We start from the raw sequence: 57,671 nt of genomic DNA on the forward strand, positions 1-57,671 counted from the left end.
TGAACAACTGGAAACCCTTAGCAATCGCCTGGATCAGTTATCCACAGCGCCAGAGGGTGATGGTAATGTCACCGAACAAACCATTACTGAGATTACCAGTCAAATTGACAGCTTAACCACACAAGTAAATACCCTATCCACCCCCAGCGAAACCGATGTCAGTGGCGTTGAAACCGCGTTGTCAGAACTCACCGAGGAATTTAGCCAATTCCAACAACAGTTCCGGAATCGTCCAGAACTCCAAGAAATCGAGCAATCTCAACATGCGATCGCGGATCTAACTGAACAACTGGACACCCTGAGTACCCGCCTGACTCAGTTACCCACTGTCCCAGAGGTGGATCTGAGTGGGGTAGAAGACTCCCTGTCTCAACTAGCGGAACAATTTAGCCAACTCCAGCACCAGTTCCAGGAACGTCCAGAACTCCAAGAAATCGAGCAATCTCAACGTGCGATCGCGGATCTAACTCAACGACTGGAAACCCTGAATATTCGCCTGGATCAGTTACCTATTGTTCCCGAAGTCGATCTGAGTGGGATTGAACAAACCATTGGCGAAATTACGGGTCAAGTTGAAACCTTAACCGAACGGGTGAATACCCTCTCCACCCCCACGGAGACGGATTTAAGTCACGTAGACACAGCGTTATTTGATTTAACCGAACAAGTCGGTCAACTCCAGCAACAATTCCAGGAACGTCCAGAACTCCAAGAAATCGAGCAATCTCAACGTGCGATCGCGGATCTGACGGAACAACTGGACACCCTGAGTACCCGCCTAACTCAGTTACCGACAACCCCAGACGTCGATCGGAGTGCGACGGAACAAACCATTGCGGAGATTACCGATCAGATTGAAACCTTAACCGAACGGGTAAATACATTATCCACTCCCGTCGCAACGGAAACCGATCAAAGCGGAATCGAAGCCGCACTTTCGGAACTCGCCGAACAATTAAGCCAACTCCAGCAACAGTTCCAGAATCGTCCAGAACTCCAGGAGATGGAACAGTCGCAAATCATGATTGGTCAACTGGCTGAACAACTGGAGATACTGACGAATCAGCTTGACCAAACCTCAGCGACGCCGGGAGTCGATTTGATGGAAATCGGATCAGCGATCGTTGATGTTCATGATCGCCTGGATCAACTAACGGCGCGTTTCGAGCAATTTCCGGGGATAGCCGACACCGAACCCGCACCGATTCAACCCACCCTTACCGATTTAGTCGAAGAGGAGGTTGTTGCACCTCCCCCTCCCATCCCCACAATCCCCGCACTCGAACAAATTCAGCAACTTCCCGAAAATGAGGCGATCGCACCGCTTACGGACAAGTTAAAATCCCTGAACGAACAGTTTCATAGTCAGCCTGCGACTCAAGCGGTTGAGGGATTAAAAATGACGCTGATTCAGTTAACGGATTACGTCAACATCATCACATCTCGTTTGGGAGGCTTACCCACAACGCCAGACCTGGATTTGAGTGGGTTAGAACAAGCGATTACCGAGGTTCACACGCAACTCGACGCCTTCAATCAACAGTTTAATGGACGACCGGAAGTTCAAGCCATTGAGCAATTGCAAGAGGCGATCAATCAGTTAGGTGAGCAGATTTATACCACCCTGGTGCAATTCAACGAAGAATCGGAATCAATGTCCAAGAAGGAAAAAGATGACGCCCTCAAGGATATCGATTTCCAGTTAGATGCGATGGAGTTGTGTCTAGAGAACCTACCCATGCTGGCTGACTTAGACTTCAGTGGGGTGGAAGCCGCGATCGCGGCGATCGACGAACAGCTTGACAATTTAACTCAAACCATCGCCGAGAATCAAGCTGCACTCTTTGAAGTGGATCTCAGCGGTGGAGAGGATGCGATCGAAGACATTAATCGTCAGATTGAGGTGCTCAATCAAAAAATCAGTTCCCAATTGGATAAAGCAACAATTGAACAATTAGAAGACGCGATCGTTCATCTGAAAAAACAGATTGAGGCGGTTACGTTTACCCTAGAAACATTACCCGTGGCGTCCGATGATATGGACTTCGGTGGAGAAGAACCAGACATCTCTGATTTACAGTGGTGATTTGTCCTTTGTTTATGTCCTTTGTAAGAACCGTATAATCGTAGGGTGCATTAGGCGTAACCACTCATATTGATTATCCTGTTAATGGGAATATCGCCGCAGGGCACCATGATTTGGGTCAAAGCACAGCTAGATCAGGGCACGATAATATCGTGTCCCTACCGAATCAATTCGCTCTAAGCAATGTTGAAACCTGTGGAAGAGGTGATGATTAAACAGAAGAATGTAGGGGCAAGGCATTGCCGTACCCTGATATAGAACGAAATGTGAAAAAACCCTTACAAAGGACGAATAACGACTCCTAAGTCTCGTAAAATAGCTTCAGGCGTATGTTAATCGGGGCGGGTTTAATCACTTATGGGTGCAACCGAAAATATAGTAGTGAAACCCGCCCCTACACAGGTGGCAGATTTCCTCCCAGCCCCTACAACCAAACCCCTATCCTGCTTCATTCCAGTTCACCATTCCGTCACCATCTGGGTAATAAATGTCTCCACCAATGGTACTTGAAACCGATAACAATCTCCCGTCTTTTTCAATATTTTTTTGCGGATGAGGCGGCGTACAGTGGATTTATTCTGGGGATGGGGGGTTTCTTCAGTGATTAGGTATTCCAGGAAGTCTTGTTCAGGTTCACTTAAACTTGTCCATAATTCTCGAAAGTACATCCCCCCTGTTTCTATGGCGATGGGAATACAGATTAGCCGTGAGGGAATCATTTTGACGGGAGTGGGACGATTTTGAGGATGAACCCGATGAAATTCTTTATAATTTTCTTGAGTATCAGTAAAAAAACTCTTGTAATGCGAGCATCTTGCTCGCTACCCATTCCCAATTTAAATGCGTGACAGCTTAACCGTACCATTTGGTTCTCAACTTGAGTAGTTGTGGGTTGGGTTAAGGCAGAAAGCTAAACAAAATTCAGGATGATTGTCTGAAATATTGATTGAATAATATATTCCCCCGTTAATATTGGTGGGTGACGGCGGATACTTCATTAAAGGGTTATCGCTTCGGTTTAAGTTCCGCCTCATTCACCCTACGTTTTTGAAGGTGTATTTGTCGGTTGGGTTGACGTAGGAAAGGCAACAAGATTAATGATTATTACTGACTTATTGATTGGATAATACACCGCCCCGTTAATATCGGTGGGTTACTGCGGATACTTCATTAAATGATTATCGCTTCGATTTAAATACCGCCTAACCCACCCTACGTTTTTTGATTCAAGTATTTCCCCCCTGGCTCTTTTTTTGAGAGAAAGGGGTTTTAATTTTGATTGTTATGTTATAACATTATTACAGGTAAGCAGTACACTAATATGACATAAGGAAAAGAAGCCCATGAAACCTTTACCGCCTCACTTCGACACCAGCCATACCGCTGAAACCTCTGCCCAGCAAGCGTTAACAGAATTTGGGATTACCCAACTCCTGTCTCTACTCAAGCACTACCGCGATATTGATTTTGATGCGTCGCAAATGCACCTAACGGATGCTGAAGTCCATGCGATCGCCCAGCTATTTATCCAGGAGTTGATCCAAAGCCTCAACGGTAAACTGATTGCTGGCGCGTTAAATACCCTGCGTCATGGTGAGGAGATGGAGGACTTGACGCAACACTCGGTTGGGGCGGGTTTAGTTACATCTGGAGAAACAAGAAACGATAATAGTGAAACCCGCCCCTACAGCCAATTCAACACGTTCCCAATCCCCACCCCTTGCTACACAGAAGGCGATCGCGTTCAGTGGAAAACGAATCAGACAGACTGGGGTGTAATTCTGGGACGCTTCTATGAATACCATCACAATCAATGGATGGTTTATTACATCATCCAACTCGCTCCTGATTCTCCCAGTGCAGCTTGGGTAACTACAGATACGGCTGCTGAAGCGGATTTGCAAAAAATACCTGACACGGTTGAATTGAATGAAGAGAATGGCAATTCTTATCGTTATCCCACCCATTCTCGCCAGGGGATATCTCCCCTATCTCTGCATTGCCCGACGGGACGTTATAATCCTCGACGACGCCACAATCTGCGCCCGATTACTCAGCGAGAACAATACATTATTGACCTTTATTGTTATTGCGAATTAGGGATGACGCCAAAGCAGTTTTATGCCAAATGGGATGTCACCTACGAGCAACTGTCTCATATCTGTTCCCGTTCCCTGGGGACAGTGCAGAATTGGTTCAACCGAGGTCAAGGATATTATCCGCCTAAACCTAGGGATTTGCGCCATCTAGCAATTATGGATTTTTTGTTGGAACATTTTGAAGAGATACCCCAATCCCTGATGGATCTGCTGTGTTCGTCTCGATAGGTGGATGTTAGGGCGTTTGCTATAGCAACCGCCATAGCGGTTAGGACAGATTATTTGGTAGAGACGCGCCATGGCGCGTCTCTACAATGGTGTCTTATTTCAGTGGGCTTGGAAACCAAGCCCCTACGGTTCCTGTTTCATCCCGGTTCACCCTTCTGTCACTACCTGGGTAATAAATCTCTCCACTAATGGAACTTGAAACCGATAACAATCTCCCGTCTTTTCTAAGATTTCTTTGCGGATGAGGCGGCGCACAGTGGATTTAGTCGGGGGATAGGGGGTTTCTTCAGTGATTAAATCTTCCAGAAAGTCTTGTTCAGGTTCACTTAAAGTTGTCCATAATTCTCGAAAGTACATCCCCCCTGTTTCTATGGCGATGCGTTCTAGTTTTTCTAGCCAGGTTTGGAGGGTGAGAAAGGGTTCTTGGCTGAGTTGTTGAGGATTAGGATAGGGAAGGTCAAAATTACGGGATTTTTTGGCAGCTTTAACGATTTTTTCAGCGAGGTAGTTGGCTAATCCGTTTAAGGTGGTGGCGGTGGCTGCGCCTTGTAAGTCGATGAGTAAGGGGATTAATTCTGAACCAACTTTCTGGGGGAGATATTTTAAGGCTGAAGTTTTGCCTGTGCGTCGTCCACCGTAGAGTAATAGGATAGGAGGTTGGGCAGAAAATGCCAGGGTTTCGATTTCTCTGAAGATATCTTGGCGTCCTTTAAATCGGGTTTTGGCATCGTCGGGATTTAGAGAAGCCCCCGCGATGTAAACTTGGGGAATTTCGGCAGAACGTTTGGCTTGTTCTGCTAGGGTTTGTTGGGCGGTTTGTAAGATTTTCAGCCATTGTTGAGCAATTTTTTCTAGCCGATTAATTTGTTGGGCATCTTGATTGAATGTGCAACTATCTTGCAAATGATGTAGTTGAGAGATAGAACGACCGAGAAATTCATATTGACGATAGGATGAGGTAGCTTCTCGAACGGCTTGGACACTTTGACTGACTTCTAAAAACTGGGGAACGATAAAGCCAAATACTTTTGCAGGCGGTGAAGGAATCCAGGATAATTGATTGGCAATTGCGGCAATATCTCCAGGAGTCTGACACCGTTGTAGAACATCTGCGACTCTAGAGACCATGATAAACTCAGGTAGTCGCAGAAAAACACCGACCATTTGCATTCCAATTAATGCTAAAGCCGCAGGTACAACTGGAATACATCCGGCAAAGCTGGAAAGAATAAAAAAGCAGATACCAAATAGTATACCGAGTAAGGGAATTGCACTGAAGCCTAAAAATAGAGGATGACGTATTTTCCAATTCAAACCTGCCCCTATCAGCGCCCAAGCAAGAATCCAAACTATTTCTATCCATGCTGGCAAAACCCAAATCAGGGATCGTCCATCAAGTGCAGCACTGAGAATCTGACTCACCCCATGCGCCTGAATCTCTAATCCTCGTATTTCTCCGTAAGGGGTAAAGAAACTATCTTTGATGCTGTTGGCGGTAACGCCAATTAATACAACCCGATCATTGACCCATTGGGGATTAATTTCACCTTGAAGAACTTCGGTTAATGTCACGGATTGAGCGATGGGGTGAACCGCACGGTAATTTAGGAGGATTTGTTGACCTCTAAAATCATAGCGTTGATATCCGCCAGCACGGGGTTTTAAATCGGCAAAAATAACATCCCCAAGCTGTAAATTGCCGTTTTTAGTGGTAAATGTGGGTAAAATCGTCTCGGCGGCTAAATAGCGAAAGGCGAGTTGAACGTTGAGGGCGTAGGGGGTGGGACAAGGTGAAGTTGAAGGGACTTCTTGATATAATAACTGGCGGCGTAGTAGTCCGGTTTCGGTGTTTTTGCTGTCTACTAATACGTTACTAAAGCCGAGATTTTCCCAGGGAATATCAGGGAAAGACGCGATTCCTTGATCGCTTTCACTGCTAACCTTACAGATATGAATGACCCGATTAGTTTGGCGCAGATAGGTGGGTAAGTCGAGGGAAGAGTCTCGCAGTGCGTCGCGATCATGAATTGGGGTATCTCGATAGAGATCTAAACCAATTACTCGCGGTTGCATTGATTCCAGTTTCTGTAATAATTTGACTAGCACATCATCAGATAAAGGATAGCTGTAGTTATTGATATCAGCTTCGGTTATTTTCACTAGCAACAAACGTTTATCTGGTTGTTCTTTGGGTCGCGATCGCATCATTTGGTCATAGGCGCTGAGTTCCCATGGTTGTAGTCCTCCTAGCGATCGGATGAGTAGTATAACCAGTGCGATCGCGAAACTTATAATTAGGCTTCCTGGAAGAGTCGAATATGAACGCATGATATAAAATTAAGTTCAAATCTTTTATCCACCAACAGCATTTTTAATTCGCTGCAATAATTCCTCAAATGGTACTATTTTTAATATCACCAAAATCGCCACAATTAAAATCACCGTCCCGGCAATCAAATTACTCGTATCATCTAACTTATCCCCCACCAACCGCGCCATTCGTCCTAACTTCATCGGCAACCACACCAACCAACGCACCGGACGACTTAACCGCCGCATTGTCACCCCTGAATGAGGAACTCGTTGGGCTTCTAATTCAAACTTTTGCCTCGCCCATTCATCAGGACGACTATGTTTCTGCGCCTCCCATAACCACAATCCCGCCAATTGCAATAATAAAGGATGTCTTCCACCCCAAGCTAATCCTAATTGCTGCCGTTCTGAACTCAACGCCGCCGTCGCACCTGGTATTTTATTTTCCGGTAAACGGATCAAATCCGTTGCTTCTATTTCCGTAATTCCGCCTACAGGCAAAACCTGACCCAGATTAAAAAACGAGGACAGGAATCGATACTTACGTTTATATACATCCAAATTTCGATAGGAAGCAATCACCAACATTAAGGCATTGCGATCCATCAATGACCGCAAATTATCATAAAATTCATCCGTAAACTGATCCGGTTTCGCTAAAAGTTCCTCAAACTTATCCAAACACAACACAGGTAAAACATTCTGGGCTTGCCATGCCTCAATTGCTACTGAAAACCCATTTCGATCTAGCGTACCTGCTTGTAACGGTGTAACTAACGCCGGATTTCCTTGTACCACAGGACGATTGATTAACGCTTGGGCAACTGCCTGATAAAAACTGGTTTCTTGCCGACATTGCGCGGCTTGTAATGACAAGTAAACGACCACATAATTGCTGGGATTTTTGCCAGCAGCTTGAACTCGTTGTTCGTAGGTCTGAAAAAAGTGATAGAGTAAAGACGATTTACCAATCCGACGTTCTCCCACAACATTAATACTCGTCGGTTGATCATTAACCAGACGGGAGGTAAGAAAATCCAATTCTTCTCGCCGCCCGACAAAGAATTGGGGGTCAGTAATCATTGACCCCGCAGAAAACGGGCAAGATTGCTGGGATGAGTGCATAAGTAATTTTAGATGGGGATACACGGGAGAAGGGGAACCAGATTTCCTCAAAAGATTAGAATTGTAGGGGCGCATGGCGTGCGCCCATTCTATAGCAACCGCCATAGCGGTTAGGACACATCATTTAGTAGAGACGTTCCGGCGGAACGTCTGGAACAACAGTTCGGAACGTCTTAATCGATGTGTTTACTGCTATAACAGTTGTAGGTTGGGTTTCGCCACTAGAAGCGCTAAAGCGCTTACTACGAACTTACTACGAACTTACTACGAACCTACGGGGTGAACTAGCTGGAGAATCGCTAACGCCGCGCGATCGCATACACCAACTTCCCCCAATAATTGACGCATTTGTTGATAATTAGTCAGGGTTTGTTGACGTTTCTGGGGATTAAATAACAGTTCCATTGCTTCTCGAACTAGGTTTTCTGGCGTCGCATTGTCTTGCAATAACTCTGGCACAATTGAACGCATCACCACTAAGTTTGGGGGTGACATGAAAGGAATGGAAAAATTGAGGAAAGTACGGGCAATCCAGTAGGTTAACGGACTGACGCGATAAAATACGACTTGCGGAACATTCAGCAGCGCTAATTCCAAATTTACTGTACCGGATTTGGTAATCGCTAAATCAGCAGCAGCCAGTACATGCTCAGTCTTTTCTGTCACTAACGTCGCCTGAAGTCCATAGTCTTTTATCGCTTTTTCAATCGGTTGGCGATAGGCTTTATGAGATAGAGGAATCCAAAAGATTTGTCCTTTGTCATTCGTCCTTTGCCCTCCAGCTCCCCCAGCTTCCCCAGCTTCCCCAGCTTCCCCAGCTCCCCCAGCTCCCCCAGCTTCCCCAGCTCCCCCAGCTTCCCCAGCTTCCCCAGCTTCCCCAGCTTCCCCTAATAACTTCCCCTGAAGCTGCTGGGCGGCGGAAAAGATAATCGGCATCATATATTTGATTTCTTGATGTCTGGAGGCGGGTAAAAGTGCGATCGCGGTTTGATCGGGTTTAATCCCTAGCGCCGCTCTAGCTTGTTCACGACTGGGATAGGATTGGATGCGATCAACTAGGGGATGACCTACCCAATGAACCGATGCGCCCTTTTCTTCAAAGTAACGGGCTTCTTCGGGAAATATAGCTAACAGTTTGTTCGTCATTTCCACAATTGTGGATGTATCCCGGGGAGAGAGTGACCAAACCCATTCTTGGGGGGCGATGTAATACACCACAGGAACTTGGGGAAGCTGACGCTGAATAAATTTGCCAATACCGAGATTGGGTCCCATATAGTCAATCAGGACTACCAAATCTGGGGGATTGTGCTTAAGGTATTGTTTGGCGCGACGCTGGATGGTTAAGGTTGGCAGAAGAAATGGCAAAGATTCTAATAGTCCGACTGAGCCAATACCCGTCGTATTTCCTAATAATGTAGCACCCGCACGCGCCATTTTTCCGCCGCCTAATGCTACAATGTTTAAATCTATTCCTTGTTGCTTGGCTTGCTGTTTCAGGGCATCAATTAACATTGCTCCTTGCAAATCACCAGAGACTTCACCCGTACTGATAAAAATTGTTTTTTTAGTCATTCGTCAAAACACTGATTTCACGGATTTATGGGAGAGAGTGGGGGAGGGAAGTGATAGGTTAGTTACACTGATTACAAAAATGCTTCGCTTTTGTTGTATGGAAGGGGGAGAATTCAAAGCCTCTCTCCTTGTAGGAGAGAGGTTTGGAGAGAGGTTTTCCCGATTCCATGAAAAGTAAGGTCATTCAGTTGGGTTAACACTTCTCCGTTTCATGACTATGATGAAAACGACGACCTGGAATCGAACCACGCCGCCCAGGTAATTGCGATCGCTCTAAGAATAGGCGTAGGTGCTGTACCTGTTCATGCTCAGATATTCGATGCAGTTCTTCTACGGCTTGATTGAAGGTGTAATCAGAGCGATAGAGTGTCTGAAATGCCTTTTTTAAGTCTCCCAGAGACTCGCCGTTAATTCCCGCTCTTTTGAGACCAACTAAATTGAGCGATCGCACTCGTGCGGGGTTGCCTTCAACTAACATATAAGGGGGTACATCTCGGTCAATGCGACTCATTCCGCCAACCATTGCCAGACGCCCAATGTGGACAAATTGATGAATGCCTAAAACACCACCAATGGTTGCTTTTGTTTCAATATGAACATGACCTGCTAAGGCGACTCCATTGGCGATAATCACTGAGTCTTCTAACACGCAATTGTGAGCAACGTGAACATAAGCCATCAACAAATTGCGATCGCCAATCACTGTGGCTTCTCCTGCACCCGTTGCTCGGTTAATGGTGACATATTCCCGAATCCGATTATCATCACCAATCCTCACCCAACTTGGTGCGCCATCATATTTTAAATCTTGCGGTTCTAAGCCAATAGCAGCCCCAGGAAAGATTTGGTTTCTCGCGCCAATTTCCGTCGGTCCTTCTAGAACCGCGTGAGCGCCAATCTTCGTCTGTGAACCCACTTTTACATTATCGCCAATGACCGCATAAGCACCAATTTGAACTGTCGGATGGAGTTGGGCACCAGGGTGGATTACAGCAGTAGGATGAATCAGTGTTGTTGCCATATAGCGATCCTATTTGAGTGGTGAACAGGCTGGTAAGTAGGTGAGGTTTGTCATTTGTCATTTGTCATTGGTCATATCACGGCAAATCACCCATGATAATAATTTATCCGCGTCTGGAGCGTCAGTACTAATTATGGGTATTCAAGCGGACATACTAAATTTGGGTGAGTCGTAGGATTAAATGTAAGGGTAAGCGATCGCAGAAATTTCAGGTATAATCATTTATACCGACGTCTCTCTATTTTTAAGTGCGACAGGATAAGGAATCCGGGAGCGCTAACCCTAATTCGGGATAGCGCCTGTGGGATTTATTCGACTAGAGAAAACATCAATTCCCCTTCTGCAACTCGCTGATCGTCAACGACTGCACGAGCTTGCATCTTTCCAAAACGACGGCGTTTGACGGAGACGAGTTCCGTTGTCATGATCAGTTGATCGCCAGGTACGACAGGACGACGAAAGCGAACTTTGTCAATTCCGGCAAAAACAAATAAAGCGTCATCTACATCAGCCATCTGTTTCAAAACAATGCCACCAACTTGAGCCATTGCTTCGACAATCATCACTCCCGGCATCATCGGGCGTCCTGGAAAATGTCCTTGGAAATAGGGTTCATTAAACGTGACATTCTTGATACCAACCGCTAGCTTTCCCGGAACATATTCAATAATGCGGTCAACTAAGGCAAACGGATAACGATGGGGGAGGATTTTATGAATGTCTTCAACCGTGAAAACTGTTTTGGTTGATGACTCAGACTGAGTGGGGTTGGCATTATCAGTGGAATCATCGTGAGTGTTAACGTCAATCAAGGTAGACATGAGTAAATTAGGGTAAAAATGAGTACCGATGAGCAGGGAGCAGTGATCAGTTAAGTGAATCGGTCAACTCATCCAGAGTTCAAGCTGATTGAATACTGATCACTTATTTTCCCGTGCTGCACAAGGAACTTGGATGAGCTAGTGTTCAGTTGAGTTGCCAGTTGTGATCAATTGCCAATGACGGCTGATGATTGACGACTGACATCCCAAGCGCCGATTTGTCGAGCCAGTAATCTCGCCAATTGAATATGCAGATTGTGACTGGCTTTGTAGGCGAGGAAGTGAGCGACAGGAAATTTCCCCAATAAACTCAAATCCCCTACTAAATCTAAAAGTTTATGACGCACTGGCTCATTTGAAAATCGCAAGGGAGGATTCAACCATCCTTGATCACCGCAAACTAAGGCATTTTCCAAGCTACCGCCTTTAATTAAACCGCGATCGCGTAATTGGTCAACCTGATTGGCTAAACCAAAGGTTCGTGCTGGTGCGATCGCGTCAGCAAAATGCTCCTGTTCCGGTGTCCAGCTATACCATTGATTGCCGATGGCTGGGTTCTCAAAATCAATGCCGTAGGTAAATCGAGTCATCGGTGCGGGTAAGGCGGCGACAAAGACATCGTCTCGACAAACCCAGATGGGTTCCCCAACAAACATCGGGGAAGCCAGAGGAGATAGATTAGACGAGTTTTGGGGAAGTTCACTCTCCACAATCCCTACCTCCTGAATGGCTTTCACCCAAGCCAGCGCCGAACCATCCAACAGGGGAAGTTCTGATCCGTCAATTTCAATACAAGCATCGTCCACTCCACTCCCGGCGAGGGCGGCGAGTAGGTGTTCTACTGTCCCTACTGTTACCTCTGAGTCGGAGAAATTGGCAGAATTCTCACCGTTTCCTGCCCTCAACTGAGTCGAAAGCATCGTAGTAGAGACAGCCTCCACTCGCGCTGGAATCACAGGCATCCCTGGCAGGTCAACTCGGACAAAATAACGTCCCGTCCGGGCTACAGCAGGCAAGACGCGAACAGTGGTAGTGATCCCACTGTGCAATCCGATACCTGATCGTTCAAAATTAGCACCCAAGGTATAGTTTGTCATTTGTCATTCGTCTTATGTCATTCGTCATTCGTCATTCGTCATGGGGGAACTGTTGTTTGGGAAAGTGAGACAGTTTTGTGTAGGGGCGGGTTTCACTACTATCGTTTCTTATCTAACCCAGATACAACTAAACCCGCCCCGACTAAGAGAGTAAAAACTAGTTCATTAAAAGCGTTCTCCAATACCGAAATGGAGACGGCTGTCTCCTTCATCATTAAACCCATAATCCACACGAATCGGACCCAGGGGAGATTGGACTCGGATACCAATCCCGACACCAACGCCGGTGCCGGGTTTATCGCGAACTACAGCAGGTTCACCGGGTACATCATCACCTGTACCTAAATCGCTGGCAAAGTCAACAAATAAAGCACCGCCGACTACAGAGATAATTGGAAAACGGTATTCTGCAGTGGCTTGAATAAAGCTGCGACCTGAACCCACTTCTCCCTCATCGTAACCGCGCACTGAGTTACTACCACCGAGGGAAAAGGCTTCGTAGGGGGGTAAGTCTCCGAGCGCGGTTCCAGCTTGCACGTTAAAGGCGAGGGCTTCGGCTCCTTCACTGAAATTGGTAAATTCTACGGGGAGATAGTAACTGTAACTCCCGCGCAGGCGACTGAGAAAGATACTCCCTTGACCAATAGGAATCGTCTGTTCAACGCCGAATCTGAGCAGAGAACCACTCGTGGGTCGTAGGGGATTATTTCGGCGATCGCGCACCGCCCCCAGTTGCAGGGTAAACAGGTCATCTTTCCCGTCACCACTGAAGCTTAAATCGTTTCCGAGTTCATCCTCTGCAGTCAGGTCACCATCAGAGTCTCGAATCGACACATTTTGAAATTCAAATCCGGCTGATGCTGTCCATTCGGAACGGCTATAGAGATCGCGGGATAAGGGACGAGTAAAATTAATTCCACCCCCTGTACGCACCACACGGGGGCGATCGCCATTGGGGAGTTCGACTTCAGGATCACCGCCGTCGAAAATCAGAGAAATCGAGCGGCGTCGGAAAGCATTCACAGTATAGGACGTGCGGAAGGGATCACCAGCAATCCAGGGGTCTGTAAAGCGAAGGTCAAACAGCAGGGCGCGTTCTCCCACCTGAAATTCTGCCCCTAGGGTTTGGTTATTGCCACCAAGGTTTTGTTGCTGATAGCTAACCGTACCAAATAAGCCACTGGCGGAGCTAACTCCCGCCCCAGCCGCCAGGGAGCCTGTGTTTTTCTCAATCACATCGACTACCACCACAACTCGACGGGGGTCAGTTCCGGGAGCAAAGGAGAGGCGCACGTCATCAAAAAGTCCGAGACCAAAAACACGTCGCAAATCCCGTTCAGCAATTTGGCGGTTAAATACATCACCCTCATCCAATTGCATCTCTCGCGTAATGATAAAGGGACGGGTACGCCCGCCAATGGGTTCATCCGCTGCCGTGAGTAAGCGAATTTGCTCACCTTCGTCATTCAGGATGGGTTCTCCCTCTTCATCAAGATAGCGGACGGCAATCTCTTCAATCACACCTTCTGCCACAGTCACAGTGACAATGCCATCATCATTCACATCTGAGGCATCAACCACTTGAGCCAGGTCATATCCTTCTTCTTGATACCAGTCGTTTAACCGTTGAATGCCTTGTTGTAGGTCATTCAGGTTAAGAATCTCACCATATTGCTCTTGGAATATCTGATCAACCACCTCTTGAGGTAGAACCCGCGCTTCGGCTGCTGGGGGAACCGTATTCACCGCCACCTGACGCAGTACGGGGTTAGGTTCGACCACAAAGGTAATCCGCACACCCAAGGGAGTATCTTCGGGTACAACGTCTACACTTCTGAAGAAACCTGTGGCAAAGACGGCATTCACATCTTGCTGTAACTGAGAGCGCGTGGTTGCTAATCCGGGTCGGGTGCTAATCGCTCGAAAAATCTCGTTTTCCAGTGGCTCTTGGGGTCCGGTGTAATCCTGAAAGTCAATGACGACTTCTGAGACCAGGACTCGTGGTTCTGGCTGATTGGCGGGCGGCGTTGGCGCGTCAGTTGGGGGAACTTGAACTTGGGCAATGAGCGGCGGCGTTGGCGTCACCGTTGGCGTTGCTATGGCATGAAGGGCTAGATGATTTAGGGTTGTAGGGTTAATCGGTGTTAATTTTGTCGAATTGACCTGAATCGGCGGGGTGGTTGATTCTGCCTCATTTCTAGGGTTATCTTTTGCCAATTCGCTGGTTTCTGTTGTCGTTTCGTCAATAACTTGAGCGAATCGAGGAGAATGAATAGCCTGGTGATGAACTCCTCCATGATTTGTGGGTTTGACCAATGGTAATGGCGTTGAACCCAGCTCAATTTGATGAGTAGCTGGATTTTCCTGAATCGTCTCGGAGGTCGATTCTGTCTCACCTCTAGGACTATTTGTAGCTGATTCGGTCGTTTCTATTGGAGGTTCGTCAATGACTTGAGCGAACCGAGGAGAAGAAACAGCTTGGTGATGAACTCCCCCATGATTTGTGGGTTTGACCAATGGTAATGGCGTTGAACCCAGCTCAATTTGATGAGTAGCTGGATTTTCCTGAATTGGCTCGGAGGTCGATTCTGTCTCACTTCTAGGACTGTCTGTTGCCGATTCAGTCGTTTCTACTGCGGTTTGATCGAGTGCTTCACTCAGCCAATTTTGAGTAGTTGTTCCGTCGGGGTGTTCTGGCGTCCCGGTTTTCTCATGTTCTCTTAACCTATCCCGTTGACTAGGTTCAAAGTCCCGGATAGGTTGGTCAGTCGTTTGCCCATGGCTAGGGGAGTTGGATAAACCAATGCTAGCCGTTACAGCGAGAATTGCCGTTAATAAAGGAGATAAGCGCATGATCCTCAGATTTTTTGACACGTCCACACACCACGTTGATTGCAAGGGTTGCGATCAGCTTTTATCCGTTGTTCACTGCTTGTTATTCAGTTGAGCGATCGCCTACTGAACAAGCTTGATTAAGTTGACTTAGGAGCTGACCTCGAGTTGCTTTAAACTTAAGATGTCATCATTTAACTGATAAAGGACAAAATACCAGGATTTTCATCACCTCGCTTACTCTGAAGCCATTAAGTCCCCCTAGCACGGCTTGGCTTCCCATACCCACCCGTTAACCAGCACAGAAAAAAGCAGACCTCATAAACTTTACAGCTTTCTGTCCTCTGCCTTCTACTTTCTGCTGTCTTGGGCTAGCACTCGCTCTAGAACTTGCTGATAGGCTTGTTCAACCTGTCCGAGATCCCGACGAAAGCGGTCTTTGTCCATGACGCGCTGTTGGGGATCAGTTTCTGCTTGGTTCCACAGACGACAGGTATCGGGGCTAATTTCATCGGCTAAGAGCAACTGTTGGTTGGTATCAATGCCGAATTCTAGCTTAAAGTCCACTAGGGTAATACCGCAGCTTTGGAAAAAGGCGGTGAGACTCTGGTTAACTTGTAATGCTAGTTGTTCTAGCTGGTTAAGTTGGTCGGGTGTTGCCAGTTCTAGGAGTAATAAGCGATCGCGAGTGAGCAAGGGATCTCCTAATTCGTCCTTCTTATAGTAGAATTCCACCAAGGGTTTGGGCAGGACTTTGCCCAGCTCTAATCCAGTTTGTTGACACAGACTCCCTGCGGCAATGTTCCTGACTACAACTTCCACGGGCAAGATTGTCACCCGCTTGACGCGCATCTGGTTGGGGGTGGGACAGTCGATGAAATGGGTACGAATGCCTTCAGATTCCAGAAACTTAAACAAGTGAGCCGCGATCGCGCAATTCATTTCGCCTTTACCGACGATTTGACCTCGCTTTTGGGCATTAAAGGCAGTCGCATCATCTTTGTAGATGCTTAGGAGAATCTCTGGATCTTCCGTCGGATAAAGGATTTTGGCTTTGCCTTCGTAAAGTTTTTGCGGTTGAGACATGATCAGAGTTGGCTCGATAGATTCATTGAATCAGGATAGTGCAGTAGGGGTTTGGTGACCAAACCCCCACTTCAGGCTGTCCCCCAGGGCGATGCTGGGTAGTTGAGGTCAAATTCACTACAATAGTAGATGGTGGGAGTCTAAAAAATTTGTACCATTAATTATTCTGAGTCAGATGAGGATGGCAAACCTCTTAGACACTGGCCTTAGTATTCCGAGAAACCGGGTTTCTCATGAGGATAACCACGAAATATCAAGCTTTCACCCCAAGAAACCTGGTTTCTTGACCGATGTCCTAGTACCCATCCGTGAGGCGTTGACTTCTGAGTAGTGACCTGTGATCCACTTCGCTGCCAGATTTTTCCGGGTTAAATGTATCTGATGGGAAACTTGCGCCGCGTTAGTCTAGTGCAAGAATGCAGAAATCACTGAACAGCTAATATCTCCCCCAGCTTCATCGTATCTACGAAACTGCTCAAGTATTTCCGCAGCACTGCACTAGGGGGAAATTAGATTGTAGTTTATCGACAATAACTTTTATCAAAGGAGATCCAAATGACCGATAGAGATGAGTTTTTATATCCACGCAGTCGCTATTACGGCGATGTCAAACCAGAAAATTTAGTGTTTAATGCTAATTTACAGGAATTCGCGCAAAAGGTAAACTATATTTGCAACTTAGAAACCGCAGGTAAAGTTGCACCCGAAGCTGCCTATAAACAAATTAAAGAGTTGTGGCATAATTTGAGACAAAGTAAACAAGAACTGGCAGTTGGTCAGCATCCTTTACGTGGGGATGACAGGGAGAAATAACCTGTAGGGGCGACCCGGTTGTATTAATGAACAATTGTGTTTACTTAATGAACTTGGGTCGCCCGTTTAGGGTTGAAGTTGGGAACATGGGAATTAATCAAGATCCCCGACTTCTCCAAGAAGTCGGGGATCTGTCTGTGTACCTCACTTACAGCACTTTCTAACACGGTGTAGTACAGCAACTCTAGGACAGCTCTGTTCTGCTCTTTTTTTGGTGTATAACATCGAGTCTGAAAACGCTGTATCTCCCACTCAAGACTTACTTCCTTTGTTGTGCCACATACTGTGACAACTAATGCTCAAGAATCCCCTACTTTACATCCGACGACACTTGCGGATTTGACTGGCGAAAATTAAGCCGACGGTGGCTAACCCAAACACTGTACCCGGTTCAGGTACAGATTCACAGTAATCCCTTTCGCAAATACCGGATTTGTCAAATTTAAAGGCAATATTGTGGTTGCCATCAAACTGATTTAAGTCGTAACCTGCCGTTATTAAATCAGAATCGCTCAGATATATAATATCGGCAATAAACTCTCCCGATGCAATAGAGTTAAGACTTTTAGCTTGGTCAAAATAGGTTGTCGTGGCGGGTAAATCCCCGAAACTGGGTTCACATAAACCGGGAATACAGTCACGGGTAACCACAGCATTATTATAGGCTTCTATACTGCCAAAACCATTGTTTTCTCCGGTCACACTTTTGGCGGTGACATCAGCGTATAAACCCACTTTGGGTGCGCCGGAATCACTGTTGGGGGAGAAACGAACGGCAAATAAATCACCAGCATCGCTAGCGGTGGTAAAGTCTTGATCGGTCAAGTTGATGAATAAATCACCCCACCCCGTATTCCCGTCATCTGCATCGGTTCCCTCTACACCGGTTAAAGGCATATTGCCATTGAGGACAACCAAAATGCTATCAACGGTTTCTTTGACAGACATCCCGTAGAGTTCATAGCGGTTATCTTTGCCGCCAATAATATCGCCATCAACGCCATCATTGGGGGAATCTTGACTATGATCCCAGGGGGCGTCATCACTAGGTTTGGGTCTGGGTTTTTTCCCCGGATCAAGTGCGCCGCCATCGTTGAGACATTCTTCAAAGATACTGAGAACAGAGCCTTCATTTAAGGCTCGTAATGTGGCGGCTTTTGCGGCTTCTCCTGTGGGCAAAATTAAGCCCATTGCAGCGATTAAACTAATCAGTTTTGCGCTAATTAATAGTGTTTTACGATTAGACATAGTTTTCTCCTTAAACTGTTATGTAGTCAGGGAACCTTAGCCCTAAATTCTGTTGGGTTTCATGACGGGGCTGGAGCGAACCTGGTGCGTTAGCGAAGCGTAACGCACCCTACGACTAGAATACTGCGTAGTGTACAGGGGTTGGCGTTTTCTTTGTAAACTGATACAAACTCAGGTTCGTATTTGTCATCTGTCATTTTTCCTTTGTCCTTGGAAAATGGGAAATCCGGCGAGATTAGCCTTGCCTCGCTCCAATTCGTGGATTTTCTGACTATCCTTATTAAAGAGTAAACTTACTGCCCTTAACCCCCCGCAACCTATCAATTTGCCCACTAACCTAGCGCTGGAGAATTGACAGAAAGTATCAAAAAGTATCAAAAGGTATCAAAAGGTATCACTATCTTAAGTTGAATGCCACTGACTTTAAAGTTTGTAGTAAGCGCTTTAGCGCTTGAGGCACTAAAGTGCCTACTACGAACCCAGATTAACTCAGCGACATTTATCTTAAGTTGAATGTTACTAACTTAAAGCTGGTGGGCAATGCCCACCCTACAGTATATTAAGGGTTTTGGCGATCTCATAATGCTCATTTCAGTGCCATTCATCTTAAGTCAGGGTGGGTTTTGTTGAAACGTTATCGGTGATATCCTCTCCTTATAGGCTAAACTCACCCCTACAGGTGATTACAGGAAAATAGCTATATGTTGTGGGATGCATTTCTAGAACGAGTCGCTGATGCTCATGATTTGTTTGAAGAAGATGATCGACAAGCTTTCTTGGCTCGGTTTAATGAGCGAAATTTGCCACGTTCTGATATCCAAGTCGCACAGGATTTGAATATTAGTGAAGTGACGCTGCAACGGCGGCTGGGGAAGGGGGTGTATACTCATTTGGTTAGGAGTTGTCCTCAGCTTAATACGGATAAAAAGGGTAAATTTAAGATAGTCCGAGACTGGTTAAAAAAAGGGCATGTTCTCTGTCAAGGGAATGGCACCACGGGGATGAATAAAACGGCGGTAAATCCACCCTCTCCAATCGCCAATTATCCTTATGTAGAACGCCCCCCAATTGAATCGTTTTGCTATCAAAGTCTTTTTGCACCGGGCGCGTTACTTCGGATTAAGGCACCTCGGCAAATGGGAAAGACAGAATTAATGGCAAGAGTTTTGAATTTGGCGAAACAACAAGGTTATCACCCCGTCTATTTGAATTTATGTCAACCGGAAGAATCGGTGGTCAAAAATCTGGATCAATTTTTGCGTTGGTTGTGTATGAGTGTCAGTCGTCAACTGCAAAAACCGCTGCAAATCCAGGAATATTGGGATGTGGATCTCAGTAGTAATGATAACTGCTCTGCTTATTTTCAAGACTATTTATTAGAGCAAATTGATAGTCCCTTAGTTTTAGGCTTGGATACGGTTGATCGCCTCTTTCCTCATTTAGCGATCGCTCAAGACTTTTTTGGTATGCTACGGGCATGGCATGAGGATAGTAAAATTCTGGATAATTGGCAGAAACTGCGGTTAATTGTCTCTCATTCGACGGAAGCTTATATTCCCCTAGATATCAATCACTCGCCGTTTAATGTGGGATTAACCGTTTCCTTGCCAGAATTTACAGCCGAACAAGTAACTGAGTTAGCCCAAAAGCATGGACAGGTATTAAATCAGGCTGATGTCAGTTTATTAATGAATAAGGTAGGCGGACATCCCGGCTTAATTAAACAAGCGTTATTTGAACTCAAAACCTTACAGAATACGACTCTAACACAGCTATTAAATGAAGCGGCGACTGATTCTGGTATTTATGGGAATTATTTACGCAAGATTTGGCTAGAATTGCAGGAAAATTCAGCATTAATTCCGGCGCTCAAAAAAGTAGTGGATACCAGCAATGGCGTCGAATTAGCGTCAAAACTTGCCTATCAGCTTGAAAGTCTGGGATTGGTGCATTTGACCGGAAATAGAGTAACAATCAGATGTGAGCTTTATCGCAATTATTTTGGCTCTCGCTTGGCAAATTTGGGGGAAGCTTCGTAGTTCGTAGTAATGGCTTTAGCCTTTGACGGGAGGCGTAGCCTCCCCAATAGCATTCCCTTAAGAGGAACGTCATTGACTTAAGTCTGGTGGGCAATGCCCACCCTACTGGCTAGGAACGAGAGTAACGAATGACAAATGACGAATGACAAATGACAAATGACAAATGACTATCATGTAGGCGGAAGCTTACCACCAAATGCGACAACTTATGTAATGCGTTCAGCAGATAAAAAACTCTATGAAGGATTAAAAGCTGGCGAATTCTGCTATGTCCTCAATTCCCGACAAATGGGCAAATCCAGCTTACGAGTGCAAACCCAAAAACGCCTAAAAGCGGAAGGAATTGTCTGTGCGGTAGTTGATTTAACTCGCATTGGGCGTCAGGCGAACGAACAACAATGGTACAAGGGAATTGCTTATCGTTTAGTCAGTGAATTACGACTGGCGAATCGCGTCAAATGGCGACAGTGGTGGGATGAACATGACTCCTTATCCCCTGTACAGCGGTTGGGAGAATTTATTGAAGCGGTTGTGCTGGACATTATCACTAAAAATTTAGTCATTTTTATCGATGAAATCGACAGTACCCTGAATTTATCTTTTCCCACCGATGATTTCTTTGCCTTAATTCGAGCCTACTATAATGGACGAGATACGAAGAAACGCTATCAACGTTTAACCTTTGCTTTGTTAGGAGTGGCTAGCCCATCGGATTTAATCCAAGATAAAACTAAAACGCCGTTTAATATTGGCAAAGCGATTGAATTACAGGGGTTTAAACTGGATGAAGCGCTGATTTTAACCCAAGGATTTGAGGGAAAAGTTCAGCATCCACGCAAAGTGCTGGAAGCGATATTATATTGGACTGAGGGTCAACCGTTTCTCACCCAAAAGTTATGTCAATTAGTGCAACGATTCTGTGATTCTCCATTGGATAGGATGATTAAGAATAGTGGGTTGAGTCAAGGTATTGATTCCCGTGATAACTTTATAGGGAAAACCCTGGGAATCAGTCAAGTGGGTTGGCTTCCATTAGAGAGAGTATCGAGAAGCGTTATTGATAAAATCAGTCGCACCAACAATGAACGGGAATTGGTGAAACAAATCGTGCGATCGCAGATTCTGGTAAACTGGGAATTCACCGATCATCCCGAACATCTGAGAACCATCCGCGATCGCATCCTCCTCAGTCACCATGGTTCAATCCCATTACTCCGCCTCTATCAGAAAATCCTACACCGAGGAGAAATCCCCACCGATGAGAGTCACACCCAACAGGAATTGCTACTCTCTGGATTAGTGGTTCAGCGTCAGGGTAAACTCAGGGTTCATAACCCCATCTACCAATCCATCTTTAATCGCCAATGGGTCAAATCCCAACTTCCAGCACAAAATGAGCATTCTGTCAAGACCCCAGCTTGGACAATTCCGATCCTGAGTGGGGTTGTCAGCGTGGTGGTGATTGGCGTGCGATCGCTCGGCTTATTGCAAGGGTTAGAATTACAAGCCTTGGATGGATTAATCCGATTGCGCCCAACCGAAGCCTTAGACTCGCGCCTCTTGCTGGTGAAAATAACCGAAGCCGATATCAACCAATACCGCTATCCGTTATCCGATGACGTGCTAGTTAAATTATTGCAGAAACTGGAATCAATGCAACCGCGAGTAATCGGCTTAGACATCTATCGAGATAACCCAATTCATTATCGCGATCGCACAATAGCCTCTCCTACCGATTTACCCACCTATTTACGCCAAACCAATCAGGTGATTCATATCTGTAAAGTTAGCAGTGAAAGCGATCAAGGAACCGCATCTTTCCCCAATTTTCCCTGGCAAAATCTCGGCTTTAGTAACGTATTAGTAGACAGCAAAAACACCGAAACCGGACCACTACGCCGCCAGTTATTATATCAAGGAGTTAGCTCAACTTCACCTTGTCCAACCCCCTACGCCCTTAATGTTCAACTCGCCTTTCGCTATTTAGCCGCAGAGAGAATATTACCCACATTTACCGCCAAAAACGGCAACTTACAGCTTAGAGATGTTATCTTTACCGATTTAAACCCCCGTGCGGGCGGATATCAACGCTATGATTTTAGAGGTCAACAAATCCTCCTCAACTACCGTGCGGTTCAACCCATCGCCCAATCCGTAACCTTAACCGAAGTTCTCCAAAATCAAATTAATCCCCAATGGGTCAAGAATCGGGTAATATTAATAGGCGTTACCGCCACCAGCATCAAAGATAGCTTCCATACCCCCTACGGAGAAATGCGCGGCTTAGAAATTCAGGCGCATGGAGTGAGTCAGATACTCAGCGCCGTACTCGATCAACGTCCCTTAATTCAACCGGGGAATTTTTGGAGTGAAGTATTATGGATTGGCGGCTGTTCCTTCAGTGGTGGAGTATTGGTTCAGTTAATCCCCAAACGCCCCTACCAAATCCTCGCCTTATGTACAGCATTAGTTTTACTATCAGGACTCAGTTTAATTCTATTAATTCACGGCTATTGGATACCCCTAATCCCCTCCGCGATCGCCTTAATTGTTTGTAGTAAAGGCTTTAGCCTTTTACAAACGTCAAATCGTGACTACACAAGTATAACAAAAAACAAATAACAAAGGACAAACAACCAATGACCAACCAACTATTCAACCTCGCCATCATACCCCTTCTAATTATCACCCAGCGATCGCCCCTCGACGCCCTCATCTTCAACCAACCGCCACCCCCACCAGACAAAGACACACCCGGACAACAAGCGGATTCAGGAACCCGTGGACCCTGTGACGCACAGCCCTCCGAAACCGATAAGCAATTAGTCGCCCTTGTTCCCACCCTTGAAAAATCCAGGAACAGCTTACCAGAAACTCATGTTTGGGGATTAACCCAGAGTCAACATCCAACCTTTTGGTTTTATCTTCCCGCCACAGCAACATCGGCTCAAGTCGCCCAATTTAGCCTCGAAAATGAAACCGATTACCCATCCAACTTTCAATTCAATCTCCCCCAAACTCCCGGAATTATTAGCCTAACCCTTCCCACCAATGAACCCCCACTAGAACCCGGACAATGGTATTATTGGTCACTAAAACTCTATTGCCAAACTCAACCCTCAACACCTAACTTTTTTGTCGATGGCTGGATTCAACGGGTACAAAACGACACACCCTTTAACAGTAATACTCCCCAAAACAAAATAGTCATTTATGCTCAAAACGGTCTATGGTTTGACACCATCACCGAACTAGCCAACCTGCACCGCCAAACCCCCCTGGAAACCAAGCCAGCCTGGGCAGACTTACTAGAATATATCGGTTGGGAATCCCTTACCGAAACCCCAATTCTCCCCTGCTGCACCCTAGAAAAACAGTAGAAAAACGCCTCACACCTCGACAAACCCTCTCTGCGTACCTCTGCGCCAACCTCTGCGTACCTCTGCGTTAAAAAAACATAATCCTGAAACCAATAACTAGGAGAGATCATTAATTTGATTAGGTAGGGACACAATACTATCATGCCCTCATCTAGGGATAAATTTATCCTTGAAACAACGAGAGCCAATTTCCAATTAAAACAAAAGGTGCCCAATAATAGGGATGTTTATAATTGGGATTCTTTAAAAATTTCTTCTGAACCTGTTGTATCGCTTCCGCTTTACTCATCGGTTCCGTGGAATTAGTTAACTGTTGATAAAGCAACTGAATAAAAGCAGTCGTTGATTTATCATTCACTTCCCACAACGTCGCAATCGTACTCCGCGCCCCAGCCCGAACCGCTATTCCCGCCAGCCCCAATGTCGCCCGATTATCCCCATTAGCGGTTTGACAAGCACTCAACACTAACAGTTCAATTGGATCAGGCAAACTTTCCTCGCGACTTTTGAGATAATGACTTAATTCATTCACCTGAATTCGTTTATCCCACGCCAAAATAAAAGTTTCATTGGGATTAGAACTAAATTGTCCGTGGGTGGCGAAGTGAACAATAGAAAAGGGGCGGGCGTTGATTTGATTTTGCAGGGCTTGACTGGTAAATTCATCATTGAGTAGCGTTACATCTGAAGGAATTTGTGATAGTTCGGCTTCAACATTGGCGAGGGATTGAAAGCTTTGATGAGGAGCAAAATCAGAGCGCACCTGAGATAGTCCAAATGCCAGCGTCTGTAAGGGATACTGGGAGAGGGGTACAGGGGCGAGTAACTGGGGTTCTCGATTCAGCGCGATCGCATATTTTTGAACTAGATACTGGTTCCCATCCCAAAGCACCGCCATGGGAACGGTTTGTAAGGCACCATCGAGGACAAAAACGAGAGTATTTATCCCATTGGCTTTAAACTGGGATTCAAAGGGAGCAACTAACCAATTATAGATCGGTTGAGAGGTATTTTGAATCGCTTGACGATAGCGAGAAGTCCGTTGGGGATTAGTAAGTTGAGTGCGGAGTTGATCAACTGTTTCTTCCACCTGACGGGGGGAAAGTTTGACACGATGGTGTTGTAAGGGTGGGTTGGTTTCAGATTTAAGATGACTGGGATTAGGTGTAGAGACGTTGCATGCAACGTCTCTACAGTGTTGACAGTTGTCGTCGTTAATATCGTTACATGACGATGGCTGAGGTAGTTTGAGAATCACCTCTAATCGATCATCTAAAAGAATGGTATAAATAACCGCCGTATTCGGAGCGTGTTCATCGACAATTTGGTCAATTAAAGCCGGATCTGATGACGCACAGGCTTCTTGTAAATAGTTTTCTAATTCCGCTAATTGCAGTTGGGCTAAAACCTCTCTGGCTTGGATTAACTTTTTGGGTGATGGCGTTTCTTCTCGCAAAAGTAAATCAATCAATTCCCGATAAATCGGCTCAACTTCATCGCGAAAGGAAAAGCGAACATCAGGATTAAGGGTTGCTAAATCTTGGCGAATCGTATTGAGTGTATTGACCGCCGCTTGATAGGCTGCAATCGCGCCAAATTCTCCATCAATATTTCCCTGAGCTTTCCGCAAGCGTCCCAGTTGCCATTGCCATTGATAAGCAATATCCCACGCCTGAATCGATTGGCTAATTTGAATCGCTTGATTGGTTAACGCTTGGGCATTGTCCAGGTTCCGAGTCGATTCATAGAGTTTACCACTAATCCCTGTTGCATAAGCTTCACTGCGCCGATCCTCTAAAGCGTGAGATTGTTGGATAATCTGTTGATTTTTAGCAAAGGTTGTGGTAAATAAACTATCTAATTGTGTCCAAACGCTATGGCGATAAATGTTGGGAACTTGTGCCTTATCTTGACTAACCGTTTGCTGAATTTGGTTTAAAGTGACCAAAAGTTGAGAAAACCGAATTTGACAATCAATGGTGGTGTGATTGAGGGGAAAGTTGGTGATTTTAGCTTGAATTTGGCTTAAATTTGGCAGTTGCGACACCAGTTTTTCCTGCCACCAAGTCTGAGCCTTTGACCAATAATGCTGCTTAAGTAACCAATGTTGGGTATTGAGTAAAATACTGAAGTCATTAAGCTGAGATTGGATAGGAAGTAGAGGATAATTTGATAAAGTGATTGCCTGTTGATAATAATCAGTAGCTTGAGTAACAGCATCCAGAACAGGTTTAATATTCTGTAGAGAGGGGCGAGTTCTTTCGTAGAGACTGCGCTGGTGATAATAAGTATCCTTTGCCCAGTTCCCCAACTGGAAATAAGCCTCAGCAATAGCTTGGGGATTTTCCAATTTTTGCGCCAGAGTCAAACTTTTGTCTAACAACTGTTTAGATTGCTCTAAATTAGTTAAATTCTCTAACTTAAAATACTGTTTTAATGGCGACCAATTGGGATCTGAATAATTAGAGTTACCCACAACTCGCACCAGTTCTCCCAAATTAGACCAAGCCGTGAACTTAAGCAAAGAGTCGGGTTGACTTTGCAGGTGTAATGTTGCCTGAGTTAAAGTTTTAAATGCCTCCCGTAACTGTCCTAGATTTTGCAACGCTTGAGCTTGGTTAATCAAGCTACCAATGCTTCCAATTTCATCTTCCAAGCGGGTGTAAAGGCGATGTACCTTTTCCCAGGTTTTTAGAGCATCAGCAGGGTTTCCCAGAGAGAGTTGTAGATGTCCTTGATTATTCAGAACTTGAGCCAGAATCAGGCTTTTTTCCGGCGAATTGGGAAGAGATTGGAGTTGGTTGAAACTTTTCGCGATCGCGTCTTTCGCCTCTTGCCATTTTCCCAATTCTTGGAAACCCAAAGCCAGATAACTTAAAACTCGCGCTTGTTGAAGTTGATTCCCTTGATCAGCCAATTGAGATACGGCTTTTTTCCAGAGACTTACCGCCTCTGTAAATTGTCCATTTTTATAATACCCTTGACCTTGTTCAATTAAAGTATTGCTATCAACAATAGGACTTTGGCTAAGAATTCGTGGAAGTTCGCTACTAAGTGCCGATTGACCAATGAGATAAGGTTGACCCAAGCCAATCAACAAAGTCAAACAGAAACCAATCAACCCATATTTAAAGAATAAATTCATAATAGTCATTCAACTTTGTTCATAATTGCGCTTGTAGTTGCGCTTGTAGTTGCGCTTTAGCGCCAGTTCATCGTCACGCTTTCCCCCCAATAGCGGCAGAAAAAATATAACGTACCGCCAACAAATGTGGAATTGCGATCGCGTCTAGGAAATCGATCAAGAAATGGAACGCCTAAAAGTCTTGAGGACATAGATAAAGCAATTCACCAAGGTATAGAGTAATTATGGCATGATCGCGGTTGATCCGAATGTTATTGATGCTTTGCTTTTATTGAACGGAAGGGGCAGAATTCAAAGCCTCTCTCCTCGCAGGAGAGAGGTTTGGAGAGAGGTTTTCCAGATCCCGACTAAAAGTAAGTTACGGGACAATCGCGTCATTTGGTGCAGGACAAATCGGGGTTTGCCAGGAACTATACAGCGTCGGATTCGGTACTTCCGCCACCAATTCTACCTCTCCATTTTCCTTAATAATCCATCCTTGCGCCTCAATAATTTGAGTTGATTTCGTCTCCGGCTGCGGATTATTTCCCCCTGAATTCACCCGATTTTCCGTCGAACCTATCGGATCACGGAAATCAACCCAACCCTGATTATAATTGGAATTATTAATTGGATTGGGCGGTAAACCCCCGCGCCCGGAAATAATAAATTCACTGCGTCCACGCCGTTGACCGACTTGACATCGCGCTTCAATTGGGTCTACAGGTTGTAACTGAGGTAACGGTTCAAGTTGAGGTTGAGTTTCCGTATTAATGTCTACCGTTCCATCAATTCCCAATTCAGAACTCGCCGTGAAATCACTCTCTGGAGTGCGGCGATCTTCAAATTGGCGAAACCCTTCAATCAGTAAAGCCGTCGCCAAAATATTTCCACCTTGACCCGAAAATGCATTAGCCACAACATCACTATTTTCCGATAGAATTGCCAAAACAATTCCCCCAGCATTAATCGTAATATTGCCCCCATTCGCCGTACCAAACGCTTCCGCCGCAATTTCACTATTGAAGCGCATAATAATAGAATCGGTCACATCTAAACGAATATTCCCCCCTTCACTAGCAGTTGTTGTTGCCCGCAGGCGTCCTTGATTAGTTAAAAAGATAGAATCCGCCGTAATTTCCAAATCCCCAGACGTGCCAGCACCACTCCCACTCACGGTTAATTGTCCGCCATTTTCCACAGTTAAGCGACCCGTATTCAGGGTGATTCCTCTCGCATTCGCCAAACTTTGAGACTTAAAAAATAAGCCACTTCCTGAACCGTTAACGTCTACCGATTCCGAAGCGTTAACCTCTATAATTCCACCCTCTCCGGAGTCAAAGGTTGTTCCAGATACTTTTCCACCACCTTGGAGAACTAATCGTTCTGTGTCAATCTTCAATTCTCCCGCATTACCGGAACCCGACGAATCAAAGACTAAAAGGCTAGGGGTTTGACCATTCGGTGATGTACCAATAACTTCTACGGATTCAGACGCATTTACAGTTAATTTTCCGGCTTCCCCAGTATTCGCCGTTGTCGCGGAAACCAATCCGCCATCTTTAACAATTAATCGACTCGTATCAATCGTTAATTCTCCTGCATTTCCTCCGGTTTCAGAAGCCGACGAATCAAATAATAAGCTACTAGGAGTGGTTCCATCAGAGGCTGTCCCAATAACCTCAACAGAATCAGTCGCCGTCACATTCAGTTTCCCGGCTTCCCCGGTGCTAGAGGTATCTGCAGAAACTCTCGCCCCATCTCGAACTACTAATCGATTCGTATTAATATCTAATGTGCCAGCATCACCTGGACCCAAAGTGCTAGCTGAAACTAATCCGTCATCCCGCACAATTAATTGGTTTGTATTAATCAAAAAATTGCCAGCATCACCCGCATCATCAGCATTCAAGGTAGTTATAGCACGAACCTCTGCATTAATGACTTCCATAGACTCAGACGCATTTATTTCCAAATCTCCAGCATTCCCGGTACTATCCGTACTGCTTGCGACTGATGCGCCATCCCGAACAATGAATCGCCCTGTATTAACCGTCAGATTTCCAGCATTTCCAGAACTTTCCTCAGCAGCAAAAGTATATAAACCACCTGGGATTCCATTAGGTCTAGTGCCACTTAATTCTACTAAATCAGAGGCAGTTACTGTTATATTTCCACCCGCACCTGTACTCCTTCTCTCAGCAGCCGCAGCAATCTGCGCCCCATCCCGGATAATCAATCGCCCGGTTTCAACAAAAACATCTCCGCCATCCCCATCAAGTACACTCGTACTGAATAAACCACTGGTTAAAAGTTGCTCATTATCTACGTTTGGAGTACCAGTTAATTCGATAAAATCAGAAGCATTCACTCTCAACGTACCTGGTTGCGCTGAACCACACCGAGTCATTGCTCCTGTGCCACAAGTAATCGTTGATAGTATCCCACCATCTCGCAAAATCAACTGTCTCGTGTTTACGGTCAAATTTCCAGCATTACCATCCCCCAAAGTCCTAGCGAACAGCCTGGTATTCTTATACTGAGGATTGTTAGGATCACTCCCTGGAAGTTGACCCACACCAATTACTTCCACAAATTCTCTCGCATTAATTGTAAGATTACCTCCCTGACCAGATGCCTCTCCCATACTTCTCGTAAGCGTAAATATTTCCGCTCCATCATTAAGGGAAAGTATTCTCGAATTAATCTCAATATCACCGCCCTTACCTTGACCTTGAGTAACGCTACGAATTGAACTATTTACACTAGGGAGAACGATTTCTTCTTGAGCCGTCACGGTAATATCGCCACCGACACCAAATCCTAAACCATCATCAGGTCGAACCGAAGAATCAACAGTATCCGTAAAAGTAATATTTTGACCAGAAACAATCCTAATTTCACCCCCATTTCCAGAAAAGCTGCTGGTATCAATTTGACCGACTTCTATATTGCCTCTAGCATCAATAAAAATAGAACCACTGTTCCCCACAAACCTACGTTCAAAATCATCCGTAAAAATCAATGGCGCAGTAATAACTCCCCCGGGCAAGGAAAGATTGGGGCGATACTGATTCGTTAAAAGCACCAATCCATCCGCCGCCTGAATATCGATCAAACCAGCAATTCTGATATCCGCACTCGTTCCTGTACCTACAGCGTCAATCGTCGGCACTGGATCGAAGTCGCCAAAGGGATTAAAATTATCAAGTGGTGCAGCATTAGGCGTGCCAAAATCAGTCGTACCCGCACGGATATCTAAAGTTGGTCTTGTCGAGCCATTAATCGTGATTTCTGTCCCATCTGATAATCGGATAATATCCCCATTAATCGCATCAGCATTTGCCTCGACACCTTCTATAGCAACATCCCCGGAAATCGTGACACTTCCCCCAGCCAAAATATGCAAAGAAGGACCTGTGTAGCTATTAAAACTCACATCTCCCCTAGCCCGAATCACTGGGTCATAAGGACTTGACAAATTCCCTAAACCACTATCTAACTGTTCAATCCGAAAATTTCCACCACTCCAGAAGTGAGCATCTGCACTAACCGTATTACTAGAACGCAACACCATATCCCCACCGGAAAATAACCCACTATCGGGATGATTCAAGGCAAAAATATCAACCGCTTGAGTCCCCTGTACCAACAGTTGACCCATCGCTGAAGCAATAAACGGACTCGCCACACTATCGCGCACCTTCAACGTATCCGTCGCCAATAGGGTCAAATTCCCCCCAGATTGTACCTGATTGTTGAGGTTGAGATTTCGACCCGCCAGGATCAAATCCCCACCAACCGTTAAACGACCAGAACTTGCGATCGCGCCTTGATAATTCGACCCATATTGCAATCCCGGCGTCAGGTTAATCGTCAGTAATGGCGGCGCTTGGGGGTTCGTTGCACTAAATGTCCCATTCTCAAACACCCACTCATCTGCGGTAGACGCCACAAACGCCCCCTGAACATCCAACTGAGCATTTTTACCAAAAACAATCCCATTCGGATTAATCAGAAACAAATTTGCCCCACCATTAACCCCCAGAGTTCCCAAAATATCCGAAACATCCGTACCCGTCACCCGGCTGAGAATATTATCAATTCCCGTCGGATTAGCGAAATAAACCCGTTGTCCCGCGCCCACATTAAACTCCGAGAAACTGTGGAACAGATTCGCACCTCGAATCGCCCCCCCATCAATCTGATCCGCCGGAAGTCCCTGAATCATCACATCCAGCGTCACCACAGAACCTTCTACCCCTAGAGTAGAATCAGGAATAACTTGGGCAACGGTAGGAGTTGTCCAATGGGATAGAACCCACGCGATCGCCACTCCTGCTGTGACACAAATTCCCCGACGCGGTTGACTTTGCCTGCATCTCACCATCACACCCTGTCTCCGATTCCGTATTTCTACTGATATTCAAATTAAGCCAGATGGAGAAATGCGATCGCTACCGTAGAATTACGGAAATTTGGCGCTTATGGCACGCTTCAACCCGTCAATGTCTGATAACCACTTACCGCTAACACTTGACTCACAGAACCTGATTCGTAAATTTTTTGTAACACAAACGACAGCCTTTAATCATCGAAACGTAAACTTCTATGTCATTTACTTGTGCTTTCCCGCAAAGGTGATTACATTAGAAATTGAAGCCGAAAGGCTTACTAATGACAGAAGTTGAACTGACAAAATCAAATTAGGAGGTATAAAACCGACTGATAAATTTCATTTCTATTTCCTCATTGACAAGTAACAGCAACACTCAACAAATTGCTGAGATTTCCTAAAATTGCAAACTAGGGAGATTAAGCACTCAAAACTAAATTTTTAGTGCCACTCCAGATAGAATTAACTTAAACAGGAAATCATTCAAGCGATCTAATTTTGAGAGTTGCTGTTGCTTTATAGTTTGTCATTCGTCATTCGTCATTCGTCATTCGTCATTCGTCATTCGTCATTCGTCGTACTCGCTTCTCTTCACGCTAGCGCAGTTTTTAACGCAGACTTAATAAATTATAGAACCCTTCTTTTTTGGACTTTTGTCCGCTTTTTTTCTCTACAATAATTGATAGTCTAGTGTTCCGTAAGTCCCTTAATTAACGGAAAATTGATCATGATTTATTTGGATTCAGCATTAGTTAGTGAAGCGAAAACGGTAGAGAAATGGGGATGGGTCAAGGGGATCACCACCAATCCAACACTGCTTGCCAAAAGTGATTTACCACCAGAAACAACCCTAGAACAACTGGCAGCAATTAGTCCAGGGGAACTGTATTATCAACTCATGGCAACCGATTTTCAGGGAATGGTGGCAGAAGGGCGAAAAGCCTTTGAGATGATTGGGGAGAAAACAGTGTTGAAAGTTCCGGCTACAGCCGTAGGATTTCAGGTTGTCGCTCATCTATCCCCAGAGATTCCCTGTTCAGTTACCGCCATTTATAGCGCCGCCCAAGCTGCTGTTGCGACAGAAGCCGGAGCTAAATATGCGATCGCGTATGTAAACCGCGCCACTCGTTTACTAGGGGATGGTTTGGTGTTAGTCAAAGAAATGGCAGCTATCCTCAAAGATAGTCCCACGGAAATTCTAGCCGCAAGTCTCAAATCACCAGAAGAAGCGGCGAGAGCTTTAATCGCTGGGGCGGATCATCTGACGCTACCGTTAGAAATGTTGAATGCGATGACTACCCACAATTTATCCAAGCAAACCATTGATGAATTTGCCCAAAAAGGACGGGGATTGTCGTAGCAGGGGTGCAGGGGAAGATGGGGAAGCTGAGACGTTCCGATGAAACATCTTGTGTAGGGGCGGGTTTTACCACTAACGTTTCGTGTTCACCCTGATATAACTAAACCCGCCCCGACCTAACCATTCAATTATCACAAATAACAAATTACGTGGGAGATGTAATTACCGACGAGAAAAAACTCCTGGTTGCCAATACAGAACTTGTCGGTGGCGGGTTTATTGGCTTGGAGATGGCAGAGAACTTAGTCAAGCGGGGAATTGCCGTGACGCTACTGGAAATGCTACCGCAAGTCATGCCTCCCCTTGATCCGGAAAGCGGAATTGTGTTATGCGCCTCAATTTGTAGCCCGTCCCGTAGTATCCTCTTAGAATCCCCCGTGTTTCAACCGGGGGAGAAGTCAACGTTCGGTATTCTTTCTGAAGGATGTTCGCTTGTCAACTTCAGGTATTTCAGGTGTTTCTAGCTTAACGTCAACCTGCGTCACTTCTGTTTCTGCGACGTTTTTTCCCACAGCAGTGACAGGTTTTGCCGCGACTACTGCAGTTGGGTCAGGTTCCACAATAATGCGTTCTTGTTCTGCCACTACCTCACCATCTGGATTATTCTGATTCGATGGCTTTGCTTTCTCTGCCTTGTCTTGAACGTTATCGGCTGCACCCATCGCCGCATTTTTGGCTTGGTCAGCTTTACTCTGGAGAGAGGGTTTAGCATTCTCAGCCGCATCTTGAATCTTGTCGGCTGTCTTCACCGCAGCACTTTTGGTTTTGTCAGCTTGACTTTCAATAGCTGGCTTAGCCTTCTCAGCCGCATCTTGTACCTTGTCGGCTGCTTTTTCCGTAGCACTTTTCGCTTGGTTGGCAGCATTTTCAATCGCTGGCTTGGCTTGTTCAGCCGCACCTTGCACTTTGTTGGCTGCCTTTTCCGCAGCACCTTTAAGTTTATCCGGCGCGTCGTCAGGGGTAGCCTTAGCCGTCAAACCACCCGCTACAGCGCCTGTGACAGCACCCACAACGGCGCCTCGTTTGCCAGCCACTTGACTACCAACTACAGCACCAACGGCTGCGCCAGCTACCCCAGCGCCAACTACACCCTTGCCTTGATTATCTTGATTGTCTTTATTGGACGAAGATTCATCGAGTTGATTGACAGTGGGTTCAATCGGTTGATTATTGTTATCCAAAAATTGCTTATTACTATTCATGTAGAGTTGTCCTCCTTTACTGATATTGAATGTTTTTCTAAGGTTTAAGGCTTTCTTGTATCTTTCACTAACTTACCAATTCGCCGTTATCGCTGACGCCAAGCTAAAGGAGGATATGACACTATTTTGAGTCAGTCGATAGGTATATTTCATACCACATCCGCTTTGAAAACCCTTTTTTGCCATGGCGATTGAAATCGCGGCTACACAAACAAAGTCCGCCTGCGCGGACTGGATTATAACCGGGTAGCTAACCCGGATTGGGTATCAGGAGGGAACAGAGGATAGAAGGGACTCGTGAGTCTTGACAATTTTCAACTCAGCCCGACACAGTTTATGTCCAGATATAGCGGTACTAAGACAGGTTAGGACATTCTTTACTGTTCCCTGTTCCCTGTTCCCTGTTCCCTCTGGGATTAACTGATGTCCTTTCCGTACCTCGTAGTGCTATACTTATGAACCCCGAGTTAGCGGTCAAAACAGGGAGAGCCTCAGCGTTTCCAGAGTTTGAGGGGTTGCAGGATTTTGGCAATCCAACGGAGGGTTCCGGGTTCGGTTAAAATTCCCTGGGTGGGACTGAATAAAAATGCCAGAATAAAGAAACTAAAGACAACCATGACGATCGCGGGTCCCGATGGCAAGTCCAGGTGATAGCTTAAATACATCCCCGTGACACCCGCCATTACACCGATTATTGCCCCTAATCCCATCATCTGATGCAATTCTTTGACCAAAAGATAGGCAGTAATGGCAGGACCGACGAGGAGTGAGATAACCAGCAGCACACCCACGGTTTGCATACTGGCGACAATCGTCAAGGTAATGGCGCAGACGAAGCCGAAATACATGGTGGTGACGGGTAAACCGCTAGCTTGAGCGCCGAGGGGATCAAAGGTGTAAAAAAGGAGTTCTTTGTAAAACAGTTTGGTTAACAGTAAAACGATGACGGTAATGATTAGCGTATGCCAAACATCGCTGGTTCTGACGCCTAAAATGTCACCAAATAGAATAGAACTGAGGTCAAATTGGTTTGTTTCTAAGAGGGTAATTAGGATAACTCCCAAGCCCAAAAAACTGGTTAAGGTTAACGCCATCGCTGCATCTACTTTAACTCGCGATCGCTGATGAATACCAGCTACCACTAAAGCACTCAATGTCCCGGCTACAAACGCTCCCAGAGACAGAAATTGTTCCCCCACAAAAAAGGCGATTGATAGTCCCGGTAAAACAGCATGGGCGATCACATGAGCGATCATGATCATCTGTTGCACAATCAAATAACTCCCCACAACTGCCCCTAAAATTCCCAGCAGCACCGCAATCGCTATGGCGTCACGCATATATCCCCACTGTAGCGGTTCAATTAACCAATCCCACATCCTATCCACCTCACTTATTCTTAATTTATTATTTACTATTAATATCTTCTTAAAATCTGTATTATGCTACCCTTAGTCTTGCCGGATGTCAATTTTTGATTATTGCTATAATTTTAAAATTAAGGATTAAATCGGGGTGGGTTTAGTTAAGTTAAGGGTTTTTCACTAAACATTATCGGTGAAACCCACCCCTACACACTCAAAACTTACTTCCCTTTTCTCCTCTAATTTCTGCCCTAAAACCTTCTGCCTCGATATTAGGCAACAACCAGGCTCATGAGTTTCCCATAAGCTTTTTTGAGATTTTCAGTTGTCAATACTTCTGACTTTGACCCCACAGCAATTAACTCTTTATTTAAAAGTAATACTTGATCATATTGCTCTAGGGTTTCCCCCAAATCATGACTAATAACCAATGCCATTTTATTTTGAAACTTTAAGTTTTGAAAAATTTCAAAAATAATCTCTTCTGTCTTTTGATCAATCCCCGCAAACGGCTCATCAAAAAAAAACAACTCCGCCTGTTGCGCCAGCGCCCTTGCCAAAAATACTCGTTGTTGTTGTCCACCAGAAAGTTCACCAATTTGACGATGGCGATACTCAAACAAGCCCACCCGTTCTAATGCATCCTGAACAATCTCCTGGGATTGACGAGACGGATATTTAAACCAACCCGTGTGGATAGTGCGCCCCATCATCACGACATTCCAGACTGTAACCGGATAATTCCAGTCAATTTGGGTGCGCTGGGGTACATAGGCGACTCGTTTGCGCTGACGTTTCAGAGGCTTGGCGTGAAATGTTGCTACTCCTCTGGTGAGGGGAATGAGTCCCAGAATTGCCTTAATAATCGTACTTTTGCCAGCGCCGTTGGGTCCCAACAACACTGTTAATTGTCCGGGTTGGATGGAAAACGAAACACCGGAGATTGCCCAGGTATTTCGGTAGTTGACCGCCAAATCATGAACTTCGAGCATTACAACCTGTCTGTGAGAATGACTACCATTAACAAATTCTGCTTTCAGCTTATCGGATAATGATTCCCCCGATATCACATCAAGCGCCTTGGGTAGGGATAGGGAAGCTGGGGGAGCATGTAGAGACGTAGCATGCTACGTCTGGGAGCTGGGGGAGCTATGTTCCAGACGTGATGCCAAAAGCGTAAAGCGTATCCAAGCAATATTCAGTATTGGGGACGAAACCGTCGCCATTTGGGTCAACTTCAATATTAGAATGATTATCATTATAATTGTTGTCTCGGTTTCAGGAGCTTGACTATGCTAAAGTATCTATCGATCCAAACCCTGAACGGCTGGAAGAGTAAGGTGTTGGTATTCGCGATCGCACTGACAGGGTGTGTTCAAACCAACCAGACAACGGTTTCACCAACAGAGGATGGGACATCAGGTGAGAAACCCAGTGTAGTGGTGTCTCATCGCGTCCTTTGCGATTTAACGGAAGAAATTGCCCAAGACACCATTCAACTCAACTGTTTATTAGATCCGAACCAAGATCCTCACACCTACCGATCAACGCCATCGGATCGCAAAGCCGTTGAAACCGCACAACTGATCCTTTATGGTGGCTATGATGGAGAACCGGGCGTTGAGGGATTAATTGAAGCCAGCAATACATCATCCCCTATAGTTGCTGTATTTGAGGAAGCTGTCCCCAATCCCCTGGAGGGAGAAGCACATCACCATGATCATCATGGAGATCACCATGATCACGGGGAAAAGGAACAGGTTGAACACTCAGATCATGAACAAAACCATGCAGCCGATCAGGGGGAAAACGTTCCTGATCCCCATGTTTGGCATGATGTGCAAAACAGCACAGCGATGGTCGATGTGATTCGGAACCAACTGAAAAAGATTAATCCAGATCAGGCTGACTTTTATACGGAAAATGCCCAACAGTTAACCACCCAACTCGACCAGTTAGATACCTGGGTCAACGCCCAAGTGGCAACAATTCCCCCAGGAAAACGTAAAATTGTCACCACTCATGACGCCTTGGCGTATTACGTCAACGCTTATGGATTTGAGGCGGCGGAATCGTTGCAAGGACTCAGTACCGAAGAAACCCCCTCAGCCGCACGGGTAAAGGAATTGGTGGAAACCATTGAACAAGCCAAGGTTCCCACGATTTTTGTGGAAACCACAACCAATTCCACCGCCATTGAAACTGTTGCTAGGGAAGCGAATGTCAAGGTTTCTGAACAAAAACTGTTTGTTGGTAGTCTAGGTGTCCAAAATAGTGACACAGGAACCTATATAGGAATGATCACCCATAATACCTGCGCGATCGCGAAAGGTTTGGGCGGAACCTGTACTCCCTTCAAAGTAATGACAGGTGATAATTAGCCTGAAGAGGAAAGGTACAGCGTCGGTTTGGTTAAGGCGGGTACAATGCGATCGCTCGCCATTTTACCACCGTACAGGTTCCGTGCCACAGGTCCTATCTGTAGGGCGGCTAAACCTCCCATCACAAATAACTCACAACCTGACCAACGCAAATGCTCGTCTAAAACGGGTAGACCCTTGACAAGCGGTACAGGATATGTATCAATAACATCCTTGAGTAACGGGTCAACAGTGGCATCAAAGCCAGTTCCAGTGGCATACCAGATACGTTGACATTCATAGACTTGATCATCATCACAGTCAACCTGCCACTGGTTATCCTGCCACCGAGCCTCAACCACCTGACATTCTGGATAAAACCTCAGCTTACCTTGCCGCTCCAGGCGGCGTAACTGAAACATCATCTTTGGCGTCATCGATCCGCCATTTCGCGCCCCCTGAATCATCTCCCACCGCCTCCGCCAATCGGGTTGAGTCCAAAAGTCCTTGAGATACTTCGGTCCCAACCAACCCGGTTCAGCATCAAACCATTTTTCCTGAAGCCGACGCCGTGACATTAACATCACCTTCGCTCCCCGTGCTGCTGCACCCACGGCAAGGTGTCCACTCGTCAACCCACCCCCAATTATTAAAACCTGCTCACCGGCTATCTGCACGTTCCGTAAATCAACAGTTTGAGCATGGCATAGTCTGTCCTTTGGATAAGCCGATGCAATTTTATCTACCCAATCCGGTACAATCTTCTGCCCCGCACCCGTTGCCAAAACCACCCGACGAGCGATGACGGATTGCCCATTGGACAACTCTAGGCGAAATCGAGGGCGTTTGAGAACTGTGGTTGGTTTAACGCTACTCACATCAGCCCTAACCAGCTTATCCGACAATCCCCACTGATGGATAACATTCTGACAAAATGCCTCAAATAGCTGCGTTCCCGGAAGATCATAGGGTGGAAAAAATTCCGACTCCCGGTTTTCGGCAAAAGAGCGCAATGCATAGGGATTGGGATGGGGATGGTGTACCGCAGGGGATCTCAGATGGGGGATTTCTAGAGCAGCAAATTGATGGAACCACCGATTCATCCATCTACCACTGGCGTCAAACACCCAAAACCTATCCCCCATTTTCTTACGTTTTTGTAGCAGATGAGTGACTAGGGTTAGAGCCTGAGAACCTGCGCCAATAATGGCAATGTCAATGTTCGCGGGTAAGGATGCCGAATGGTTTGTCATAAAAACTCTGACCCTGGATTTACAATAACGATAATCGTTCTTATGATAATGATTATCATAATTATTGTGACGCCGAGTAACCGATAGGCGATCGGGCAAGACCTTGAACTGAATAGGGTGTGAGAAATGACTATGGCAAAAACGTGGTGGCAGACTTTAATCGTTAACCCAGTGGTGTTGGGTAGTTGGGCAGTTTGTGCAACCCCAAATGCTTTGGCACAGATTGAGGGGTACAACCCCATCAGTCAAACGAATGCTCTTGAGCAAGTCACCAGTGTCTCTCAGTTACGAGATGTTTCCCCTGGTGATTGGGCGTATGAAGCCTTACGCAGTCTGGTGGAACGCTATGGCTGTATCGCTGGCTATCCCGATGGCAGCTATCGTGGGAATCGAGCCTTAACCCGATTTGAGTTTGCCGCTGGTTTGAATGCGTGCTTGCAGCAAATTGAGCGTTTACTCCCTAATGGCGAACTGGAGGGGAGTGATTTGGCAACCTTAAGACGGTTGGTGCAAGAATTTGAGGCGGAATTGGCGACTCTAGGGGCGCGAGTAGATAATTTGGAAGGTCGAGTCGCCTTTTTAGAGGATCATCAGTTTTCCACAACAACCAAACTTCGCGGAGAAGTCAGCTTTTCCCTGAGTAGCGTGTTTGGGGATGACAAGGCAGATAGTAGTGGAGAAGACTTGGAAGATGAAGTAGTTTTCGACAACCGAGTGCGTCTATTTTTAGCGACGAGTTTTACAGGGGAGGACTTGTTACTAACTCGCTTGGATGCATTGAATACGGTTCCTTTTGGTCCCGGTGAAGGAGATAATCCCAATATTACCGGAACCAGTATGACTCGCTTCGCTTTTGATGAAGGTAATGATAATGATTTAGCTGTTGGCAAGCTATTTTATCGCTTCTCTCTGGGAGAAATGGCAGGGTCACATAATCAGGAAGAAGAGGAACATGGACATGGACATGGACATGGTGCCGTTAAAGGTGCGAAACTTTCCTTTATTATTGATGCCGTTGGCGGCGAGTTTAACGAGAACTTTGCCAACTATAACGAGTTTTTCTCGGAAGAACTGACGGGGGCGATTTCTCGTTTCGGGCGTTTCAATCCGATTTATTATCAGGGACTCGAAGGCACGGGTGCTAGTTTGACCTATAACTTCAATTCAGCGCTTAATTTATCCTTGGGTTATCTGGCTGCCAATGCTAATGATCCGAGTCAGAAAAACGGATTGTTTAATGGTAGCTATGCTGCCATCGCCCAACTGGGGATTGAACCGAGTGAACGTTTGCGTTTAGGTCTAACTTATGTGCGTTCCTATTATCCTGGGGGACAGGTGGTGGTTTCTGGGGAAACGGGGAGTGAATTGGCAAATGTGCCGTTTGGGGAAGATACTGCAACGTCAGCGGATCAGTTTGGGCTTTCTGCCAGTTTGCGTCTCAGTCCCGCTTTTACGCTGTCGGGTTGGGGCGGTTTGACCCTGGCTCATGCTCAAGATAATGGTTTCAACAACGGTGTCTTGGTGGATGAGGGCGATGATGCCACTATTTTTAACTGGGCGGTTACGCTGGCATTGCCTGATTTTGGTTCAGAGGGGAGTTTGCTGGGGTTTGTTGTCGGACAACCGCCGAAGGTGACGGATAATGATGGCGGTTTTGAGGATGATGATACGTCTTGGCATCTGGAAGCTCAGTATCGTTATCAACTCACGGATAATATCGCGATTAATCCGGGGGTGTTCGTGATTCTCAACCCAGAACACGATGATAACAATGACACGATTTGGGTGGGGACGCTTCGCACTATCTTTGAATTCTAGAGACGTGCCATGTGTAGAGACGTAGCATGCTACGTCTCTACATTCATTAAGGATTGGGTGAAAGGGATTGTCGCCTAGGGAAAAAACGTTTATCATTTGAGAATGATAATCATTTTAAATAACGTATGGTAACAGCTCAAGCCTCCAGTACCATTCCGGTTACTGTTCTCACCGGCTATCTCGGCGCTGGGAAAACCACCCTGCTCAACCACATCCTCACCTACGAACATGGCAAGAAAGTCGCCGTCATCGTCAACGAGTTTGGAGAAGTGGGTATTGATAACCAATTAGTGATTGATGCCGATGAAGAAATCTTTGAGATGAACAACGGGTGCATTTGCTGTACCGTCCGAGGGGATTTGATGCGGATTATCGGGAACCTAATCAAGCGACGTAACAAGTTTGACCATTTGGTGATAGAAACCACGGGACTGGCTGACCCCGCCCCGGTGATTCAAACCTTTTTTATTGATGAAGATATGCGGCAGCAACTGCTTTTAGATGCGGTGGTAACGGTGGTGGATACCAAGCATATTTGGCAGCATTGGGAAGCAGATGAGGCGCAAGAACAGATTGCTTTTGCTGATGTAATTTTGCTCAATAAGACAGATTTAGTCTCCCCGGATGAGTTAGATGAATTGGAGAAGCGGATACGGGGGATGAATGCTCTAGCAAAAATTTACCGCACCCAAAACTCTGAGTTAGGCATGAAGGGGTTACTGGGTGTGAAAGCCTTTGATCTCAACCGTGCTTTGGAGATTGACCCCAACTTTCTCAGCGAAGATGCTCACGAACATGATCAGTCGGTTCATTCCTTTGCTTTGGTTGAATCAAAACCTGTGGATGGGGAAAAACTGAATAATTGGCTCTCGCAATTGTTACAAACCAAGGGTCCTGATATTTTCCGGATGAAGGGAATTATCAACATGGCTGGAGAAGAGCAACGCTTTGTCTTTCAAGGGGTACACATGTTGTTTGATGGTCGAGGCGATCGCGCTTGGAAACCTGGAGAACGCCGGAAAAGCGAACTGGTGTTTATTGGTCGCAATTTAGAGGAAGCGAAGCTGAGAGAGGACTTTAGAGCGTGTCTGGTTTAGGGATTACCCAGAAAAATCTATTAGAACAACAGTGGCGTGGGCAACTCTCGGAGTATGTCACGGCTGTGGCTTGGTCCGTTGATGGGTGTTTAGCGGTAAGTTCAGCAGCGGGGGAGGTTCTGCTGTGGGATGGCGGGAATGGTGACTCATGCTTAATTCTCGGTTCAGACAACACAGGTGAACAATCGATTGATTGTCTGGACTTTTCCCCCGATGGGCAATTTTTGGCAGCCGGAGGACAAGATGGTGGGGTGAGAATTTGGCAGGTGAAGCCCCAACTTCAACGGATCACAACTCTCAATAATGCCCCCAAATGGGTTGACCACCTGCGTTGGAGTCCCACGGCTAACCAATTGGCATTTAGTTTGGGGCGTTATGTTCAAGTGTGGGATGGGGCTGAACAAGCAACGATTATCACATTACCTTTTGACTCGTCCTCAGTATTGGGAATGACTTGGCATCCTCAAGGACAGCATTTAGCGATCGCGGGTGATCAGGGTGCTAAGGTTTGGGATAGTCGAAATTGGGATGATGACCCTTTCCTTGTCGATATGGCGGCGGCGAGTATGGCGATTGCTTGGTCACCGGATGGCAAGTATCTCGCCTCTGGTAATCTCGACTTAACGATTACAGTCGTCCAATGGGGTAATCCTCATCCCTGGGTGATGCGGGGATTCCCCGGCAAAATTCGCAACTTGAGATGGTCAAAATCCATGTCAAATACTGCACCCTTGTTAGCGGCGTCCAGTGGTGAGGGGATTGTGATCTGGAAAAAACAAACGGATGATCGTCAGGGTTGGGATGCACGGGTTTTAGATCTGCACACTGAAATTATCCAGGATATCGCTTTTCAACCCAAGAGTTTACTGTTAGCGTCAGCGAGTAATGATGGCTGGGTTTGTCTGTGGCAAAAAGCCAAGCAAATTGCCCAAATTATGAACGGTGCTACCCAGGGTTTTTCTTGTCTGGCTTGGCATCCTGGGGGACATCAATTGGCGGCTGGTGGTCAAAATGGGGAGGTTTTAGTGTGGTCAGAATCCAAACGGGGTAAAGGATTTGGTTAATGAAAGTTTGCTGAATGAGAAACACGTAAATGTAGAGACGCGCCATGGCGCGTCTGGAAAGCTGGCACAGAGAATGAACAATCAATAACTGACAATAGTAATGGATTTATTTTCTCGTACTGACCAACAAACCAATCCCGAAAAAATCCAGCAAATTAAACACTGGATTTATCAGGTTTTGGAGATTAATGAAAAAATTTCCGTGTCTCTGAGTCAATTGCGCTGTACTGAACCGGGATGTCCACCCATTGAAACCGTTATTGCTATCTTGGACAAACCCCAACGACAGTATAAAATCCACAAACCTATTGCAGAAATAGAACCCATTGACATTAAAAACTTGCTAGAGAAATCCTGATTTTTAGAATATCCATGAAAACAAAACAACGTATTTCTCTAGGTTTAATCACTGCCACAAGTGTAACCGTAACCATTTTAGCCGCACCACCTGCTCAAGCAATGCACATTATGGAAGGGTTTTTACCCGTAACCTGGGCAATTTTTTGGTGGATACTCTTCCTGCCTTTTTTTTTGCTGGGACTACGTTCCCTTAATCAGATCACGAAAGATTATCCCGAATTAAAACTGCTGTTGGCTTTAGCGGGTGCTTTTACCTTTGTCTTGTCGGCGTTAAAAATTCCCTCAGTGACAGGTAGTTCGTCCCATCCTACAGGTACAGGACTTGGTGCTGTATTATTTAGTCCCTTAATCATGACAGTTTTGGGGAGTTTTGTCCTGCTCTTTCAAGCCTTATTATTAGCTCATGGGGGGTTGACAACGTTAGGTGCTAATGCATTTTCTATGGCAGTTGTTGGTCCGATGGTGGCGTATGGTTTGTATCATTTAGTGCTGCGGATAAATGGCAGACAAACCGTTGCCATATTTCTCGCCGCCGCCGTGGCTAATTTAATCACCTACGTGGTCACATCTCTACAGTTAGCCCTGGCATTTCCTGCACCAGAAGGCGGTATTTTAAGCTCATTTATCAAATTTGCTGGCATTTTCGCCGTCACCCAAATTCCTCTGGCGATTAGTGAAGGATTGTTAACGGTGTTAGTTTGGAATTGGCTGGTTACCTATAGCCAAGAGCAATTACAAGTATTAAATCAGATTAAACTAAAATTACTATGAAACGACAAAGAACAAGCTGGAATAATTGGTTATTAATTTCAGGCGTAATCCTTCTCGCGATTATTCCCTTACTTGCCATTCGAGATTCTGAATTTAGCGGTGCTGATGGACAAGCCGAAGCCGTGATTGGAGACATTCAGCCTGAGTATGAACCGTGGTTTGAACCTTTGTTAGCACCTCCAGGTGGTGAAACTGAATCGCTGTTATTCGCCTTACAAGCTGGGATTGGTGCGGGAACAATTGGTTACGCGATCGGTTTATATCGAGGAAAAAGTGAGCGTAATTCTACCTTTAAGTAGGTGAAAAAATTAAAGTTAGCAGCGGTAATTGTTATTTATCTTTCGTCATTGGTTATTTTTTTTTCATTTTATCGGGTCAAATTCGTCAAAATTATGGCATCACTAAATCATGACAAATGTACCATTGCTCCCAGACGTTCCACGGTCACGTCTCTACAAACCACAATACTAATTCAGCAAACCCTGCTTAAATGAGATCATGACTCTACCCATTGATACCCTTTCTTATAACAATAACCTGAGAACCTTACCGCCAGAGCAAAAATTACTGTTTGCGTTAGTCGTTTTAGGGATTGCTCTCATCGCTTCCCCTCTAACTCAAGTTTTGATTAGTCTCTGGCTGGCAATTTGGACAATCGGTTATGCCAAAATTCCTATCCAATCTTATTTAAAGCTTCTGGGTGTGAGTAGTCTATTTTTGGGCATGGGTTTACCTGCATTAATGATTAACATAATAGGGGCGAACCAAATCGATTTAGTTGCTAGTGATCAACTCGGAGGTATTCAGTTAGGAGGATTATATTTCTATCTCAGTCACAGTGGCTGGCAAGAAGCGGTCAAAGTTTTTATCCGATCTTTGGCTTGTATTTCATGCTTACTTTTTATGCTGATGACTATTCCATTTGTCGAAATTGTGCAAACCCTACGTCGTTGTCAATTACCCGAAGCGATCGGTGATTTGCTGATGTTAATGTACCGCTTTCTTTTTATCCTGATTAACACCGTGATTGAGTTACGATTAGCACAACAAGCGAGAGGAGGATATCGCACCTGGAAATTAGCGGTTAAGAGTACAAGTTTGCTCGTTAGTCAATTGCTACAACGGACAATAATTCGCTATCAGCAATTTTGTTTAGGGTTTGCCGCCAGAGGATTTACCGATAGATTCTATGGGTTTAATGGACAACATCGGAACTATTCCCAGCGCTATGCCTTAGAAGGAATGATTGGGTGTTTAAGTTTGTCAGGATTAGATATTTATCTGAGAATTAACTAAAAAACTGTGGATTCAGTCCTTTTTTCCCTATCCCCATATCCATGACCCGTACATTGCTACAACTCAAAGACATCGTTTATACTTATCCAGGTCAAAATACCCCTTTGTTTCGGGGATTAAACCTGAGGATTACTCAATCCAAAAAGACGGCGATTATTGGTCAAAACGGATCGGGCAAATCCAGCCTATTTTTGTTGATAGATGGGTTGCATAAAATCCAGCAAGGAAAAATCTACTGGAAAAACGAGGAATTAAAATATAACCATAAATTTCTCAATCAATGGCGACAACGAATTGGGTTAGCATTTCAAGATCCTGAACAACAATTAGTCGCCGGAACAGTGATAGAGGATATCGCTTATGGTTTAGCCAACTTGCAATTACCCAAAGCCGAATTTGAACAGAGACTTGATGACGCGATCGCGGACTTTGTTTTGCAGGAATTAGTCAACCTACCCCTACACCATCTCAGTTTAGGACAAAAGCGGCGCGTTGCTTTAGCGGGTGTGATGGCGTTGAAGCCAGAATTACTCCTTTTAGACGAACCGACGGCTTATTTAGATAGGAGACAAACCCAGAATTTTATGCAGGAATTAGATCGGATTCATGAGTCAGGAACAACGGTTGTTCTGGCAACCCATGACTTAGATATTGCCTATCAATGGGCAGATTGGTTCTTGGTTCTCCATCAAGGACAATTGGTTATGGAAGGTGAGGCGGAAGCGGTTTTTTCGCAATGGGAATTAATTGAAGACTTACAACTCGGTTTGCCAACCGTATGGCAAGTTTGGCAAGCCTTACCCAAGCACCTTTGTCGTTCAGAACATACCTCTGTTCCCCGAACAGTGAGTGAACTGAACGAGCAATTGTCAGAAACTCTGACAAACCTTAACAGGAATAGATTGATTTCTTTGCACCTGTTTGATTAATCTGAATTGGGTTTAAACACAGGGCGACCCAATAACATTGAGAGGATGGGTATTGTTGATTTATGCAGCGGGTCGCCCCTACAGATTTTGATATTATATCTGGTTAAATCTGCCCTGATTTATACATTAAAACAGATGCACCATCTCTCTCAATCCAGACGTTGATTAAACAAAGCAATTATAACAATGACTCAAATTCTTGATGCTTTGCCCCCGAATTTTCCCGCGAAAATCTTATGTGGTTATTTCAATCAGACGAGACAAGTTCAGATTGTGCGGATTGTCAATATTTCCAATTGGTACTTTGAGCGAGTCGTATTTCCTCGGCAACATCTCTTATTTGAAGCCTGTTCTGAGGCTCAACTTGAAATTTATACAGGGGCAATGAGCCAGGGAATTCTTCTAGATAGAATTGGCTGCGATCGGTTATGCATTCAACAGGAATTCATCCGAGCGCCCAACAAAGACTTTAAAAAACTCTCAGTTTCTCACCCTTCAAGTCACCGAACGTTCAACTAGAGCGTCGGTATTCCGAGAAGCCGGGTTTCTCGTGAGGATGACAACAAAATATCAAGATTTCACCCAAATAAACCAGGTTTATTGACCGATGTCCTATTTATCCCATGTTTGTTATGGAAGGCGATATTCATCTATCAAACGGGCGGGTGCTGACCTAATTTTGACCTACTCTGCCAAAGATGTCGCCTTGATTTTGCATGGGACGTAAATATCCCATCTGCCGCTCATTGTAGTTACACACACCGAGACTCTCATACTAAAAGACAACCATGGTACAGACAACAAAACAAACGGAATTGGAAATAGTAAACCTTCCCAAACGAGGGATGCCTGTCACGATTATTACCGGATTTCTGGGGAGTGGCAAAACCACCTTAGTTAATCAAATTCTCGAAAATAAGCAGAATTTGAAAGTCGCTGTTTTAGTAAATGAGTTTGGAGATATCAATATTGACTCCCAGCTTCTGGTTTCTTTTGATGAAGATATGGTGGAGTTGAGTAATGGTTGTATCTGCTGTACAATTAATGATGGGTTAGTTGATGCTGTTTATCGCGTTTTAGAACGGGAAGACCAGATTGACTATTTAGTCATTGAAACCACGGGAGTGGCTGATCCGTTACCCATTGCGATCACTTTTTTAGGGACGGAACTGCGAAACCTGACGCGGTTGGATTCGATCTTAACGGTAGTCGATGCGGAAACGTTCACTCCAGAACATTTTGACAGTGAAGCCGCGTTTTCACAGGTGGCGTATGGTGATATCGTGTTGCTGAATAAAACAGATCGCGCTGATCCGAAAAAGCTGGATGAATTAGAGAGTTATATCCGCGTAATTAAACAGGGAGCAAGACTTATCCGTTGTCAATATGGTCAAGTGCCATTACCCTTAATTTTGGATGTGGAATTAACTCAGATAGAGAACTACCAGCAGGAGTTAGAGGAAAGCCAGCACCACGATCATGATCATCATTCCCATCATGATCACTCCCATCACCATCATGATCACTCTCATCATTCCCATCACTTAGAAAATGATGGATTTGTTTCCCTGTCTTTCCAGAGCGATCGCCCTTTTGATGTCCACAAATTTGAGTATTTTTTGACTGAACAGATGCCGAATACTGTGTTTCGGGCAAAAGGCATTCTCTGGTTTAGTGATAGCCCTTTACGCCATATCTTTCAACTCAGCGGTCCTCGTTTTGAATTAAACCCTGAGCCTTGGTTAGGTTCACCGAAAAATCAGCTCGTCTTGATTGGGCGTCATCTCGATCTAGATGAAATCAAAACGCTCCTGAACAACTGTCTGGCTGAATCGGTAAAGTTATAGTCAATTAATTGTTAATTATTGGCTGAATTTAATTTCCGTTTCACTTCAGTTTTGTCATCACTCAAATCATTCCATTATGACCTTATCTCAATCAAAGCCGATGGCGTTAAATAGTGTAATGCCATCCCTTTCAACTTCCGATCAACCCCTTGTCTCTGACGAAGAAATGAGGCAAGCCGTGCGTACTTTGTTACTGGGATTGGGAGAAGATCCAGACCGCGAAGGATTACAAGATACCCCTAAGCGTGTGGTTAAAGCCTTAAAGTTTTTGACATCGGGTTATCACCAATCCCTGGATGAATTACTCAATGGTGCAGTATTTACCGAAGATGCTAATGAAATGGTGCTGGTGCGGGATATCGATATTTTTAGCTCCTGTGAGCATCATATTCTGCCGATTCTCGGTCGCGCTCATGTTGCCTATATTCCCAATGGTAAGGTGATTGGACTGTCCAAAATTGCTCGGATTTGCGAAATGTATGGGCGGCGCTTGCAAGTACAGGAACGTCTGACGGCACAGATTGCCGATGGACTCGTGGGATTACTCAAGCCTCAAGGTGTAGCCGTAGTTGTGGAAGCGACGCACATGTGCATGGTGATGCGAGGTGTACAAAAGCCAGGGTCTTGGACTGTGACCAGTGCGGTGCGAGGAGTGTTTGCTGAAGATGCCCGGACTCGCCAGGAGTTCATGGATTTGGTGCGACATAACCCAAGGTTTAATTAGGGCTTGCTGCACAACCTAGAAACCCTGAGCCATCAATACTTTGAGGCTTATGGGCAGTGGATAAAGTGCAAGGAAATGGGGTAGCATCCTTCATAAGTATGGCATCACCTTACTCAGGGAAAATGTACCCCAGCTTCCCCAGCTCCCCCTCACCACAACACTTATTCAGCAGCCCCTAATTAGCGTGCCTGTTCGTTAGGGGTGATCTCCTAATCCTAGGAGAAAGCCCTTTTTTTGCGTCTTGATGAGAATACTTCTTACTCTACAATTGGTTTAGGGCGGGTCAGATCGTTCAATCCGCCGATTTGTCGTTACTCAACCGGAGGAATTTTATGACCTCTAGTGTCAAACAAGTTCGTCCCACGTCTGTCACCGCTTCTGGGCGGGGAATACCTGTTACCATTATCACGGGTTTTTTGGGGAGCGGCAAAACCACGCTGCTCAATTATATTTTGCATAATCGTCAGGATTTGAAGATAGCCGTTATTGTTAATGAATTTGGCGACATTGATATCGACTCCAAACTCTTGGTATCGATTGATGAAAATATGGTGCAACTGAGTAATGGTTGCATTTGCTGCACGATTAATGAAAATCTCATTGATACGGTTGATGCATTAATTAACCGTGATGATCCAGTGGATTACATCCTGGTTGAAACCACGGGGGTGGCAGATCCGTTGCCAATTATGCTGAGTTTTATCACCACAGAATTACAAACCGTTACTCACATAGATTCCATATTGACGGTTGTTGATGCCGAATCGTTGACGCCGAATCACTATGACAGTGAAGCGGCACTGAATCAACTCATTTTTGCCGATATTATTCTGTTGAACAAAACCGATTTGGTTGCCCCAAAACGAATTCATCAACTCAAGGAGTATATTCGTTCCCTGAAACCTGGAGCCAGAGTTCTCCAAACCCAATATGGACAGGTGTCATTACCACTGATTTTGGATGTGAACCTTAACGAGCCTAGCACCGATCAACGTGCAGCACCAGCTAATCATCTGGCTGATGATCATCAGTCTCACCATCTGGAACATGATCAGTTTATGGCAGTATCATTTGAGAGCGATCGCGCCTTAAATCTGCCCAAATTTCAAACCTTTATCGATAACCTACCCACCAATGTTTATCGGGGTAAGGGCATTCTCTGGTTTCAGGGGAGTCAGTTACGCCATCTGTTTCAATTAAGTGGTAAACGATGTGATATAAAAAGTGAACGTTCTCACCCTCCTCGTTGGAATCAACTCGTTTTCATTGGACGAAATTTAAATGCTGAGTGGATTCGACAAGAATTAGCAGAGTGCATGGCAAGTTAAGATCCGAAATAAACGATTAATCCTGTTGATAATTATGGTTCTTCCGGACTTAGTGTGCTAAACTATCAGTTTTAAGAGTTCATAACGCTTACCAAATAAGGACTGTAGCGCCTAATAAGCGCGATAGCGAAGCGCTGCTGCTTGCAGCAGATCGCAAGCCTTACAAGCTGCACCACAATCTTCTTCGTTATGCTGTAAAATAACTTGGTATTTCATCCCTATTTTGGATTTGGTTCCATCAGTCTAATGTTGGACAGCGTTTGCGACAAGCTGACAACGCGATCGTAATCTTCGTCTCCCAATCCACTTGTCAAGGGGATGCTTTCATCCAGCAAGGTTTTGGTTGAAATAACCGAGAATCCCTTGTGCGATCGCGCTATGCAAGGCAATATGACAAGAGATCGGTTGAAACCCACGCTACATCAAGGTTGAGCGCGATTGTACATAAGTAGGGCGCGTCAAAAATCGCGCAAAGCCGCACAGTGAACCAGTTTCAATTTTTTTGCTGGGGGAACTTCAGGTTAAACAGCCGCATGGCGTTGAGAGTCACTAACAGAGAAGACCCCATATCCTCTAAAACCGCCATTGGCAGTCCAATTACCCCCAAGGTTCCCAGGAGAATAAACGTTCCGTTCAGAACTAAAGCAATGACAATACTTTGCTGAATCACTTTAAGTGTGCGGCGACTGAGTTGGATGGCATAAGCCAAGCGCCTTAGATCGTTGCTGACAAGCACTACATCAGCGGCTTCCAGCGCAACATCGATGTTGCCGACGGCAAAACTGATATCTGCCGCAGCCAGGGCGGGAGTATCGTTAATGCCATCCCCAACCATACCTACCGTTCCTTTGTGGCGAAGGTTGTAAATTGCCTCAAGTTTATCTTCAGGTAGTAACTCAGCTTGATAGTCATCCATGCCAACCTGTTGAGCAATCTCAGAAGCAACGGGGATGCGATCGCCTGTCAGCATCACCAGTCGCTTTAAGCCAATTCGTTTCAACAATCGTACCGCTTCAATGGATTCCAAACGGAGTCCATCTGCTAAGGCGATCGCTCCAATTAAACCTTGTCGAGTTCCAACTAGCACGGGAGTATGCCCAAAAGATTCAATCTCAGCCACCCAGGATTCCGCTGCGGCTGACAGAGGAATGTCTTGCTCTGCAAATAACCGTCGATTGCCAACCCCATAAACGGACTGTCCAAACTTTGCCCAAATTCCCTTACCGGGGATGGCTGTAAAGGTTTCTGGAGTATCTAGTTCCATTCCCTTTGCTTTCGCTGCTGTCACAATCGCCTTTGCTAGGGGATGTTCCGATTGTTGTTCTAGGGAAGCCGCAATCAGCAGCACGGTGGACGCCTTCATTTCTCCTAGGTTATAGACCTGTTGTACGACAGGCATACCCTGAGTAATCGTGCCAGTTTTATCGAAGGCTAGGGTTGTCAGTCGTCCGGCTGTCTCTAGCGCATTTCCACCCTTGAATAAAACACCGTTTCGGGTTGCAGCCCCAATCGCACTCACCAGGGAAACGGGTGTAGCAATCACTAACGCACAAGGGCAGGAAATTACTAGCAATACCAGTGCCTTGTAGAACCACACGTTAAACGGTTGAGCCAACACTAACGGTGGAATAAGCGCAATCCCTGCTGCCACAGTAAGAACAATCGGCGTGTAAATGGCAGAAAAGCGATCGACCCACTGCTGGATGGGAGCGCGGCTTTCTTGGGCTTCCTCCACTAAATGAATGATCCGGGAAACGGTTGTGTCTTTGGCGCTATGAGTTACCTGAACCTCCAAAAAGCCAGTCTGGTTCAGCGTACCTGCAAAAATGCGATCGCCTTTTTCTTTGTCTTCTGGGACAGATTCTCCCGTAATCGGAGACTGGTCAACAGCACTCATGCCAGACACCACTATGCCATCCAGGGCAATGCGTTGTCCTGGTCGGATTGTCAGCATCTCGCCAACTTGAATCTCTTCAACAGGAACTGAAACCTCTTGCCCATTCCGCTTAAGTGTTGCAGTTGGTGGAGTCAAGTCCATCAAGTCGCGAATGGCATTGCGGGTGCGACCGAGAGTGAAAGTCTGTAACGTTGTCCCCAAGGCAAACAAGAACATAACCAATGCGCCTTGGAACCAAAAATTCAAAATAGCCGCTCCAATCGCCGCAAGCGTCATCAGCAAGTTCATATCTGCTCGACGCAGTTTCAAGGCAATCCATGCAGCTCGTGCAACTGGCAGGAACGCAACGAGCAAGCTAACGATATAGAAGCCTTGGGCAATCCAACTGAGGGATAACAATCCTTCGGCAATCAATCCCAGTACTAAGCCAATACCACTGAAAAGAACAGTCTGTCCCCGTCGCGTCAACAGCCAGAATTGCCAACCTGTCAAGTCAGACTTGGGCGAATGCTGGCTAGGTGTCGGCTGACTCTGGGACACAGCATCAGAGCCAGTGTCACCAAGGTTCGTGATTGTCACGTCCTCGACTGTATAGCCTAAAGCGGTGACTCGATCTCCAATCACCGTCTCGCTGACCTGAATCGGGTCATAGGACACCTCTAACCGCCCAGTGGCAAAACTGACCGAAACTTGATGAATTCCTGCCGTCTTCTGTAGGCTAGCTTCAATGGTTTTAGCGCAACTGCCACAATCCATTCCACCAACATTGGCAATAAGTTTTTTAGCCGGGGTCTTTTCCTGCGCCTGCTCAACGGTATAGCCTAGGTCAGTCACACGCTTGATGATGTCGGCTTCACGGACGTGGTGGGGGTGATAAGATACGTTCAATCGTTCCGATGCAAAGCTGACGGATATCTCAGTGACTCCAGCCAACTGCTTTACACTCGCTTCAATCGTCTTGGCACATCCCCCACAATCCATTCCACTGACCTGTGCTTGCAGCGTTTTGGTGGGATTGGCTGGAGCGATATCAAGGGTGTAACCCATTTCCGTGATGCGATCGCGAATCACCCTTGCCTCGACTTGGGATGGGTGATAAGAGACGGTAAGCTTGCCACTGGCAAAATTGACACAAGCCTTGTCTACACCCGGTAGAAGCACTAGATTTGCCTGAATGGTTTTGGCACAGCTAGGGCAGTCCATCCCATCAACTATTGCTTGTAAGGTACTGTTCGAGGGGGTTGTTGGGTTCATGAGACAATTGACTATTGAGCAAAGACACGCGACCTGGATTATCGACAGCCGGGTAATTCGATACAACTCGACCTATCCGGTTCTCATATCAGTGACAACTGATATGTCTTAGTTAAAGCTATCATTAAATATCAGTAACAACTGATATGTCAAGCCACAAGCCTGTTACCCCCTATCAATGATTGCCAAAACTCAAGCTACCGATCTGAAGGTCAAACTGTTTCGGGGATTTTCTGACTCCTCGCGTTTGTCTATCCTCAATGTTTTGCGAGATGAACCCAAGAAGGTCAACGAAATTGTTGAAGCAACAGGACTCACCCAGTCTAATGTTTCCAATCATCTGAGTTGTCTACGCTGTTGCGACTTGGTTGTCCGTCAACAGCAGGGTCGTTTCGTGTACTACCAACTCAGCGATGCCCGAATCGCCAAACTTCTCGACCTAGCTGATGAATTACTGGCTGATGTGGCTCTTGGCGTAGACTCTTGCACTCGCTTTAAAAGTTAAGGGTTTTCCGTACTTAGGTATTCCCTGTTAAGCAGTTCCCTGCTCCCTTTGGCTTTTATGAAAACAAGCAAGCCACCTCACTATCTATCACTCACTCAATTCTTTGTTAATTAAAGCACGAATTTGTTGAATAAATTCGCTCGGTGTTTGAATCAGTAAGCCACTTTGAGCCGATACTTCTGGTGTGAAATTTTTCGTGTTTAGTGTCAGCAAACGATTGACCTGACCGACTACCGCAGCAGCTAAGATGGGAGCATCTTTAGGTTCGATAATTGCTACCCATTGCTCTATCTCTGTAGTAGAAGGATTGGGTAGAATTTCAGGAGCGATAGTAGAGATAATTTGCCTAAAAACGGGAAGAGCTTTTGGCAGTTTTTTCATCAGGTTGCGCTCGCACTCGTCTACAACCTGCTCTGAAATTACAACCTTGAACAATCCAATCTCTGCCATTACAATCACGGCATGGCTAGCACCACTGGCAGAACCGCAAGCTGCAATCAATGCACTTGAATCAAGAAATACTCTAATCACGGTGCTGAGATTCTTCCCAAATGGTTTGCCTCTCTTCCTGTAACCCTTCTAATAAGTCTCCTAAACTAACCTGGCTGGTATTCATTAGGGAGACAAAGCAATCGGCAAGAGAACTAACTTGAGGCTGTCTAGGAACAAGTAAAACCAACTCCCCAATTTGCAGCAAAAGTAACGAATTTTCTGGACTCACCTGTAAGCTATCCAAAACCTCTTGTGGAAGTGTTACTTGACCTGCTTCAGCAATTGACAAAGGAAATGTCTTAATCGTAAGTTCTTGGTCTTTTGATAGATTACTCATCGTTCTAGCCGATAGTTTGGATAATAAGCTTGTCGGTTCTCTAAATCGGCGACGGTAAGTGACATACTGCCTCCAACCGATATTCGCGTTCTGCATCTATTGTGCCATCGCCACCCACTACTCTGTCCATGTTTGTTGCCGATGAGGGCTGCCCAGGAAGCCTGTAATGACAGTTACAGGTAGTTTTTGGGGGAAGCTATCGGTGTCTATCATAAATCAACTAAAACCTAACAAATTAAACGGGAAAGACTCTACTGAAACAATCGGGTTTCCGTTTGGCGGTATCGCCGGAGAAAATTGATGCCCAAACTGGCAAGATACGCGATCGCGGCGCACAGCACAATCGTGGCACCAGAGGTAAAATTGAGGACGTAGGAAAGCCACAATCCGACTGTGGTAAAGATCATACACAGCAGACTAGCCAGTAGCATCATTTTCTTCAAGTCCTTGACATACAGATTCGCGATCGCGGCGGGCATAGACAGCAGGGCAATCAGTAAAATTACGCCCACCACCTGCATCAGCATCACCACCGTCAGCGCAATAATTCCCATCAGCATCAGGTAAAGCCCATTCACGGGTACATTCCGCACTGTGGCAAAGGTTTCGTCAAAGGAGATCGCCAATAACTCTTTGTAAAACAGCACGACCAAAATGACGATCATTATATTTAGCGCCAGCATAATCCAGAGATCGCGTCTAGGAACAGAGAGAATACTACCAAATAAATAACTCCTTAGATTTGCCGTATAGCCCGGTGTCAAATCAACAAAAATTATCCCAATTGCCATACCAATTGCCCATAACATACCAATGACAGTATCTTGTCGCAACTGAGTTTTACGCTGCACCCAGCCCATTGTCAACGCCGCCATCAGACTGAAGGCGCTTGCCCCTAGCACTGGATTAAATCCCAAGAAAAATCCCATACCCACACCCCCATAGGCGGCGTGGGCAATGCCTCCAGCGATAAACACAATCCGATTGACTACTACAAAGCTGCCAATAATGCCACTGGCAATGCTAATCAACAGCCCCGCTAATAGGGCATTTTGCATAAATTCTTGCTGTATAACTTCCAGCATAAGCGAAATCAAAATTATTTCCTTGGGTCTCGGCTATTCAGGTTTTGAGTTAGGTCGATTTTGACGGATGCGCGGCTAACTTTCGCGGCACAAACCGATTGTGAATCACCGGTTCTACTGATTCTCCGTAGGTCTGCTCTAGCATTTCATTCGTCACCTGACTATCACCGTGGTAATACAGCCGTTGGTTCAAACAGCCGATTGTTTTAACGTAAGAGGATACCATGCCAATATCGTGAGAAATCATCAAAATTGTCACACATTCATTCAGTTGCCGCAGCAATTCATAGATGGCTGTAGAGGTTTTACTGTCTAGACTGGTAGTGGGTTCATCAAGCAGTAGAATCTGGGGTTCTGTTGCTAACGCCCGAGCAATATAGACTCGTTGGCACTCCCCACCAGAAAGCTCACTCACCGGGCGATCTTTTAAATCTAGCAAGTCTACCTGTTGTAATGCCTGTTCTACCTTCTCATCATCCTTACGATTAAAATGTCTCAATAAACGACCTTTGCCCAAACGTCCCATCCGCACAACATCCCAAACATTAATGGGGAAACTGCGGTCAAATGTCATCACCTGTGGAACATAGCCGATATAACGACGACCTTGCTGAATCGAACGTCCGAGAATTCTCACCCGTCCCTGTTGAGGTGACAATAATCCTAATAGTACCTTGAATAGGGTAGTCTTACCGCCTCCATTTGAACCAATGATACCGATATAGTCCAATTTATTGACCGAAAGATTGATATCGTGCAAAATCGGTTCTTTACCGTATCCTGCCCAAAGGTTTTCGATCGTAATCACGACTTCAGACGTAGTTGAGTGTTCCACAGTGATACCCGTTTTCTCTTTATAATCAAGCAACAAATACACCCTTTTGCTATCGCCCGTATGGGTCAGACATGGCGCAACATCAGGAAACATTGGTATGATGAAATTAGTAATCGATAGGGGTAAACAAAATTGGTGTTATTTGATGCTAAAAAAGCCAATAATGAGCGACTATTTGCTAATCACAGCGACAAGGTGAGGGGTGACAACTAAAAGGGCGGTTGGATCACCCATAATATCTTTAAATGTGTTAGAGACTTTGCTCATATTGCTCATCCAGTCTTCAGCCAGTGGATCGAGTAAAATCACCTCTCCACCAATTTCATTGGCAATTGTTGTAGCGTCCCTAGTGCTAAATTGAGGTTGAGCAAAAATGACTTGAATATTGTCTGCTTTAGCTTTAGAAACCAGCTTGGACATTTCTGCCGCACTGGGTTCATTGCCACCGACTTCAATAGGAACCATTTCCAAATTGTAGGCACGAGCAAAGTAGCCCCAAGCCGGATGGAAGACCATAAAAGTTCGATTCTCAACTCCAGAAAGGGTTTGCTTAATGTCTTGATCCAGTTGCTCTAGGTCAGCAATGAAGGCATTTAGGTTCTCTTGATAAATCGGTTGACGGCTGGGGTCAAGTTCGACAAGAGCTGCATAAATGGTTTGTGCTTGTTCTTTAACCAGGGGGGGTGATAGCCAAATATGGGGATCGGGATTGGCTACGGTTTCGGTTTGAGAACTAGCCTCCTGATCATGCTGATGTTCGTCGGCGTCACTGTGGTGATGGTGTTCTTCACCGGGATGGGAATGTTCCGCCGCCATAGGCATTCGGTTAACTCCTTCGGTCAAATCCACAACTTTCATCTCCGGATTCCCAGAACGAATGCGCTCCCACCAGGCATTCTCAAAAGGAACCTGGATGCGGGCATACGCCTCTGCATCCGCTAAATTTTGTAGCTGTTGGGGTTTGGGTTCATAGGTGGCTGGACTCGCACCAGGCGGTAACATTACGGTGACATTGACATATTCACCACCAATCCGTTCGACAAAATATTTTTGCGGTGGAATACTCACAACCACGTCAAGCTGGTTCTCTGAGATGTTAGAGTCAGAAGATTGAGCCGATTCGGTTGTTTCATTCGTTTGAGTTTGTCCACAACCGACTAAAGACACGATTCCTAAAGCCAGGATTGTGGTAACTAGACGGCGATAATTT

At 45.6% G+C, this 57,671-nt stretch carries 43 protein-coding genes and 1 pseudogene (1 of these 44 running past the window's edge); 22 read left to right on the top strand and 22 right to left on the bottom strand.

Annotated elements, in window-relative coordinates; genetic code table 11:
- A partial coding sequence (locus RIB93_RS07985; protein ID WP_446371989.1) for a hypothetical protein occupies positions 1–2,086 on the top strand: 2,086 nt, incomplete at its 5' end.
- A gap of 458 nt (positions 2,087–2,544) precedes the next feature.
- On the opposite strand, the gene RIB93_RS07990 is transcribed toward RIB93_RS07985, so the two are convergent.
- On the bottom strand, positions 2,545–2,805 hold the full coding sequence (locus RIB93_RS07990; protein ID WP_446371991.1) for a hypothetical protein: 261 nt from the start codon (positions 2,803–2,805) through the stop codon (positions 2,545–2,547).
- 624 nt (positions 2,806–3,429) lie between these two features.
- On the opposite strand from RIB93_RS07990, the gene RIB93_RS07995 reads away from it, so the two are divergent.
- Positions 3,430–4,413, top strand: coding sequence for a hypothetical protein (locus tag RIB93_RS07995; RefSeq protein WP_446371993.1), 984 nt, complete (start codon positions 3,430–3,432; stop codon positions 4,411–4,413).
- A gap of 147 nt (positions 4,414–4,560) precedes the next feature.
- On the opposite strand, the gene RIB93_RS08000 is transcribed toward RIB93_RS07995, so the two are convergent.
- From RIB93_RS08000 to purC, 8 genes are all read right to left on the bottom strand, one after another.
- A complete protein-coding gene (locus RIB93_RS08000) occupies positions 4,561–6,741 on the bottom strand; it encodes a CHASE2 domain-containing protein (RefSeq protein ID WP_446371995.1) in 2,181 nt (726 codons plus the stop codon).
- 24 nt (positions 6,742–6,765) lie between these two features.
- Positions 6,766–7,809, bottom strand: a complete 1,044-nt coding sequence (locus tag RIB93_RS08005; protein ID WP_446371997.1) for an nSTAND1 domain-containing NTPase — start codon at positions 7,807–7,809, stop codon at positions 6,766–6,768.
- 306 nt (positions 7,810–8,115) lie between these two features.
- Complete coding sequence (gene lpxB / locus RIB93_RS08010) at positions 8,116–9,426, bottom strand: lipid-A-disaccharide synthase (protein WP_446371999.1); 1,311 nt, start codon at positions 9,424–9,426, stop codon at positions 8,116–8,118.
- Positions 9,427–9,619: 193 nt separating this feature from the next.
- On the bottom strand, positions 9,620–10,447 hold the full coding sequence (lpxA, locus tag RIB93_RS08015) for an acyl-ACP--UDP-N-acetylglucosamine O-acyltransferase (protein ID WP_446372001.1): 828 nt from the start codon (positions 10,445–10,447) through the stop codon (positions 9,620–9,622).
- A gap of 308 nt (positions 10,448–10,755) precedes the next feature.
- Positions 10,756–11,268, bottom strand: coding sequence for a 3-hydroxyacyl-ACP dehydratase FabZ (fabZ, locus tag RIB93_RS08020; RefSeq protein WP_446372003.1), 513 nt, complete (start codon positions 11,266–11,268; stop codon positions 10,756–10,758).
- Between the two features lie 167 nt (positions 11,269–11,435).
- Positions 11,436–12,365, bottom strand: a complete 930-nt coding sequence (gene lpxC, locus RIB93_RS08025) for a UDP-3-O-acyl-N-acetylglucosamine deacetylase (protein WP_446372005.1) — start codon at positions 12,363–12,365, stop codon at positions 11,436–11,438.
- Between the two features lie 165 nt (positions 12,366–12,530).
- Complete coding sequence (locus RIB93_RS08030) at positions 12,531–15,218, bottom strand: BamA/TamA family outer membrane protein (RefSeq protein WP_446372007.1); 2,688 nt, start codon at positions 15,216–15,218, stop codon at positions 12,531–12,533.
- 330 nt (positions 15,219–15,548) lie between these two features.
- Positions 15,549–16,283, bottom strand: a complete 735-nt coding sequence (gene purC, locus RIB93_RS08035; protein WP_446372009.1) for a phosphoribosylaminoimidazolesuccinocarboxamide synthase — start codon at positions 16,281–16,283, stop codon at positions 15,549–15,551.
- Positions 16,284–16,838: 555 nt separating this feature from the next.
- On the opposite strand from purC, the gene RIB93_RS08040 reads away from it, so the two are divergent.
- Positions 16,839–17,096 (top strand): DUF7219 family protein, encoded by a 258-nt coding sequence (locus tag RIB93_RS08040; RefSeq protein ID WP_446372011.1) that lies wholly within the window; start codon positions 16,839–16,841, stop codon positions 17,094–17,096.
- 315 nt (positions 17,097–17,411) lie between these two features.
- On the opposite strand, the gene RIB93_RS08045 is transcribed toward RIB93_RS08040, so the two are convergent.
- Entirely contained in the window at positions 17,412–18,344 is a 933-nt protein-coding gene (locus RIB93_RS08045; RefSeq protein WP_446372013.1) for an XDD3 family exosortase-dependent surface protein, read from the bottom strand.
- 701 nt (positions 18,345–19,045) lie between these two features.
- On the opposite strand from RIB93_RS08045, the gene RIB93_RS08050 reads away from it, so the two are divergent.
- The 3 genes from RIB93_RS08050 (at position 19,046) to RIB93_RS08060 (ending at position 23,763) form a co-directional block, all read left to right on the top strand.
- Positions 19,046–20,383: an AAA-like domain-containing protein gene (locus RIB93_RS08050; RefSeq protein WP_446372015.1), complete on the top strand. Its 1,338-nt coding sequence runs from the start codon at positions 19,046–19,048 to the stop codon at positions 20,381–20,383.
- 156 nt (positions 20,384–20,539) lie between these two features.
- The gene (locus RIB93_RS08055; RefSeq protein WP_446372017.1) at positions 20,540–23,005 is read left to right on the top strand and encodes a CHASE2 domain-containing protein; all 2,466 of its coding nucleotides are present in this window, start codon (positions 20,540–20,542) and stop codon (positions 23,003–23,005) included.
- Between the two features lie 17 nt (positions 23,006–23,022).
- Positions 23,023–23,763, top strand: a complete 741-nt coding sequence (locus tag RIB93_RS08060) for a DUF928 domain-containing protein (protein ID WP_446372019.1) — start codon at positions 23,023–23,025, stop codon at positions 23,761–23,763.
- Between the two features lie 163 nt (positions 23,764–23,926).
- On the opposite strand, the gene RIB93_RS08065 is transcribed toward RIB93_RS08060, so the two are convergent.
- Together RIB93_RS08065 and RIB93_RS08070 are read right to left on the bottom strand one after the other, a co-directional pair.
- Entirely contained in the window at positions 23,927–26,917 is a 2,991-nt protein-coding gene (locus RIB93_RS08065) for a CHAT domain-containing protein (protein ID WP_446372021.1), read from the bottom strand.
- Between the two features lie 349 nt (positions 26,918–27,266).
- Positions 27,267–31,277: a two-partner secretion domain-containing protein gene (locus RIB93_RS08070; protein WP_446372023.1), complete on the bottom strand. Its 4,011-nt coding sequence runs from the start codon at positions 31,275–31,277 to the stop codon at positions 27,267–27,269.
- A gap of 733 nt (positions 31,278–32,010) precedes the next feature.
- On the opposite strand from RIB93_RS08070, the gene RIB93_RS08075 reads away from it, so the two are divergent.
- Both RIB93_RS08075 and RIB93_RS08080 read left to right on the top strand, forming a co-directional pair.
- Positions 32,011–32,643 carry a transaldolase family protein gene (locus RIB93_RS08075; protein ID WP_446372025.1) on the top strand — a complete coding sequence of 211 codons (633 nt, stop codon included), beginning with the start codon at positions 32,011–32,013 and terminating at the stop codon, positions 32,641–32,643.
- Positions 32,644–32,846: 203 nt separating this feature from the next.
- Positions 32,847–32,961 (top strand): annotated as a pseudogene (locus tag RIB93_RS08080) (NAD-binding protein); the annotation flags it as partial.
- 80 nt (positions 32,962–33,041) lie between these two features.
- Here RIB93_RS08080 and RIB93_RS08085 read toward each other — a convergent pair.
- The 3 genes from RIB93_RS08085 to RIB93_RS08095 form a co-directional block, all read right to left on the bottom strand.
- A complete protein-coding gene (locus tag RIB93_RS08085) occupies positions 33,042–33,845 on the bottom strand; it encodes a hypothetical protein (protein ID WP_446372027.1) in 804 nt (267 codons plus the stop codon).
- A 491-nt stretch (positions 33,846–34,336) separates the two neighbouring features.
- On the bottom strand, positions 34,337–35,224 hold the full coding sequence (locus RIB93_RS08090) for a metal ABC transporter permease (RefSeq protein WP_446372029.1): 888 nt from the start codon (positions 35,222–35,224) through the stop codon (positions 34,337–34,339).
- Between the two features lie 257 nt (positions 35,225–35,481).
- Positions 35,482–36,201, bottom strand: coding sequence for a metal ABC transporter ATP-binding protein (locus RIB93_RS08095; RefSeq protein ID WP_446372031.1), 720 nt, complete (start codon positions 36,199–36,201; stop codon positions 35,482–35,484).
- A 300-nt stretch (positions 36,202–36,501) separates the two neighbouring features.
- On the opposite strand from RIB93_RS08095, the gene RIB93_RS08100 reads away from it, so the two are divergent.
- Positions 36,502–37,590, top strand: coding sequence for a metal ABC transporter solute-binding protein, Zn/Mn family (locus RIB93_RS08100; protein ID WP_446372033.1), 1,089 nt, complete (start codon positions 36,502–36,504; stop codon positions 37,588–37,590).
- Here the strand turns inward: RIB93_RS08100 and RIB93_RS08105 are convergent.
- Positions 37,587–38,822 (bottom strand): FAD-dependent oxidoreductase, encoded by a 1,236-nt coding sequence (locus RIB93_RS08105; RefSeq protein WP_446372035.1) that lies wholly within the window; start codon positions 38,820–38,822, stop codon positions 37,587–37,589. The two genes, RIB93_RS08100 and RIB93_RS08105, sit on opposite strands and share 4 nt — an antisense overlap.
- A 132-nt stretch (positions 38,823–38,954) precedes the next feature.
- Here RIB93_RS08105 and RIB93_RS08110 point away from each other — a divergent pair, with 132 nt between their 5' ends.
- From RIB93_RS08110 to RIB93_RS08165, 12 genes are all read left to right on the top strand, one after another.
- Positions 38,955–40,640: an iron uptake porin gene (locus RIB93_RS08110; protein WP_446372037.1), complete on the top strand. Its 1,686-nt coding sequence runs from the start codon at positions 38,955–38,957 to the stop codon at positions 40,638–40,640.
- A gap of 125 nt (positions 40,641–40,765) precedes the next feature.
- Positions 40,766–41,737, top strand: a complete 972-nt coding sequence (locus RIB93_RS08115; protein WP_446372039.1) for a CobW family GTP-binding protein — start codon at positions 40,766–40,768, stop codon at positions 41,735–41,737.
- On the top strand, positions 41,725–42,801 hold the full coding sequence (locus tag RIB93_RS08120) for a WD40 repeat domain-containing protein (RefSeq protein WP_446372041.1): 1,077 nt from the start codon (positions 41,725–41,727) through the stop codon (positions 42,799–42,801). The genes RIB93_RS08115 and RIB93_RS08120 overlap by 13 nt, the downstream gene beginning before the upstream one ends.
- Positions 42,802–42,901: 100 nt before the next feature.
- Positions 42,902–43,159, top strand: a complete 258-nt coding sequence (locus RIB93_RS08125; protein WP_446372043.1) for a hypothetical protein — start codon at positions 42,902–42,904, stop codon at positions 43,157–43,159.
- Between the two features lie 14 nt (positions 43,160–43,173).
- On the top strand, positions 43,174–43,932 hold the full coding sequence (locus RIB93_RS08130; RefSeq protein ID WP_446372045.1) for an energy-coupling factor ABC transporter permease: 759 nt from the start codon (positions 43,174–43,176) through the stop codon (positions 43,930–43,932).
- The gene (locus tag RIB93_RS08135; protein WP_446372047.1) at positions 43,929–44,231 is read left to right on the top strand and encodes an energy-coupling factor ABC transporter substrate-binding protein; all 303 of its coding nucleotides are present in this window, start codon (positions 43,929–43,931) and stop codon (positions 44,229–44,231) included. Before RIB93_RS08130 ends, RIB93_RS08135 begins: the two co-directional genes overlap by 4 nt.
- Positions 44,232–44,430: 199 nt before the next feature.
- Complete coding sequence (gene cbiQ / locus RIB93_RS08140) at positions 44,431–45,228, top strand: cobalt ECF transporter T component CbiQ (protein ID WP_446372049.1); 798 nt, start codon at positions 44,431–44,433, stop codon at positions 45,226–45,228.
- A gap of 41 nt (positions 45,229–45,269) precedes the next feature.
- Positions 45,270–46,157, top strand: coding sequence for an energy-coupling factor ABC transporter ATP-binding protein (locus RIB93_RS08145; protein WP_446372051.1), 888 nt, complete (start codon positions 45,270–45,272; stop codon positions 46,155–46,157).
- Between the two features lie 186 nt (positions 46,158–46,343).
- On the top strand, positions 46,344–46,676 hold the full coding sequence (locus RIB93_RS08150; protein ID WP_446372053.1) for a DUF1830 domain-containing protein: 333 nt from the start codon (positions 46,344–46,346) through the stop codon (positions 46,674–46,676).
- A gap of 269 nt (positions 46,677–46,945) precedes the next feature.
- Entirely contained in the window at positions 46,946–48,004 is a 1,059-nt protein-coding gene (locus RIB93_RS08155; protein ID WP_446372055.1) for a CobW family GTP-binding protein, read from the top strand.
- 76 nt (positions 48,005–48,080) lie between these two features.
- Positions 48,081–48,728 (top strand): GTP cyclohydrolase I FolE, encoded by a 648-nt coding sequence (gene folE / locus RIB93_RS08160; protein ID WP_446372057.1) that lies wholly within the window; start codon positions 48,081–48,083, stop codon positions 48,726–48,728.
- Between the two features lie 332 nt (positions 48,729–49,060).
- The gene (locus RIB93_RS08165; RefSeq protein WP_446372059.1) at positions 49,061–50,056 is read left to right on the top strand and encodes a CobW family GTP-binding protein; all 996 of its coding nucleotides are present in this window, start codon (positions 49,061–49,063) and stop codon (positions 50,054–50,056) included.
- Positions 50,057–50,549: 493 nt separating this feature from the next.
- On the opposite strand, the gene RIB93_RS08170 is transcribed toward RIB93_RS08165, so the two are convergent.
- Positions 50,550–53,207, bottom strand: coding sequence for a heavy metal translocating P-type ATPase (locus RIB93_RS08170; protein ID WP_446372061.1), 2,658 nt, complete (start codon positions 53,205–53,207; stop codon positions 50,550–50,552).
- Positions 53,208–53,385: 178 nt separating this feature from the next.
- Between RIB93_RS08170 and RIB93_RS08175 the strand changes: the two genes are divergently transcribed.
- On the top strand, positions 53,386–53,712 hold the full coding sequence (locus RIB93_RS08175; protein WP_446372063.1) for an ArsR/SmtB family transcription factor: 327 nt from the start codon (positions 53,386–53,388) through the stop codon (positions 53,710–53,712).
- Between the two features lie 87 nt (positions 53,713–53,799).
- On the opposite strand, the gene RIB93_RS08180 is transcribed toward RIB93_RS08175, so the two are convergent.
- The 5 genes from RIB93_RS08180 to RIB93_RS08200 form a co-directional block, all read right to left on the bottom strand.
- Positions 53,800–54,243, bottom strand: coding sequence for a PIN domain-containing protein (locus RIB93_RS08180; protein ID WP_446372066.1), 444 nt, complete (start codon positions 54,241–54,243; stop codon positions 53,800–53,802).
- The gene (locus RIB93_RS08185) at positions 54,236–54,541 is read right to left on the bottom strand and encodes a hypothetical protein (protein WP_446372068.1); all 306 of its coding nucleotides are present in this window, start codon (positions 54,539–54,541) and stop codon (positions 54,236–54,238) included. The genes RIB93_RS08180 and RIB93_RS08185 overlap by 8 nt, the downstream gene beginning before the upstream one ends.
- A gap of 251 nt (positions 54,542–54,792) precedes the next feature.
- Positions 54,793–55,626, bottom strand: coding sequence for a metal ABC transporter permease (locus RIB93_RS08190; RefSeq protein ID WP_446372070.1), 834 nt, complete (start codon positions 55,624–55,626; stop codon positions 54,793–54,795).
- A 49-nt stretch (positions 55,627–55,675) separates the two neighbouring features.
- Entirely contained in the window at positions 55,676–56,461 is a 786-nt protein-coding gene (locus RIB93_RS08195; protein WP_446372072.1) for a metal ABC transporter ATP-binding protein, read from the bottom strand.
- Between the two features lie 171 nt (positions 56,462–56,632).
- A protein-coding gene (locus RIB93_RS08200) for a metal ABC transporter solute-binding protein, Zn/Mn family (protein ID WP_446372074.1) crosses the window boundary here: on the bottom strand, positions 56,633–57,671 show its 3' portion. Its footprint extends 5 nt past the window's final position; the window shows 1,039 of its 1,044 coding nt (coding positions 6–1,044); the start codon falls outside the window, past its right edge; the stop codon is at positions 56,633–56,635.

Source organism: Coleofasciculus sp. D1-CHI-01 (genome assembly GCF_040218875.1).
Taxonomy (GTDB): Bacteria; Cyanobacteriota; Cyanobacteriia; order Cyanobacteriales; family Coleofasciculaceae; genus Coleofasciculus.

Coding starts and splice junctions, on each gene's coding strand:
- RIB93_RS07990 (WP_446371991.1), bottom strand. CDS start 2,805: ATGATTCCCTCACGGCTAATCTGTATTCCCATCGCCATAGAAACAGGG.
- RIB93_RS07995 (WP_446371993.1), top strand. CDS start 3,430: ATGAAACCTTTACCGCCTCACTTCGACACCAGCCATACCGCTGAAACC.
- RIB93_RS08000 (WP_446371995.1), bottom strand. CDS start 6,741: ATGCGTTCATATTCGACTCTTCCAGGAAGCCTAATTATAAGTTTCGCG.
- RIB93_RS08005 (WP_446371997.1), bottom strand. CDS start 7,809: ATGATTACTGACCCCCAATTCTTTGTCGGGCGGCGAGAAGAATTGGAT.
- lpxB (WP_446371999.1), bottom strand. CDS start 9,426: ATGACTAAAAAAACAATTTTTATCAGTACGGGTGAAGTCTCTGGTGAT.
- lpxA (WP_446372001.1), bottom strand. CDS start 10,447: ATGGCAACAACACTGATTCATCCTACTGCTGTAATCCACCCTGGTGCC.
- fabZ (WP_446372003.1), bottom strand. CDS start 11,268: ATGTCTACCTTGATTGACGTTAACACTCACGATGATTCCACTGATAAT.
- lpxC (WP_446372005.1), bottom strand. CDS start 12,365: ATGACAAACTATACCTTGGGTGCTAATTTTGAACGATCAGGTATCGGA.
- RIB93_RS08030 (WP_446372007.1), bottom strand. CDS start 15,218: ATGCGCTTATCTCCTTTATTAACGGCAATTCTCGCTGTAACGGCTAGC.
- purC (WP_446372009.1), bottom strand. CDS start 16,283: ATGTCTCAACCGCAAAAACTTTACGAAGGCAAAGCCAAAATCCTTTAT.
- RIB93_RS08040 (WP_446372011.1), top strand. CDS start 16,839: ATGACCGATAGAGATGAGTTTTTATATCCACGCAGTCGCTATTACGGC.
- RIB93_RS08045 (WP_446372013.1), bottom strand. CDS start 18,344: ATGTCTAATCGTAAAACACTATTAATTAGCGCAAAACTGATTAGTTTA.
- RIB93_RS08050 (WP_446372015.1), top strand. CDS start 19,046: ATGTTGTGGGATGCATTTCTAGAACGAGTCGCTGATGCTCATGATTTG.
- RIB93_RS08055 (WP_446372017.1), top strand. CDS start 20,540: ATGACAAATGACTATCATGTAGGCGGAAGCTTACCACCAAATGCGACA.
- RIB93_RS08060 (WP_446372019.1), top strand. CDS start 23,023: ATGACCAACCAACTATTCAACCTCGCCATCATACCCCTTCTAATTATC.
- RIB93_RS08065 (WP_446372021.1), bottom strand. CDS start 26,917: ATGACTATTATGAATTTATTCTTTAAATATGGGTTGATTGGTTTCTGT.
- RIB93_RS08070 (WP_446372023.1), bottom strand. CDS start 31,277: ATGGTGAGATGCAGGCAAAGTCAACCGCGTCGGGGAATTTGTGTCACA.
- RIB93_RS08075 (WP_446372025.1), top strand. CDS start 32,011: ATGATTTATTTGGATTCAGCATTAGTTAGTGAAGCGAAAACGGTAGAG.
- RIB93_RS08085 (WP_446372027.1), bottom strand. CDS start 33,845: ATGAATAGTAATAAGCAATTTTTGGATAACAATAATCAACCGATTGAA.
- RIB93_RS08090 (WP_446372029.1), bottom strand. CDS start 35,224: ATGTGGGATTGGTTAATTGAACCGCTACAGTGGGGATATATGCGTGAC.
- RIB93_RS08095 (WP_446372031.1), bottom strand. CDS start 36,201: ATGCTCGAAGTTCATGATTTGGCGGTCAACTACCGAAATACCTGGGCA.
- RIB93_RS08100 (WP_446372033.1), top strand. CDS start 36,502: ATGCTAAAGTATCTATCGATCCAAACCCTGAACGGCTGGAAGAGTAAG.
- RIB93_RS08105 (WP_446372035.1), bottom strand. CDS start 38,822: ATGACAAACCATTCGGCATCCTTACCCGCGAACATTGACATTGCCATT.
- RIB93_RS08110 (WP_446372037.1), top strand. CDS start 38,955: ATGGCAAAAACGTGGTGGCAGACTTTAATCGTTAACCCAGTGGTGTTG.
- RIB93_RS08115 (WP_446372039.1), top strand. CDS start 40,766: ATGGTAACAGCTCAAGCCTCCAGTACCATTCCGGTTACTGTTCTCACC.
- RIB93_RS08125 (WP_446372043.1), top strand. CDS start 42,902: ATGGATTTATTTTCTCGTACTGACCAACAAACCAATCCCGAAAAAATC.
- RIB93_RS08130 (WP_446372045.1), top strand. CDS start 43,174: ATGAAAACAAAACAACGTATTTCTCTAGGTTTAATCACTGCCACAAGT.
- RIB93_RS08135 (WP_446372047.1), top strand. CDS start 43,929: ATGAAACGACAAAGAACAAGCTGGAATAATTGGTTATTAATTTCAGGC.
- cbiQ (WP_446372049.1), top strand. CDS start 44,431: ATGACTCTACCCATTGATACCCTTTCTTATAACAATAACCTGAGAACC.
- RIB93_RS08145 (WP_446372051.1), top strand. CDS start 45,270: ATGACCCGTACATTGCTACAACTCAAAGACATCGTTTATACTTATCCA.
- RIB93_RS08150 (WP_446372053.1), top strand. CDS start 46,344: ATGACTCAAATTCTTGATGCTTTGCCCCCGAATTTTCCCGCGAAAATC.
- RIB93_RS08155 (WP_446372055.1), top strand. CDS start 46,946: ATGGTACAGACAACAAAACAAACGGAATTGGAAATAGTAAACCTTCCC.
- folE (WP_446372057.1), top strand. CDS start 48,081: ATGACCTTATCTCAATCAAAGCCGATGGCGTTAAATAGTGTAATGCCA.
- RIB93_RS08165 (WP_446372059.1), top strand. CDS start 49,061: ATGACCTCTAGTGTCAAACAAGTTCGTCCCACGTCTGTCACCGCTTCT.
- RIB93_RS08170 (WP_446372061.1), bottom strand. CDS start 53,207: ATGAACCCAACAACCCCCTCGAACAGTACCTTACAAGCAATAGTTGAT.
- RIB93_RS08175 (WP_446372063.1), top strand. CDS start 53,386: ATGATTGCCAAAACTCAAGCTACCGATCTGAAGGTCAAACTGTTTCGG.
- RIB93_RS08185 (WP_446372068.1), bottom strand. CDS start 54,541: ATGAGTAATCTATCAAAAGACCAAGAACTTACGATTAAGACATTTCCT.
- RIB93_RS08190 (WP_446372070.1), bottom strand. CDS start 55,626: ATGCTGGAAGTTATACAGCAAGAATTTATGCAAAATGCCCTATTAGCG.